Genomic DNA, 57,671 nt, shown 5'->3' with positions numbered 1-57,671 from the left:
TTTAACACTTGTCTTTATCGTGTTATACGCGCCGATTTTCTTTTTGATTTTCTATTCGTTTAATAGCGGCGACTCGATGACAAACTTTCAATCGTTTACATTAGATCACTACAAAGACGTCTTTGCTGATTCTCGCCTTGTCGTCATTTTATTAAATACCGTTGTTGTCGCGCTATTATCAGCTTTAATCGCAACGATCATTGGGACGATGGGTGCCATTGGTATTCAAACGATGCGTAATCGCAAGCTGCGCAACACCGTTTTATCATTAAACAATATTTTAATCGTTAGCCCAGACGTTATTATCGGGGCATCGTTTTTAATTTTATTCACAATGGTCGGTATCAAGCTCGGTTTCACATCGGTACTTTTAAGCCATATTGCGTTTAGTATTCCGATTGTTGTCATCATGGTGCTACCAAAAATGCAAGAAATGTCGAATACATTAATCGATGCGGCACTTGATTTAGGTGCATCGAAAAAAGAAGTATTAACACGCGTGATTTTACCGTATATTCAACCTGGTATTTTCGCTGGCTTCTTTATGGCCTTAACGTATTCACTTGATGATTTCGCTGTCACATTTTTCGTCACAGGTAACGGCTTCTCAACCTTATCTGTTGAAATTTATTCAATGGCACGCGCTGGCGTATCGTTAACGGTCAATGCACTGAGCGGAATTGTTTTTGCGGTGACGATGTTGCTTGTACTCGGCTACTATTTCGTCACAACACGCAAAATGAAAGGAGTGCGTAAATAATGAAAAATCTTGTCAAAGCGATAATTGCGATTGCCATTATTTGCGCTGCACTGATGTATACTGTGCACTCTCTTGACAAAACATCATCAAAAGCTGGTGCCAATGTTTTAACCGTCTACAACTGGGGCGAATATATCGATCCCGCGCTACTGAAAAAATTTGAAAAAGAAACCGGCATTCATGTCATTTACGAAACATTTGATTCAAATGAAGCAATGATGACGAAGGTCGAACAAGGTGGTACAAATTATGATATCGCCGTTCCATCTGAATATACAATCGAGCAAATGAAAGACAAAAAATTGTTGCTACCGGTCGATCATCAAAAAATACCTAACTTAAAAAATATCGATGCAGATTTTTTAAATTTAGATTTTGATAAAAAGAATCACTATTCGATTCCATATTTCTGGGGTACGGTTGGTGTCGTTTACAATCCGAACATGTTAACGAAAAACTTAGATTTCTCGTCATGGAATCAACTTTGGGACCCTTCATTAAAAGGAGAAATTTTACTTGTCGATAGCGCACGTGAAGTGCTTGGCATGAGCTTAAATAGCATGAACTTATCGCTAAACTCAACCGATTCAGCGGAGCTCAAAAAGGCAACCGACAAACTCATCAAACTATCACCCAATGTCAAAGCGGTCATTGGCGATGAAGTGACGCAATTAATGGTCAATGGTGATGCTGCTGTCGCCCTTACTTGGTCTGGTCAAGCAGCCGATATGATGTATGACAATGAAGAATTGACCTACACCGTTCCAGATGAAGGCTCAAATTTATGGTTTGATAATATGGTCATTCCAAAAACATCGAAAAATGTCGACGGCGCGCATCAGTTTATTAACTTTATGTTAGATCCTAAAAATGCGGCACAAAATGCCGATTATGTTGGTTATTCAACACCAAATAAAGCCGCACTAAAATTATTAGACGCTGAAGTAGTCAATGATGAGCGCTACTACCCTTCTGCTGAAGTACGTGATAATTTGCACGTCTATAAAGATTTAGGCAAAGAAAAAATCGGCGAATACAACGAACTATTTTTGAAATTTAAAATGTCATTACAATAACGACTACTGAAACCCGTGCAATCGCGCGGGTTTTTCTACGACTTTTAACTGAAGTTGTTCGGCGCTCCTTGCGACAACTAGCTGATGCACGCTATAATTTAGCTACACGAAAAGCTTGAATTAAAGAATTTTGAAGGAGTTGCGTATGAATACTCATAATCGTTTTGCCCTTATGTTATTAATGTTCATCATGTTTATTACGATGAGCGGTATCGGCTTAATCGTGCCAATTATGCCATTATATTTACAAGCATTTGGTGCAGCCGGTCAAGTACTTGGCTTTTTAATCGCCATCATTGCATTTGCACAATTTATTTTCTCTCCACTCGCTGGTAATCTCTCTGACCGTATCGGCCGTAAAAAACTCATTGTATTCGGCTTGATTGTCAACGGTGCTGCACAAATTGGTTTTGCGCTCTCTGGTCAGTTAGTTGAGCTGTTCTTTTGGCGTTTCTTAACAGGCGTCGGTTCAGCATTTATTATGCCTTCTGTCATGGCGTATGCGGCAGATATTACGACGCTTGAAGAACGTGGAAAAGCAATGGGGCTTATTGGCGCTGCAATTTCATTTGGCTTTATGATCGGGCCTGGTATCGGTGGTGCGCTTTCAAATGTTAATCTTCACTTCCCGTTTTATTTTGCTGGGAGTGCCGCAATTTTAACAGCTATTGTAGCGCTGATTTTCTTACCGAAAACAACACCAGCAATGGCCCCAACTGCTTCGAAAGCATCGAATAATATCGCCAAAGAACTTGTACGTTCGGTGAAAAAACCGTATTTTGTCATGCTCATCGTTGTCTTTATTTTCTCATTTGGTATTTCAAATTTCCAAGCAACATTATCGATGTATTTAACTTATAAATTTGATTACTCACCAAATGATATTGCGATTTTAATGACCGTTGGTGGCTTCGCCGGCGTCATCATTCAAGGCGTACTACTCGGCCGGTTATTCAAACGTTTTGGCGAACTACGCATCGTCTTATGGAGTCTTGTCGTAGCAGCCATTACGTTTATTTTAATGATTTTCATGAGCGGTTATTTTGTCATTTTATTTGTCGCTACGCTATTCCAAATTGCTACGACACTTATTCGCCCGGCCATTAATACGCTCGTATCAAAATCGGCTGGTAATGAACAAGGTTACGCCGCCGGTATGAACAATGCTTATATGTCACTCGGCAATATGATTGGCCCAGCACTCGCTGGGACGTTATTAGATTGGAAACTTGATTCACCGTTTATTTTAGGAGCCATCATTCTATTTGTTGGTTATATTATTTTATTCGCTTGGTCACGAAAACAAGCATCGTTATAACAAAAAAAGTAGGAATCGTCTAACATGACGGTTCCTACTTTTTTGTTAAGCACCTTTAAATTGACGTAAAAATCCTGCCACATAGGCGACATTTACAGCCAATAGCCGCTCATCCGGACTCATATGCGCGTCGTGTAAGCCATACGGTGTATTTGCACCGGCCCAAAACATCGCACCGGGTAGTTCTTTTAAGAAAAAGCCAAAATCCTCACCGGTCATCGCAACATCACATTCATAGGCCGTCACTGCTGGCGTTTTTTCAGCATACGCTAACAATGCGCGCGCACACGCTGCGTCATTGTACACTTGATAATACCCAGAACCCCAATCAATTGTCACGTCACAATCATAGGCAAGTTCCGTAGCGTGGCACAACTTCACAATTCGCTCTTTAATCAAGGCCATCGACTCCGCTGACATCGTACGAATCGTGCCTTCTAACCGTGCATGTTCAGCAATAATATTTTGTACGACTCCACTTGTCATCTTGCCAATTGTTACAACGCCGCTATCTAATGGGTCAACATTGCGACTAACGATCGTTTGCAATTGTAAAATTAAATTAGCAGCCGCAACCGTCATATCTTTTGTTAAATGTGGGCGCGCAGCATGACCACCTTGCCCTTTCAAATCAATAAATAATTCAGACGTATTCGCAAATAGCATACCCGGGCGCGTCGCTACCGTACCAACGGGATATTCTGGTGCTACGTGGCATGCAAAAAGATAATCCGGCAATAAATCAGGGCGTTCATTTTTCATAAATTCAAGCATCGGCTTCGCACCACCGGGACTTTCTTCAGCGGGCTGAAAGTAAATAATGATTGTATTATCTGGCTGTTCCTGTGCAAATTCTTGCACAAGCCCAAGCGCAATTGTCATATGAAAGTCATGCCCGCATGCATGCATAAACCCTCGATGCTTCGACGCAAAATCAAGTCCCGTTTCTTCTGAAATCGCAAGCGCATCGATATCGGTACGCCAACCAATTTTTAGCTGCGGATTTTTTCCTGCAATCGTTAAAATAATGCCGGTACGCCACGTATCTACCGTAAAATAAGGCTGTGCTAATGATGCAATAACATCTAATAAATAAGCTTGTGTTTTAAATTCCTGAAAACCAAGCTCTGGAATTTGGTGTAGCGCTCTACGAATTGCGACTAATTCTTTCATATTCATCATTCTCCTTATCAAAAAAAGCCGCCTCAAAAACACTTGAGACAGCTTACGTTATGATTAAATTTTGCGTAAATCTTGCATAATTTCTGTTTTTGACTTCGTTTTTTCGTCGATTTCTTTAATGACTTTCGCTGGTACGCCAGCCACTACTGTATACGCTGGTACATCTTTTGTAACAATTGCACCTGCCGCCACGACCGCACCTTCACCAACATGGACGCCTTCTAAAAGAACGGCATTTGCACCGACCATTACATTATTTTCAAGAATAACTGGATCTGCACTTGGTGGCTCAATAACACCCGCTAACACCGCACCTGCTCCGACATGACAATCTTCGCCAACTGTTGCGCGACCACCTAATACTGCATTCATATCAATCATTGTACGTGCACCAATTTCTGCACCAATATTAATAACCGCACCCATCATAATAACGGCATGCTCTCCAATCATTACTTCATCACGAATAATTGCACCCGGTTCAATACGCGCATTGATTCCTTTTAAATCAAGCGTTGGTACTGCTGAATTACGGCGATCATTTTCAACTACATAGTCTGTAATAACTGCTTTATTCGCCTCTAATGCCGCTTCGATTTCATGCCAATTGCCAAAGACAACAGCGGTATTCTGTTCGCCAAATACCGTGGTATTTGGACCAAAATCAAGCGCCGCGACACGTTCACCTTTAATGTAAACTTTAACCGGTGTTGCTTTTTCTGCATTTGCTAAATAAGCGATAATTTCCTGTGCATTTAATTTTTCCATCGTGACAAATTCCTCCTATGTAATGAAATATGTTTCATTGTACATGATTTTATGAGAAATTTCATTCGAAATTATTCGAAAAGTCATATTATTTTCTATTTATTGTTCGAATAATCGTATAGACATTGTGCCTGTTGTTTCACAATATCGGTGAATGCTTGCACTTGGCGTAATTGAAGTGATGATTCATAGCCAATTAGCCACGTATCACGCGTTAATTCAAAATCCTTTGAGTCCGCATTTAAATTAATACGATTGACATTTTCGGTACCACTTAACGTAATCGATGGTAAAATCGCATAGCCAATGCCATTGAGTGCCATTTGCTTACACGTCTCAATTTGGTCTACTAAAATTTGATGTTTTGGATTCGATGTGAAGTGACGTTGCCACCATTGTTGAATTTCTTGAAAGTAATTTGAATCACTTTTAAATTGAATAAATGGACGCTCCGTTTCAAAAACTTCTTCAAGCGTTTCAATTTCCGTATCTACTAAATACAATGTATCGCGGAATAAATGCTCTTTTGGCCCCTTCCAATCGGTATTACCACGAATAATACCAATATGCGCTTCGCCTTCATAAATTGCACGTAAGATTTCCGAGCTCCATCCCGTAATAAGCGACACTTTCGCATCGGGATACTGCGTCACAAATTCCTTTAACACTTTTGGCAACCACGTATGCCCTACAATTGAGGCACAAGCAATTTTCAACGTGCCGTGTACTTTAGAATTAAGTGCCTGTAGTGTTTCAAATACTTCCTCGCGGCGCGCAATCATTTCATTTGAATATTGAATCACAAGCTCGCCAGCAGGTGTTGCTGTCAGCCCTTTTTGTGAACGTAAAAATAGCTTTGCGCCCCAATCTTTTTCAATCGTTTGCAGACGTTGCGACAATGCCGGCTGCGATAAAAATAAGCGTTCAGCAGCGCGGCGCATATTTCCTTCTTCAGCGAGGGTTTTCATAATTTCTGCTTCAGATGTTGTCATGCTCAAACTCCTCCTTGCTCCATGATTTCATTTTAACAGAGTACAAAAAAAGAGACATCAATTGATGCCTCTTGTCATTACGATTGATATACATATTTTTTTAATTGTTTTAAAATAACGCGTCTCGTCATGATGCCACAAAATTTCCCACTGTCGTCGACTACGCATAAAAATGCATGATTGATTACTAAATCTAGCGCTTTTCTAAACGTTTCGTGCACGTTCAATGTCGCAATATTTACATCCATGACTTCGTCAACTACTTTATCAGCTAACTGGTCGTATTCGATGCGTTCTAAGCCTAAAATGGAGTCCATAATCATGCGAGCGCTGATTAGGCCACAAAATCGGTATGTTGGATCGAGTACGGGAATCGCTGAATAACCACTCTTTGTAAGGACTAACAGCGCGTGTTCGACGTTGTTACCGAGTTGTACATGCGCGACCTTTTCAGCAGGAATGATAAACTCTTCTACGGGCATTTCTAAAAACTCTTTCTTGCTCAAAGAAATCATATCCCTCTACCCCTTTTATCTATTCTACGAAGTTTTACAACTTAGCTTCCAATTTATCATATCATATAAAATCCTATTTAGACTAACTAAAACGTTTCCAATTAGCCTTTTTATACATTGAATTAGACTATTTGCACAGCTGTTAATTTCCAAATTTGGAATAAAAAAAGGAATGACGCGTACGCCATTCCTTTTAGTAACACTTACTCTTCATCGTTTAAGACGCGGTAAGCTTGCTTTAAAAATGTTTCTTGGCTATTGATTTGCTTATCGTCAGCGGCTGCTTTTTTATAATGATAAACACCATTAGCGTCTTGAACACGCGCCTTCACATTATCAGCAAGCTCTAAATCAATTGTTTCTAAAATACGTTTTTTAATACCCGCATCAAAAATTGGGAATAAAATCTCCACACGCTTAATCATATTTCGCGTCATCATATCCGCTGAAGATAAATACAATTTATTTTCACCGTTGTGATGGAATAAATAAATGCGTGAGTGCTCTAAGAAACGGCCAACGATACTCGTCACCGTAATGTTATCGCTAATGCCTGGAATTCCTGGGCGTAAACAGCAAATGCCGCGAATAATTAAATCGACTTTCACACCTGCAATCGACGCCTCATACAATTTCATAATTAAATCTTTATCAGTCAATGAATTCATTTTCGCACGAATGTAGCCATTCCCAAACTGTTGTTGGAAGGCGATTTCTTCATCGATTAAATCTAAAAACTCATCGCGAATATCAAATGGCGACACGACTAAATGGTCAAAGTTTGGCTTTTCAGTATAACCACTTAAATAATTAAAGAAGTTTGTCGCATCCGCACCAATTTTTTTGTTCGTTGTAATGATGCCCATATCGGTATAAATTTTAGCGGTCGCATCATTGTAGTTCCCTGTACCAAGATGCACAAAGCGCTCGATATTCCCCTGGCGCTTGCGCACGACTAATGTAATTTTTGAGTGCGTTTTTAAATTGTGCATGCCATAAATAACGAGGCAACCTGCTTGTTCAAGCTCCTTAGCCCAGTGCACATTATTTTCTTCATCAAAACGCGCTTTTAATTCAACAAGCACCGTTACTTGCTTTCCGTTTTCAGCGGCTTGTTTTAAGGCACGAATAACCGGTGAATTACCGCTCACGCGATACAATGTTTGCTTGATTGCTAACACATCTGGGTCTTGCGCTGCTTCGGTTACAAAATCAACAATCGGCTGGAACGATTCATATGGATGATGGAAAAATAAATCTTCCTTCAACGCCTTCTCAAATAAATCTTCATCCGACTCAAGCGATAGCGGCACTTGTGGGATAAAGCTTTCGTATTCAAGTTGCTCACGACCTTCTGCTATCACTTTGCAGAACCCAAAAAGGAATGTTAAATCAAGCGGGCCATCTAAACGGAACACTTGTGCATCCCAATCTTCTAGCTCTTCTAACAGATATTTCAGCATATCGTCATCCATCTCGCCAGAGCGTACTTCAATACGTGTTGTTGCACCCCACTTACGTTTTTTCAGTTCTTTTTCAATTTCAACTAATAAATCGCGGGCGCCTTCTTCATGAATCGTTAAATCGGCGTTGCGTGTTAAACGGAATCCTTGCACAGATTTCACTTTGTACCCACGGAACATTTCATCGATATTTTGCACGATAACATCTTCTAATAATACACCATGAATTTCATGTTGCGCGCTTGGCAGTTGAATAAAACGATCCAACACAGACGGTACTTGCACGATGGCCATTTTTTTACGCAGCTCTTCATCTTCCTCATCTTCACGTTCTAATAACACGATTAAGTTTTGCGTCTTATTTAATAACGTTGGGAATGGGCGATACGCATCGACTGCAATCGGTGTTAACACTGGGAAAATGGTTTCATCAAAATAGTTTTGAATGTACGCTTGTTGCTCCTCTGTTAACGTATCCGTCTTTTGAATAAATACGCGTTCGTTTGGCAATTGTTGCAACACTAATTCTTTATAAACATCAATTTGGCGCGTAATTAATTGACGTGTGCGCGCTTCAATACGCGCAAGCTGTTCTTTTGGCGTTAAGCCCGATTTATTTTCAGGTTTATGGAATCCAGCTTTCACTTGATCTTGTAAACCGGCAACACGCACCATGAAAAACTCATCTAAATTCGAGCTAAAAATTGCTAAAAATCGGAGGCGTTCTAATAGTGGATTGCGCTCATCCTCTGCTTCTTCTAAGACACGTTCATTAAATGCTAACCAACTTAATTCGCGATTGTTATAATATTTCGGTTGCTCAATTTCTTGTAATGTAGCTAACTTTTGATTCATATTATCCTTCCTCTTCTATAAAGTGTAGTTCGATCGTTTTCTTGATTAGACGCTCTAAATGTTTTGTTTGACGCTTCGAACGATATTGTTCGGCCAATGAATTGCTGTTCGTATAAATATGCACCTCGACAACTTCCCCTTTGTCGAAGAGACGCACCTTACGCACGACATTGCGCTTTGTGGCATCGAGCGCATACGTAAATTTTAAAATCGAGCCAAGCTCTAATAACACTTTCAACTCTTCCTCTGAAAACCACTCGACAAACGGTGCAGCGTAGCGTTTAAAATTATCTTTATTTTTATACGATGCTATTAACGCTAAACGCACGCGCTCTTTATGGTTTAAACCATCGATTGCACGATTCGATAAAATGTAAAATGTATGCTGACTTGCAGCATCTTTATCGATATATTCACCTAAGAAATACACTTTTGCGGCATTCGCCAATAAACGTAAGTTTTGGCGCTCAAAATGAATCGCCCCAATGTCATTTAATTGCTTGTACATCATTTCAGCTAAGTATTCATGGTGCTTAATTTGTCCTTCATTTTTCCCAAACTCAGCACATAAAAATTTAGCGGTCGTTGAAAATACGTCATAGCGGTCAAAGGCATGTGGATTTTGTTTTAGGATACGTTGAATGACAAGACCTTCACGTAATCCTTTACGGCTAAACTGAAATTTCTGAGCACCAACAACATCCATCAATGCATGGAATACTTCAATAACAGGACCAATAATATCGGCGCGGTCACTTGATAAACCATCTAATTTTTGCAACTGTTCAAGCGGCATACTCGTTAATGTTTCAGCAATTTCTAAAAAGTCTTTTCGCGTAATGCGGTATTGGTGAACACCAGACAATGGATAATTGTTGCGATGCTGGTCAAACGTTGCCATATTTCGCGCACTACCACCAATGCCGATAACCGGTAAATTTAAATTTTTAAGCCATGGAATTGTACTAAATTGTGCATGTGCAAAATCATAGACCGCTTGGCGTTCATTAGCAGTTAAAACTTCACCTGACACAAACTGCTGTTTTAACGATACAGAACCAAACGGCAAACTAATCGACTGCATTAATTCCTTCTCATCGAAATAGGTCAGTTCGGTACTACCACCGCCCATATCAATCGTCACTCCAGAAGGTGTTGATGTCGTATACACGACGGCAAAGTAGCCATAAAATGCCTCTTGTTGCTCCGATAATAATTCGATGTTGACGCCTACCGCTTCTTTCATACGCATCAAAATATCAGCACCGTTTCTCGCCTGGCGAATAGATGCTGTCGCAATCGCACGAGCATGCTCAACATTATAGTCTTCTAAGATTTCAGCAAATGCATGTAAAATCCCTTCTAAACGTTCAATGCCTTCTTCTGCTAAAATACCTGTTTCTCCAATAAAGCTCCGCAACCTTGCAACTGCTTTAACGTTTTCAATTTCCTTTAAACCCGTGTGCTGGTCATAGTGGTAAATAACTAGGCGAACCGTGTTCGATCCGATATCAATAATGGCTGTTTTATACTCCGTCATATGTGCACGTCCTTTACTGTGATAGCTGTTTTCTCTATACTATATACTCTATACTTTTTCAATAAACATTGATATGATGGATATTGACTATTAAATTGAATGCTCTGAATTTTCTCAGTTATTTTCTTATGAGAAAGGTGGGCTTTTAGTGACGTATCAATTTAGCAATAATGAGTTAGCATTAGCTGTTTTTACAGTGAATAAGCATGCAAAAACAGCACTCGACAACAAAGGACTTTATGCGTTAAAACGAAGCGCAATTTGTGAGCTTCTTCGTACAAATCGTGCTAAGAAAATCGGCCTACATTTTGTTAACAATCCTAGATTTAGCAAACAACAATCGGCCGTGCTTATCCAATGTGAGGATTACTATTTTCATACGCTGCCCCAAAAAGAAGATTTTGCGCAGCTCCCACACCTTGGCCATTTAGATCGTCATTATCGGAACCCTAAACGCCGCATGAGCCTAAATGAAGCGAAACGGATTTTATGCTCATTTACGAACACATCCGTAAAACCGATTCGTTCACGTCCTCAAAACGATATAAGAAAAGCTTCTTCAAGTTACTTTTACGGGTATTAACATTCCGGAGTCCAACAAAAAACCGCGCCTGTGCGCGGTTTTTTATTTATCCAATCTTAATCGCTAAGAACCGCGCCTTGGTCTATAAAGCGTATTGGTCGATTTTTAAAATAAGTTCCGCAATTTCAGGTTTACTAATTTGATCTTCTGCTCCAACTTCAAGACCTTTATGACGCAAATCATCGGTAATCAAGCTTGAAAAAATAATCACCGGTAATTTTTGTAGCTGTGCGTTAGCCTTAACTTTTTTCGTTAAATGATGGCCATCCATCTGCGGCATTTCAATATCCGTTACTACTAACTGAACATAATCACTAATGTCCCCACGTTTTGCACTAAACTCTAAATATTCATAAGCATCTTTACCATTTTCAAAAAATTCAATATTAACATAACCTGCCTCTGTTAACGTATCATTTAACAGCTTGCGCAATAACGGAGAATCTTCCGCTATAACAATTTTTTTGTCGCTGCGCTCACGATTACCGAGCTTTTTCACAGACTCAATTTGAATGCCCGACTCTGGATTGATGTCGACCATAATACGTTCGAAATCTAATAGTAACAACATGACATCTTCACGTTTAATTACGCCAATAACTTGTGAACCGCCGCCTTGATACATATCAGATGGTTTTTCAATTTGATCCCATGAAATACGATGAATTTTTGTGACGTTATCGACATGAAATACAACTTTTTGTTGATTAAATTCTGCGACGATATATTTTTGCTGTTCGCCATAATTTTGTGTTGGTACACCTAACACTTTTTGCATATCAACAACCGGTAACACTTCTCCGCGTAGTTGCACAATTCCTTCTACGTGTGGGTGTGCATGTGGAATAAACGTCACAGGAATAGGCTGAATAATCTCTTTTACTTTAATAACATTAATACCGAATTTGTTAGAAGCCACTTCAAATTCGACAATTTCCAGTTCGTTTGTACCACTTTCCAACAAAATACCTTTGTTACTTTCCATTGGACAATCGCCCCCTTAGGCTTAATTTTATTACGTCTATTGTATCATATGACATATAGACATTATAGCCAAATATCATGATGTACACATATAAAACACATCTTTTTTACCATACTTCTATGTATGTCAGCCGATTTTGAACTACTTAAACACGAATGTCTACTGTCGTAAGGGACTTTTTAATAATAGCGCATAAGCTAAAAAGTAATGACTATTACTTCTAGCTTTTACAAAACCTTTACATTTCATAGTAATCAATTAATGCCTGTGTCCCGTTGTAGTCATAGCCTTTTGCTGATAGCTCATCATACATCGCTTTGGCCATCTTTAAACCCGGTAGCTCAAGCTCCATTCGCTCCGCCTCATCTAGCGCAATCCCCATATCTTTAATCATATGCATAATATAGAAGCCTGGCTCCTTATCACCGTTCAACATACGCGGCGCTAAATTGCTTAATGACCATGAACCCGCTGCCCCTGTCGCAATCGATTCTAGCACGCGTGCCATATCAAGTCCCGCTTTTTTACCATACGCAATCGCTTCACAAACGCCAATCATATTCGTTGCAATCGCAATTTGATTACACATTTTTGTATGTTGCCCCGCACCAGCTGTCCCTTGTAACAAAATATTTTGACCAATTGCTTCAAACAATGGCTTCACCGCATCAAATGCTTGTTGCGAGCCACCTACCATAATCGATAACGTCCCGTTTTGCGCGCCAATATCGCCACCAGAAACAGGTGCATCAAGCGCCTCCATCCCAAGATTTTGGGCTGCATCTGCAATTTTTTTCGCGAGCGCTGGTTTCGAGGTTGTCATATCGACAACAATTTTCTGTGGCGTTGCAGCCTTAAAAATACCGGTTTCACCAAAATAAACTTCTTCAACGTCTGTTGGATACCCGACCATCGTAAAGACGACATCCCCTTGCACCGCTGCTGCTTGCGCTGTGTCGTACCACAGTGCGCCTAACGCCACTAATGGCATCGCCTTCTCCTTCGTACGCGTATACATATGTACCGTATGTCCCGCCTTTAAAAAGTTTTTAATAATGCTTTGTCCCATAACCCCTGTTCCAATAAATGTTATATTTGTCATTATCATTTCCCCCTTTGCTTTTATTGTAACAAAAAAGAGCAGTCGCATAATAGCGCTGCTCCTAGATTTCTCTTTAAAATGGGCCGTAATTAATATAATGAGCCAAAATTAAAATAGCGATGCTGACAATCACTTGGATGACGAAGAATGGGAAATACCAACGCACCCATTTATTCCACTGAATACCTGCTACAGCAAGCGCAGCGATTAATGCACCGTTTGTAGGGAATAATAAAGCTGCAATCCCATCACCTAATTGGAACGCTAATACCGCAGTTTGACGTGTCACACCTACTAAGTCTGCAAGCGGCGCCATGATTGGCATTGTTAAGGCTGCTTGACCACTTTGCGATGGTACAAGGAAGTTGATGACCATTTGAATGAACATCATCGCGACAGCTGTTAACGCCGATGGCACACCTTGTAATAAATCGCTCATATAATGAAGCATTGTATCAAGTAAACCACCATTTTGGAAAACAACTAATACAGCTTGTGCTAAACCAATAATCAGTGCACCACCGATTAATTCACTAGCACCTTTTACAAAGTTATCGGCGATTGATGATGGACCTAAGCCCCCAACAATCCCCATAATAATACCTGTTAATAAAAATAAACCAGCTAATTCAGGAATAAACCAATCGTATAATTTTACACCTAAAATTAATACGACAAAGTTTAATAAAAATACCGTTAATACTAATTTATGGCGAACGGTCATTTTTAATGTTGTATCTTTATCTTTCGGGCTAAATTTTTCGAACTTGCCGTAAATACCTAGCTCGGGATTTTTTTGAACTTTTGATGCATGACGATAAATGAAAATCGACGCCATCACAACGAAAATGACAAAGACAACTAAACGCAAGCCCATACCTGAGAATGTTGGTAACTCTGCAATTCCTTGTGCAACGGCTGTTGAGAATGGGTTTAAGAAACCAGCTGTAAAGCCCATCCAAGCACCCATAACAACGATGGCAAACCCAGTGACAGCATCAAAACCTAACGCAATGGTCAACGGTACGATTAACGCCACATAGACGGCTACTTCATCACTCATACCCATTGTTGCACCACAAATACCAAAGAATAAAACGAAGACAGGGATCATCATTTTTTCTTTATGTTTCATTTTCTCGGCGAACGTTACGATAAACGTATCAAGTGCGCCGGTTGCATTCATAATTCCAAAGACACCACCGATGATTAATACGAAGAAAATCGTACCAGCACCGTTGACCATCCCTTGGTGAATACTCGTAAAAATATCTAAAAATCCGACAGGGGTGTTTTCTACGAATTCGAATGAATCAGCGATGATGACACTATGACCATCTTGATCTTTCGTATCGTAGTGACCTGCTGGCACAATGTACGTTAAAATAGCAGAAATCACAAGTAATGCAAAAATTAACACGTATGCATTAATACCACCAGCTAAGCCTTTCTTTTCTTTTTTATTCATGTATTGAACTCCTCTTATAATGCTTGTTCTACAAGACATAAACTTTCATAAAAACAGAAATAATTATACACAACACTATATTTTTATACAACCCTTTCACGCTATTTGTCATAAATTAAATTTACGTTACAAGAGGGCTTCTCGCTGCTGCATGCGTACAATAGATTGACGAAATTTTTGCATTACATTATATAAGGAAAACATCGCCTATTTTATATTACTAAGTGCACAACAGATGATGTTGTACGGCTAGATTTTAGAGTACTGCTTAAAAGGATGTCATACGAGCGATGAAATTACATATTCATACATTCAACAACTTAGTGATTAGTTTACGATTATCAAACGCTAAACAGACCATCGGAACCATACTTACCATTGCACTAGAAAATACCAATCGTCATTATGTTAGTGTTTCAAAAATAATTGAAGTTTTCCTTCTTGACTCTCTAGTTACTCTAGGGTTTATAGTTACGCTTAGAACTTTTACAAAAGGAGGAATCTTCTATGAAGAAAAAGCTGGCTCTAAGCCTTGTATTAATGAATTTATTTTTAGCCTTCGTTGGCATCGGGTTGGTTATCCCGGTCATGCCCACAATTATGAATGAACTTGGGATTAGCGGTTCCGTTGTTGGTTCAATGGTTGCTGCTTTTGCGATTGCACAGCTCATCTTCTCACCAATCGCCGGGAAATGGACAGATACCGTTGGCCGTAAAAAAATGATTGTTATCGGCCTCATTATTTTTGCCATTTCAGAATTTATCTTTGCGATCGGCACAACTGTTGAAATGCTCTTTCTTTCGCGTATTTTAGGTGGGATTAGCGGCGCTTTTATTATGCCTGCTGTCACAGCCTTTATCGCTGACATTACAACAATAGCTGAACGCCCACGTGCACTTGGTTTAATGTCTGCTGCCATTTCTACCGGTTTCATTATCGGACCTGGCGTTGGTGGATTCCTTGCAGCATACGGCACGCGTGTTCCATTTTTCGTGGCGACAATTATGGCATTAATCGCCGCTCTTTTATCATTTATCACGTTACGTGAGCCAGAACGCCCTGTTAATGCGCAACCAATCGCGCAAAAGCATGATGATAAAAGCATTAAACGCGTATTCTCAAAAGTATATTTTATTCCATTCGCTATCCTATTCATCTCAACATTTGGTTTAGCAGCATTCGATTCATTCTTTAGCTTATTTACAAATCATAAATTCAATTTCACACCAACAGACATTGCGATTTCGATTACGGTTGGGGCGATTTTAGGAGCTATTGGACAAGGTATTCTGTTTGCGCCACTTACACGCAAGCTCGGTGAAATCCGTCTTGTGCGTTGGTCTCTAGCTGTTTCGGCACTTGTCGTTGTCCTGATGACACTTGCACCAACACACTTCACGGTGATGCTCGTAACGTTCTTTGCCTTTATTGGCTTCGATTTAATTCGCCCAGCCATTACAACGTATTTATCGAAAATTGCTGGCAACGAACAAGGTTTTGTTGGTGGCATGAACTCGATGTTTACAAGCCTCGGCAATATTATTGGCCCGGTACTTGGTGGCATGCTGTTTGATATTAATATTAACTTGCCATTCCAATTTGCTGCTGTTGTACTTATCATTGCTTTATTGATAACATTTAAATGGGCAATGCCAAAATTCGTACAACAAACTGCAGGTGAGGTAATTGAAGAAAGATAATTTTTATACGATTGGTGACGTGGCAAAATTGATGCATATTTCGATTTATACGCTACGTTATTACGATCAAATTGGGTTGTTTAAACCCGCATATACAGATCCAAAAACAAATTATCGTTACTACGAAGATACACAACTTTTCCAACTCGATTGGATTAAATCATTACGCTCGATTGGGACGCCACTTGAAAAAATTCATGAAACATACCATATTTCAACAGCGGAGCAACTTCATTTCTTAGATGAACAAGAACAAGTCGTTAACGAACAGCTTAGTGAGCTAACGGCTGTTCAAAAAAATATTGCCCAAGTACGACAATATTTAACTCAACAACTCGATGACCATCATCTGAATGAAATCTACGTGCTAGAAGCTCCCGTATCGCGCATTTTAGCAAAGCCATTAACGCGTAAAGGGATTAACCCCCGCGCCATTGAAAATAGCTCATATAGCGATATGAAGCATTTTTTAGAGGAACAACATCTTGGTATTCATGGGGGTTACGGCGGCATTTTTCCATACCGTGCTAATTATCAGTCAGTTGAAGAAATGGATTACCATACGCTCTTCACACCACTTTTTAGTGATAAATGGGTCACAGAAATTGCCGACGGGATGGATATCGGCAAAATTCCAGCGGGAAGCTACGTTGCCATCCGCTTTGAATTCAGCCCATCTGCGTATGTCGACAACTATAAAAAGTTACGTGATTATATAGAAGAGAGACAACTTCAACCAACGAGTATTTATGAATTTTTCACGATGACACAATATGCGCCTGAAGCAAAATCGATTTTTATTATTGAGCTGCGTATTCCACTTACAACATCGTAAAGCGAGCCGACTAGATGGTCAGCTCGCTTTTTTCGTACAAAAAAACAGGCATTACGCGTGCAATGCCTGTCATTATATGTCGATGATTAATCGATATTATCGTATTCTTTTACATCATTCGCTGTGTGAAATTGGTAAAGATTTAGAAGTTGATCAAGTTTTTCGCTTAAGCGGATGGTTTCATCATTCAAAAATCCTTTTTCTAGACCTGATTGAATCATTTTTTCACGAGTGAGTTCTAATTTCTTTAAAATTGCATCAGACATCATTTGTCCATCCTCCTTCTATCTCAGCTTTTCAATCGTTTCGTAACGTTCATTATTATACTATTATTTCCACTTTTTCGGAGATGAAATTTACGACATAATTCGACATTTTAACTTCTTCCTTCGATAGAATACACGTAGGAAATATTGCCTCCTTGCTTTGCAATACCTCTAAAGTGTTTAAATTCTTCTCTTCTAATAACAATTTCTCTTATCGCATAAAATTCATTTTTATCTACATCAATTGAAGCGATTTTTCCATTTTTTAAGTCATCTAGCATTGAATTATAATCTTTCATTGTAAATTACTTCCTTTTTTTGTTTTTTTCGATAGTTTTCATTTTACTTTTTATAGAAATTCATGCACACTATTTACAATATTATTGCAAAAGGGGCTGTTGATTATGGCAGAAAAAGCAGAACTGGGAAATATCATTGAATTCGGTGATGGTCTGCAAGGTATAGTAGAAAAAGTAAACGAAAACTCTGTAATTGTTAATTTAACATATATGGATAATTTCCGTAGCCTTGAGTTAGAAGAACGTACGGTTATCAATCATAAACGCTATCAAGTAATTGCAGAACAAGCAGCGAAATAATATCCACTTGCTCTACACACGATTACACCATACAATAGCTGTAATGAAGTACCGTCCTTCTAGGGCGGTATTATTTTTTTAGGAGGACTTGGATTTATGCGTCGTTATCATGTTATTTTCGTATTGTCATTACTAGCTGTTTTCGCATTGATGACTGTTAGCTTTCAAAACCCGCCGCTCTTTTGGTATACATATACTTTTTCAATGCTCTTATGCGTTGCCTTTAGTAAAACATTTTCAGAAGTTTTTGATGAACTTTCGACAACAAAATATTTACTATTAGGCATTCCAAGTGGTGTCATCGGTTACTTTCTCATCTTAGGCATCTATGAATTATTGCCTCAACAAGCGACGACAAACGTCCAGCAATTTCTTACGCAATTTTCACCACAATCATTGTTTGAATATGTGTTACTCATCTTGATTATTGCTGTCGCTGAAGAATTGTATTGGCGAGGTTTCGTTCAACAATATTTAAAGCAATTTTTACGCACGACGTTGGCAATTATTGTCGCATCACTAGCCTTTGCGATTCCACTTATGTTAAATGGCTTTTATATGCCAAGTATTGCGGCGTTTTTCAGCGGTATTGTCATTGGCTTTATTTATGAACGTACAAAAAGTATGCCTGTCATCATTCTCATTCACATTGTTATAGTAACACTTCTTTTCTTATTATTACCACTTTATTAGCTACATAATCTACACCATTTTTACTATTTTTGGTATTTATACACCGCGTTAATAGCTCAATAAAAAGGACGGCTCGCATCAAACGATGAGCCGTCCTTTATTTTTTAGTACGATAAATCTTTAATTGATAACCCTAATTTTTTCAACAATTGAATTGCCTGATTTTTTTCATCAGCATCAAGTGAGCTCACTAAATGATTTAATTGCACTTCATGGCGTGGGAAAAGTTCTGCCATAAAGTCACTGCCCTTCTCTGAAATTTCCGCATACGTCACGCGGCGATCATTCGGGCAAGCAAGGCGTTGTAAATAACCTCGTTTTTCAAGTTTATCAATCACATACGTAATCGAGCCACTCGCTAATAAAATTTTGTTACCAATTTGTTGTAGTGGCTGGCGACCTTTATGGTAAAGCAGCTCGAGTACCGCAAATTCTGTTGGGTTTAAGCCATTCTCTTGGAAAAACTGATTTGTCACTTCATTGATTGCTTTATGCGCGCGTGACAACACAATATATAATTTAAGAGATTGTTTGATTTCTTCTGAAGAAGCCATTCGTATCATCCTTTATTTTTTCACATTAGACCTATTATAGCGATTCCTAATTTGCTTTGTCAAAACGAGTTTGTCACAGGGCGCCATTGTTGATACACTAAGCATATCTCTCACACTAATTTAAAGGAGTTTCTACATTTGAAAACTGTACTCGCAACACTGAATGCGAAATATATTCATACGAATATTGCAATTCGCTATTTAAAAGCTTATGCTAGACCGGAATTTGACCCGGAGCTAGCTGAATATACGATTAAGGACCCTGCGTTTAATATCGTCTCTGACCTTTACCAAAAGAAGCCTGATATTGTCGGCTTTAGTTGCTATATTTGGAATATCGAAGAAACGATTCATGTCATTCGCATGTTACGCAAAGTAAGCCCCCATACAAAAATTATTTTAGGTGGCCCTGAAGTATCGTACGACGTCCATGACTGGTTACGCCGCTTAGATGGCCTCATTGACTATATTCTAATGGGTGAAGGTGAAATCTCATTTAAAAAACTTTTACAGCACCTACACGGCGAAATCCCACTTGAAGATGTACCTGGCGTATGTTATTTAGAAGATAACAAAGTAAAAATCTATGCTGCCGCACCAAAAGTAGAGTTGCGTACGATGCCAAGTATTTACCGCTTTGATGAAGATAAACGCCATATTCCTGGCCGTGTCGCGTATATTGAAACGAGCCGCGGTTGTCCGTTTAACTGCCAATTTTGCTTATCATCAATTGAAGTCGGCGTTCGTTACTTCAATCGTGAAAATGTCAAAGAAGATATTCGCTACTTAATGGAAAATGGTGCACGCACGATTAAATTCGTTGACCGCACTTTTAACATTAGCCGGAGCTACGCAATGGAAATGTTCCAATTTTTAATTGATGAGCATAAACCTGGCGTCGTATTCCAATTTGAAATTACCGCAGATATTATGCGCCCTGAAGTGATTAACTTCTTAAATGACAATGCACCTGCTGGTCTGTTCCGCTTTGAAATCGGCGTGCAATCAACAAATGATGAAACGAACGACCTTGTCAAACGCCGTCAAAACTTTGAGAAATTAAAACGTACGGTCACGATGGTGAAAGATGGTGGCAAAATCGACCAACATCTTGATTTAATCGCTGGTCTTCCTGAAGAGGACTATATGAGCTTCCGCAAAACATTCAACGATGTGTTTGCAATGCGCCCTGAAGAGTTACAACTTGGCTTCTTAAAACTGCTGCGTGGTACAGGTCTACGAATCGATGCCGAAAAATATGGTTACGACTATATTGACCTTGCGCCCTATGAAATTTTTTCAAACAACGTCTTAACATTTGATGAAATTTTACGCATTAAACAGACTGAAGATATTTTAGAGAAATATTGGAATGACCATCGCATGAATCGAACAATCGAATATTTAGTAAAAGAAGTATTTGATTCACCATTCGACTTCTTTCAAGAATTTGGCACGTACTGGGATGAACAAGGCTGGTCAAAAATCGGTCATCAACTAGAAGATTTATTCACTCGCCTACTCGGCTTCCTTGAAAAACGTGGCGGCGTCGATACACAAATCGTCGAAAACTTTATGCAGCTTGACTACTTTGATGCACAGCGCTTCTTCCCGCGTAAAGTATGGTGGCAAAATGCGCTCTCAAAAGATGCGGCGCGTCCATTATACGAACAACTATTACAAGCAGAACAAGCACAACGCTTTGGTCTAAGCGAAAAAGAATTGTTCAAGCATACGTTAATCGTTCCTTGCCATATCGATGTAGAAGCAGCTCACCGTGGGGACTTTATAGCCAAAGAAAGTTACTTATTAACTTACTTTGAACCATCAGGTAAAACGCACTTCCGCATGATTGAAACCCAACTAGCCTAAAAAAAAGCCACTCCTTTACATAGGAGTGGTTTTTTATTATCCGATAATTACACGTTCTTTTGGATAGTGGAACTTTGGTTTTTCTGCTTTGCCACCTAATGAGTATAGGAATGAAATTAAGCCTACACGTCCAATAAACATTAGCAGCATAATGACGACCTTCCCAAATGACGTTAAATCATCAGTCAGTCCGAGCGACATCCCGCACGTACCGAACGCAGATGTAATTTCAAAAACAATTTGAATTAATGAGGCATTTTTTTCAGAGATAGATAAAATCATCGTTGAAAATAGCACCATAATACACGCTAATAAAATAACCGCATACGAACGATAGACATCGATTAAATAAATTTCGCGTTTAAACACTTGGATATCTTCTTTACCGCGTGCAAAATTGTAAATAAACAATGCGGCAATCGCAAATGTTGTCGTACGAATACCACCGCCTACTGAACTAGGTGATGCGCCGATAAACATTAAAAAACTTAAAAACATATCGGTTGATTCATGGAATTGCGTCACATCAACCGTTGTCAGGCCCGCAGAGCGTGTTGAATTTGATTGGAACATCGCCGCAAACAACGCTTCATGCCAGCTCATTCCTTTAAATGAATGGAATGATTCAATTAATAATACGATGAGCGTCCCTGACACAAATAATGCCGCATAAGTCACCGTTGTAATTTTTGCAAACAATGAAAAACGGAATACTTCATTATGTTTACGCTTTAAAAAGGCTTTGACCTCGATCAATACGGGGAAGCCAATCGCACCTAGTGTAATTAAAATCATATTGATGACTTGTACAAAATAGTCGTTACGAAACGGTGCCATCGACGTACCTGTAATATCAAAGCCACCATTTGTCGTCGCAGAAACAGCGCTAAATATACCATGTAATAGTGCTTGACTAAATGTCTCATAATACGGTGTAAAATAAAAATAACATGTTAAAATAAACGCGCCCACTGCTTCAATTGTCAGCAAAATTTTAATGATTTCTTTAATTAAATGCACGACGCCGGACAAATTATATTGATTATGATCGACCATAATTAATTGACGTTCTCGCAAACCAATCTTTTTCCCAACTACGAGCCATAAAAATGTACCTGCTGACATGATGCCAATCGCACCTAGTTGCAGCACAACAAGCAACATAATAATGCCAAATAACGAATACGTTTCCGAAATATTAATCGTTGTTAAACCCGTTACACTAACAGCACTAACCGCTGTAAATAAACTATCTAGCCACGATACCTCAACGCCAGGCTTATGTACACCTGGCAAGCTTAATAGGATAAATGAAACAGTCATCGCCGCAAAATAATATAAAACGATTACTTGGAAAGGTGTTGCGCGTTTTTTTATTTTTTTTATACCTCCCATAAAATCGAGTCCTTTCAGTTAATTAAATTCATAATATCCTATTGTAGGAGAAAAGTTTGTAAAAAGAAAGACAGTCTTATATGAAGGAATTGTCAATATATTATTCCCTATAGTTGTATTAGCAACCATTAAAAAACTCGATGCTAGTACACACCGAGTTTGTAACGTATTATTTTTGTTCGTTTTTTTTCGCACCGCGGACACCCATGAAGTACCCACCTACTGCGATAATAATTAATACTGTCCAGAATGTTGTTTTCCATCCAAATGAATGAGGGAAACTTTCATCTAGAACGCCAATATCTTTATGCGCTAATGTCATAACTGTTAATTTCACACCAACCCAACCTACGATTAAGAAAGCTGCTGTTTCAAGTTGAGGATATTTTTGTAATAACTTAACAAATGCTTGTGCTGCGAAACGCATGATGATAAGGCCAATCATACCACCTAAGAACATGACAGTGAATTGTCCACCATTAATACCACCGATTTCCCATTCACCCCAGTGAGGTAATGTTACAGCAAGAGCTACCGCTGCAAGCATTGAATCAATCGCGAATGCTAAGTCAGCTGCCTCTACTTTAACAACGGTCATCCAGAAACCTGAACCTTTTTTCGCTGGCTTGTCGTCAGCTTCAGCGGTATCATCGTCATCATCATGGCCTTTCCTAAGATCATATAAGTTTTTCGCACTAATGAATAATAAGTATGCCGCACCAATTGCTTGCACCCACCATAATTCAACGATTAATGTAATCATGAATAGTGCTGCGAAACGCATGACAAACGCACCTAGTAACCCGTAAAATAATGCTTTTTTCTGTTGTTCACGTGGTAAGTGCTTTACCATAACGGCCATTACAACAGCGTTATCTGCCGCTAATAAACCTTCTAATGCAACTAAAACGAGTAATACCCAACCATACTCTAATAATAATTCCATATTGTGTTCTCCTCCTTTATTGAACAAACAAAAAGAGACCCATGCCTAAATAAAGGCAAAGGTCTCACTAAGCAAAAACTTTTTGCTCTTATAACCGATGATCTCTCTTTAGATCATGTATTGACGATTATAAGTATAGGAACGCGTCCTATAGCTACTCCCCCTTGACCGAAGTCAAAAGTTTATTCTGTTTGTTGTTATTGCTATTATAACAATAATCTTTTAAAAAAGTAAATAAAAAAGTAACTTTTTTTCAGGCATTCCCAAAAAATGATAAAAAAGCGAACTCACTTGTTAGTAGTTATTTATTTTTTTCAACGAATTCAACAAAGTTTGTTGTCACCATATCTAAAAATTTCACTGTACCCTCGTCCGTTAAATTACCTTGCTCGTCAAATTTCGTATGCGCTGCACCAACAATCACTTGATTTGCGCCTGCTAAAAACGGTGAATCAATACCAGGTGAGCGTAATACATCATATAAATGTGCTTGCGCTTTTACAGTACCAAGCGCTCCCATTGAAGCACCCATTACTAATGACGGTTTGCCAACCATCACTTTATTAATACGTGATAACCAATCGATTGCATTCACTAATACACCCGGCATTGTGCCATTGTATTCCGGTGTAAACCAAATAACCGCATCCGCTGCTGCCACTTTTGCTTTAAAATCTTTTACGGCTTGCGGCGCGTCATTTTCAATATCTTGATTGTATAATGGAATATTTTCTAGCGTTAAAACGTCCATATCAAATTTACTTGCAGATTGTGTTGCCACAAAATTTGCTAATGTTTTATTTAATGATTCTTGTCGAACTGAACCTACAATCCCTACTACTTTCATGTGCGATAACCTCCATTATTGTCTTAAATTCAAGAAAATTGTATCGCTTACCGTCGCATTTTTCAACCATTTTAACTTACCATGCAAAAATGCGTCAAAAAAAAGATGCCTTCGTTAAAAGAAAGCATCTTTTTTCGTGTGATTATAGTAAGCTATAAAGCTCAACTTCTGGATATTTATCTTGGAACCAGCGCATCGCAAATTCATTCTCAAATAAGAACACTTTATTGCCATAACGGTCGTTTACTAAAATAGAACGTGGACCTGTCATTGAATCTTTAATTACTTCCTCATTGCTAATCCAACGCGCCATTTTTGGACCAATCGGCTCCATCACGACATCGACATTATATTCATTTTTCATGCGGTTTTCAAATACTTCAAATTGTAATTGACCAACGGCACCAAGAATAATGTCTTCTGTAAACAATGTTTTATAGTATTGAATCGCACCTTCTTGCACAAGTTGATCGATCCCCTTGTGGAAGTGCTTTTGTTTCATAACGTTTTTCGCACTTACGCGAACGAATAGTTCCGGCGTGAACTGTGGTAAAGCTTCAAATTGGAATTTCTTTTTGCCACCGACGATTGTATCACCAATTTGATAGTTCCCTGTATCGTATAAACCGATAATGTCACCTGCTAACGCTTCATTCGCAGTTTCACGGTCATCCGCTAAGAATGTTGTTGCTTGCGTCACTTTAAATGACTTGTTCGTACGTGTCATCGTAATATTCATACCGCGCGTAAATTGACCTGACACAATGCGTACAAACGCAATACGGTCACGGTGAGCTGGATTCATATTTGCTTGGATTTTGAATACGAAACCTGAAAAATCTTTGTCCGTTGGCTCAACGATTGTTTCTTGCTCTGTTAAGCGAGGTTGTGGACCTGGCGCAAATTTCAAGTATGTTTCTAAAAATGTTTGCACACCAAAGTTCGTTAATGCCGAACCGAAGAATACCGGTGTTAATTGACCTTTTGAAATCGCATCTTCCGAGAAATCATTGCCTGCTTCATCTAGTAATAAAATATCATCTAATGCTTGCGTATAATAAGATGTTTTCGTCATATCATTCTCAACATCAATCGTGCCTTCATCGTTTAACGGGATAAAACGTTCATCCTCTTCTGTACGGAACTGCTCGATGCGACGATTGTAACGGTCATAAATTCCTAAAAATTCTTTCCCCATACCGATTGGCCAGTTCATCGGATATGCATGGATGCCTAACACTTCTTCTAACTCTTCGATTAATTCAAGTGGTTCTTTACCTTGACGGTCTAATTTGTTGATGAATGTGAAAATAGGAATCCCACGCATACGACAAACTTGGAATAGTTTTTTCGTTTGTGTTTCAATCCCTTTCGCAGCATCAATTACCATGACAGCACTATCAACGGCCATTAATGTACGATACGTATCTTCAGAGAAGTCTTGGTGCCCAGGTGTATCTAAAATGTTCACGCGGCAACCATCATAGTCAAACTGCATCACAGAAGATGTTACTGAGATACCACGTTGTTTTTCGATTTCCATCCAGTCAGATGTCGCAAATTTCCCTGTTTTTTTACCTTTTACAGTACCCGCATCGCGAATTGCGCCACCAAAGTATAAAAGTTTTTCTGTAATTGTCGTTTTACCAGCATCGGGGTGAGAGATGATGGCAAAAGTACGACGTGAAAGAATATCTTGTTCTAAATTCGTAGTCATATTGTTCTCCTTTATTTTAAATCACTTATACGATCAATCATTCCATTTATAACTGCTATTTGTACACCTACATGGGATATCACCTATTAGTTTAAATTCAAATGCTCGTGTTCTATTACTTAACTTATCAAGTATATCAAAAATGAAAGCATGAAAAAAGAGGATGTGCTTCGATTACATCATCCTCTTTCATATAATGATTATGCTTTTGTAACATTTAGTACTTGGCCGATTTTAATCGTTGATGATTTTAAGCCATTCCATTTTTTCAAGTTTGTAACCGTCGTACCATATTTTTTGGCGATTTTCGTTAGTGTATCGCCTTTCGCTACTTTATATGTCACATTGGCATTTGCATTCAATTTTAATTTTTGACCGACTTTAATCGTTGTTGATGATAGGCCATTCCATTTTTTTAAGTTCGTAACCGTCGTGCCGTATGTTTTAGCGATTTTTGTTAATGTTTCGCCTTTTTTCACGGTATGAATCGTCACTTTATTTGGCTTTTGTGTCACATCTAATTCTGCATCATCGCCTGCTGGTGTTACCGTTGTATTCGTTGATGAATCATCGCCTGCATTGACAGTAGGTACAGACTTAGAAACGTACAATGTTTGACCAACAAAAATTGTCGTTGTTTTTAATGAATTCCAGCTCGTTAAGTTTTTCACTGTTGTGCCATATTTTTTAGCGATTTTTGTTAGTGTATCGCCCTTTTTCACAACATACGTTGTCCCTTTTGACAGCGAATTTCCTATTTGTGAAATCGTCGTATCGGAGCTACCAGAATCGGTTGTCAGTGGTGCGTCGAATTGCGTTAAGTCATAGCGTGCGATTAAATCGTTTAATTTTGCACTGTAACGAGTATCTGTTGCATATGTACCTGTTAAAGCTTTCGTTGCATCCTTATATGTTTTTGCGTTTTCACGCCATGTTTTGCTATAGTATTTTGCATTCCAACTTACGCCATAACGTAATTTTTTTGCATTATCTTCAAGTGACTCTTTGTAAGAAGGATATTTACGGAATTTAGCTGTAATCGTATAATACTGCCCTTTACCGTTATCTTCTAAAGTTTTCATATTAACGTATTGACCGTTATAGTCACCTTTAATGCCGAATAAGTTATAGTTTGGTGCAGAAGCTAGCGCGCTTCGACCATAACTACTTTCTAAAATCGCTTGTGCCATCATAACCGAGCCATAAATGCCATATTGTTGAGAAAGCGTCACAACATCTGGTGAAATTTCATCAATGAAGCTTTCAACTGTTGCTGTCGCACTTTTTGCTTTTGCTAAAACTTTTGTGTTTTCCTCAGCTGTATTCGTTGTTAAATTGCTTACTGTTGACTCTTTTTGCACAGCTGGTGTTGCTGCTTGAGCAGTCGATGCAAGTGACGCCGTTGTCACAACTGTTGCCATCGCTGCCGCAAGCCATTTGCTTTGTTGTTTCATGTAACTAGTCCCTTCTCTTATAACCTTTTTCTGTTACTATCGTATAACATTAGAATACCATTAATGTATCAAATTGGGTAGGACACTAAAAAAATGACATAAACATCACATATTTGTAATGTTTATGTCATTTTAGCGCAATAATTATTTTGAATATTTTTTTGTTGCTTCATCTAAAGCAATTTGTGCATCGCTATGTGGGTATTTCGTATTTTCAATAATTTGATAATCTTCATGACCTTTCCCTGCGAACAATATTAAATCGCCTGGTTCAGACATTTGTACCGCATGACGTACCGCTTCTTCACGGTCCCCGATACACGCATAATTTTCATGTTCCATTCCTTTTTCAAGGTCGTTCATAATCGAATCATACGCTTCATAACGTGGATCATCTGTTGTTAAAATAACATATTCTGCTTTTGAAGCTTTACGAGCCATATCCGGACGTTTTGATTTATCACGGTTACCACCTGTACCGATAACGAAAATCATTTTATTTTTTTTATAGGGCATCGCTGCATCAATCGCTTTTTCAATCGCATCTGGTGTATGCGCATAATCGACAAAAATATCGATTGGTAAATCACCCGTTGGCACGCGTTCCATACGACCTTTAATCGCCGTTAAGCTTTCTAATTGTTCGATTACATCATCGATTGGATAGCCTTTTGCATAAAGTGCCGCCACAGCTGCTAATGCGTTGTAGACGTTGAACTCACCTAATAATTTTAATTCTACATGGCGGTCGCCCTCTGGTGTTACCATTGTGAATTCAGTATGTTCATCATGATACGCGATATCAATACCACGGAAATCCGCTGTATCATCATGAAGTGCATAACGCCAAATTGGGAATGGTGTTAATGTTTCGTATTTCTCGCTCCACGCGTCATCTGAATTTAACACGACATGTTTATCTTTCGTTAAGTCTTGACCTAATTGAGAGAATAACATGCCTTTTGCATTGCCGTAGTTTTCCATTGTGCCATGGAAATCTAAATGGTCTTGCGTTAAGTTTGTGAAAATCGCCACATCAAAGTCAATACCTGCTACGCGTCCTAATATAAGACCGTGTGACGACACTTCCATAATCATCGCACGACAATGCTCTGACTTGGCACGGAAGATCATTTGTTGTGTAGTTAAGGCATCACTCGTTGTATTTGAAGATTGATACAATGTGCCGTTAATATCGAAACCAATTGTCCCTTTAAGCGCTGATTTAATCCCTAAACCAAGCAGCATTTTTTCAATCATATTCGAGACCGTCGTTTTACCATTTGTACCAGTTACACCAATCATCGTAATATCTTGTGATGGATAATCGAAAAATTTCGCCGCTAAAATGCCTAGCGTACGATCTGTGCTACGCACGATAACCTGTGCAACATCGCCCGTTAAATCCAATTCACGTTCTGTCACAACAACTGTTGCACCACTATCTACAGCTTGTTGCGCATAGTCATGGCCATCTACTGTATAACCTTTAATACAAATAAAAATCGTTTTTTCTTCTACTGCGCGTGAATCAATTGCCATATTGCGCACTTCTTCAGGAAGTGTACCGACAATACGTTTTTGCGCTAAGCGGTGTAATAGTTCTGTAGTTTGCATAAAATTAGTCCTCCTCATCAATCATTGGAGAAGTGACATAAGCGTATAATAAAGCAGCCGTATGGCGTAATGAGTCTACATGGGTACGTTCAAAAGCATGTGATGATTCAATGCCTGCACCGAATAATGCATGGCGCACATCAAAGCCTGCGCGAATTGCTGCCGATGCATCCGAACCATAATGTGGATAAATATCGAGTTTGTAATCGATATTATTGGCATTAGCAAGAGCTACTAACTGACGAGTCAACTCATAGTGGTACGGGCCACTTGAATCTTTCGCACAAATCGAAACCGTATATTCATCAGATTGTTGGCCATCGCCAATTGCACCCATGTCGACGGCAATATACTCTACGGTTTGCTCCGGTACGCTTGCATTTCCCCCATAACCGATTTCTTCGTTGTTTGAAATATAAAAATGAGTTGTATATGGGAGTTCAATATTCTCTGTTTTAATCAATTTTAACAATTGGATAAGAAGTGTTGTACTCGCTTTGTCATCTAAATGGCGAGATTTAACAAAGCCTGATTCCGTAAACTCAAAACGGTTATCAAATGAAATAAAGTCGCCTACTTCAATACCTAATGTACGCGTCTGTTCTGCTGTTGTCGTCTTAGCATCAACGCGCACTTCGATATGCTTTTCATCGCGTGGTAATTTACCCATGTCACTGTAAACATGGACAGATGTTTCATGCATTAATATAGTACCACGAATTGCCTCACCTCGCGCGGTATGAATTGTACAATATTCTCCTTCTACCGCATTCCAGCGAAAGCCACCAACCCTCGATAGCGCCAGGCGACCAGATGGTTTCACTTCTTTGACCATTGCACCTAATGTGTCGGTATGCGCTGTTAATAAACGATGACGCGCATCATTTTTCCCTTTCACGGTCGCGATGATAGCGCCTTTGTTTGTTTGCACATACGATACGCCGATATCATCAAGCATTCCAGCCATTAATTTCATAATCTTCATTGTGTAACCTGATGGACTTGGTGTATTTGTTAACGTTTCTAATAATTGTATGGTTTCTTGTTCATTAAAAATTTCCACAGTAGACAATCTCCTTTGTTTATAAAATATGTTCTTTCATCATATCAAAATATGACTTTTTCCGACAGCGACAAATCATGGTATGATGGTACTATCAAGTATTCGAGGTGTCTTTATGAAGAACTCTACTAGTTTGCGTAGAAGAAATCAATTCTTGCTATTTTTCTATACACTCGGCATGTTTTTATTTACGTTTCTATGTATTATCCGCGGACTAGACTATCCTCTAACCGCACCCATCATCTGTGTCATAACAGGTATCCTATTAAACATTCTATTTGCGACGCGCAAAGTCGATGAACGACTCATGGCAATTATGACGATTTTGCTATTAAACGTAACAGGTGTTGTCACATTAATTAATACGAACAACCCATTTTACGTGTTATTTTTAATTTTTGGGTTATTGCTTATTTCACTTTATTTCTCATTTATTTTAAACACCGTCATGCTGGTGATTACGTTTAGCGAAATTGGTTTGTTAATGTATTGGCTATTTCCACATCTATGGCATGCATTGTCGCATGAACAACTGTTTTGGTCTATCATTTCTATTTTATTCCTTACTACATTTAGCATTATTCAGGCTCTTTATTTACACGCGTCAAATCGCTCGATTGAACGAAAAAATGACCATATGGAAAAGGAATTTGAATCAAAAGAAGGTTATTTAAAATTATTTTTTGAAAACGCCAAAGATAGTATCGCCGTTTTTGATTTAAATAATAAGGTCATCGCAGCAAACCCTGCCTTCGTTCAATTGTATGGCTGGTCATTAGAAGAAAGCATCGGCAAACAAATTCCAATGGTTCCTCCAGACTATTATGAAGCGTCACAACAGCGTGTTGAAGATATGGTTGTCGGCAAAAGTTTTGACTTATTGCAAACAAAAGATATGAAAAAAGATGGGACGGTTTTTGATGCCGAAGTCACGCTATCCCCTATTTTTGATGCGAATGGGCAAGTTATTGCGACATCCGTTATAACACGTGATATTTCGTACCGTAAAGAAGCCGAAGAATTGCGCGTACAATCTGAAAAATTAAAAATGGCAGGTGAAATTGCCGCTGGTGTTGCACATGAAGTCAAAAACCCGCTGTCCGTCATTTCAGGATTCGTACAAATGATGAATGAGGACGCAAGCTCGCCGTACGAATTTTATACAAAATTAATCAAATCTGAAATCGATCGCATTAACTTAATTATTAGCGAATTTTTAGTGTTATCAAAACCGCATGCACATGATGCTAAAAACTTTAATATCGAACAAGTGTTAAAAGATATGCTGGCGCTATTCAAACTTGAAATGAATGTAAAGAACATTACGATTCAGGAAGTATGGAAAGCCCCAAACGCGATGATTAATGGCGATGCCAATCAAATTAAACAAGTATTTATTAATATTTTTAAAAATGCTATCGAAGCCATTGAGGCAGAAGGTCATATTGAGTTTTCAATGATTGCGACCGACACGCATGTTGTCGTGACAATTGCTGATAACGGTATCGGTATGAAACAAGAAATTGTCGATAATATTTTCCAACCATTTTATACGACAAAAGAAAAAGGAACCGGCCTCGGTATGATGATCACCGAAAAAATCATTCATGAGCATCAAGGTGATATTAAAATTAATAGCACATATGGCGTTGGCACAGAGTTTATTATTATGTTGCCATTAAGTGATACGCTATGATAAAAGAAGCTGGGACATACGTGTAACAACACCGTCTCAGATGAGCATAAAAAAAACCGGAATCGCGCGGTGGCGCGGTTCCGGTTTTTTGTGGCGAACGCTAAAAAAGGAAAATGAAATGGTTTGTCAAAGCCTCTTTTTTATTAACGCATAATCGTTTTCACAAGAGCGACCTTCTTTTTATATGGCGGGAATAACACGTTAGTCGCCAATTTTGTCGAACGTTTTAAAATCGATTTCGGATGCGTAAAGCATTCAAAGCTCGCGCGGCCGTGATAATTTCCTACACCCGACTCACCGACACCGCCAAATGGCAAATGAAGTGAGCCGACATGTGTAATCGTATCGTTAATACAGCCACCCCCAAATGGTAATTGTTCTAAGAAATAATCGATTGCTTTATCTGATTCAGAGAACAAATAAGCGGCGAGCGGCTTCGGCTTCCTTTTAATTAAGCGAATAGCCGTTTCTAAATCTTCATATACTAAAATCGGCATAATCGGCCCAAAAATTTCTTCGTCCATAATCGGACTATTCCATTTCACATCTTGCAAAATAGTTGGTGCGATATATAAATCCTCTCGGTCGCGCTGACCACCGATTATGACGTCTCCTTGCATTTGTTGTAACAAGGCACTTAAGCGGTCAAATTGACGCGTATTAATAATGCGGCCAAAGTCTTTCGTATTTTGTGGGTCTTTACCATAAAACTTCGTTAATGTTTTTTTCAATTGGCGCACAAATGGTACCTTAACCGATTCATGAACTAAAACATAATCTGGCGCCACACAAGTTTGGCCCGCATTCGTAAATTTCCCCCAAGCGAGGCGTTTTGCAGCTACTTCTAAGTTAGCGCTTTGATCAACAATCGCCGGGCTTTTCCCACCAAGTTCTAGCGCATATGGTGTTAAACGAGCTGCACAGGCAGCGGCGACAATTTTACCGACTGCCACACTTCCAGTAAAGAAAATAAAATCAAATTCCGCATGAATAAGCCCTTGTACGACTTCCTTTTCCCCTTCAACAACTGCAACATATTCACGTTCAAATGTCTCTTCTAAAATTTGACGCACAATCATCGCTGTATGCGGCGCTGTTTCAGCCGGTTTGACGATGGCTGTATTACCGCCCATAATAGCCCCAACAAGCGGTTCCATAACGAGTTGAAATGGATAGTTAAACGGTCCGATAATACACGTTACGCCATATGGTTCGCGCACAACAAAACTTTTGGCGGGTTGAAATTGAATCGGTGTTGATGCCGTTACCGGATGCATCCATTCTTCTAAATTTTTTAGCGCAAAGCTGATTGAATCGTAAAGAATGCCGATTTCTGTCGCAAATGCTTCAAAGTCACTTTTATGCAAATCGCGATAGAGTGCCTCGGTAATTTTTTTCTCATTCGTCGAAATCGCTTGCTTTAGTTTTTTCAATTGCTCTTTTCTAAAAGCTAATGAGCGTGTCGCACCACTTTCAAAATAATGACGTTGCTCCGTAATTAAACGTTCAATATGTTCCACATTATTGCCCCCTTCACTTCACTATTATTCAAATTGTATCATTTTTTCGCTCGTTGCTTCCATTCACACCTTCTCAAATTATTCCAATTAACCGGTTTAACATGTTGTAAATGAGGAAACCTAATACATAACACTAGAAAGGGTGATACTTATGACAATTTTTTTCACTTCACAAGCTACAGCGAAAAATGGACGCGAAGGACACGTCACGTCTAATACTGGCTCGCTTAATATTGATTTAACAAACCCAGCAAAAGATGACGATCCAACAAAAACGAACCCCGAAGAACTTTTTGCCGCTGGTTATGCTGCCTGCTATGATGGCGCACTCAATTTAGCAGCAAAAAAAGCACGTCATACGATTGATTCGACTGTTACTGCTAAAGTCAGCTTACAATCTGACGACGATGATGGCGGCTTCAAAATTAGCGTCATTCTTGTCGTTGATATTCAAGGCGTTTCACAAGAAGACGGTGAGCAACTAACGGCGACAGCACATCAAAATTGTCCTTACTCTAAAGCGACGCGTAATAATGTCGATGTAGAAATTATTACACAAGCTCAACTTTAATATTGCATTCCTCAAAAATATATGTATAATTAAATATTAGGTGCCAAACCTATTGCTATTCTTTTTTGAATAGCAGACTTACTCGCTCATAACAGCCGGATGCTGGAGCGAGTTTGTTTTTTTCGGCGGGAAGATGAGCTCCCGCCATTTTTATTTTGTCTAAAATGAATAATCGATAAAAAAGGACGCCCACGTTGCAAATGCAGCGTGAGCGTCCTTTTTTGTTTAGAAGAATAAATTTAAGAATAAATAAATTAAACCTGCTAATGTTGCTGAAATTGGTAATGTAATAATCCATGTTAAGACGATTTTACGAGCAACGCCCCATTTTACGCCTTTCACACGTTGTGCTGCACCAACACCCATGATTGCTGAAGAAATAACATGTGTTGTTGATACCGGCAAATGAATCAATGTCGCACCGAAAATGATTGATGCAGATGAAAGGTCAGCTGCTACACCGTTTACCGGACGAATTTTCATGATTTTACCACCAACTGTTTTGATGATTTTGTAACCACCGATTGATGTACCTAGACCCATTGCTAACGCACAGGCTACACGCACCCAACCTTGTACTTCATCATCTGTCTGCATACCAGCAGCAATTAATGCCATCGTAATGATACCCATTGCTTTTTGTGCATCATTTGTACCGTGTGTAAATGATTGTAATGCTGCTGTACCAATTTGTACTGTACGGAAGCCTTTATTTGTTTTATAGAGGTTAAACCCTTTAAAGAGTATTTTAAAGAGAGACATCATCAAGAATCCGACTGCTATCGCAAGGAATGGCGAGATAATTAACGCTTGTAAAATTTTTACAAATCCTTCGTAGTTTAAAACACCGAAGCCAGCTGCCGCAACTGCTGCACCAGCAATCGAACCGATAATCGCATGTGATGAACTTGATGGAATACCGAAGTACCACGTAATTAAGTTCCAAGCAATTGCTGAAAGTAACGCTGCTAAAATTACTAATGTCCCATTTTGTAGTGCAAACGGGTCGACGATATCTTTCGTAATCGCCTTCGCTACACCTGTAAATGTAATAGCACCGATAAAGTTCATAATAGCTGCCATCATAACAGCTGTTTTGGGTGGTAACGCTCGCGTTGAGACCGATGTCGCAATGGCATTCGCCGTATCATGGAAACCATTAATGAAGTCAAATGCTAACGCAAAGACAACGACCAAAAGCGTTAAAAGTATTAGTGTATCCATTTATCCAACCTGCCTCTTATGCATTTCGCATGATGATTGTTTCCATTGTGTTCGCTACAGTTTGGCAATCATCTGCGATATCTTCAAGTTGTTCGTAAATATCCTTATATTGAATAATACGAATTGGATCTGTTTCATGTAAGAATAGTTGCTTGATTGATTTACGTAATACTTCATCACATTTTGACTCGTAATCTTTAATTTTAATAGCATTTTCACGCATCTCAACTAATTTTTTGTTTTGTAATTTTTCCATTGCTAAGACGATTTCATTCGAGCTTGCTACGATATTTTCTACGAATCTGTTCATCGAATCATCCGCTTCAACAATACCGAACATATCAAAGTGAGCGATACATTCTTCCATACCGTCTAATACGTCGTCCATGCTGTTTGCAAGTTGTAAAATATCTTCACGTTCAATTGGCGTCATAAATGATTTGTTTAACATAACGATCAATTCATGAATTAATTTGTCACCGTCAGTTTCATATTGCTTCATTTGCTTGCTAATTTCAGCTAGATCTTCTTTGTTATGGATGTGGAAGTCATTGGCGAAATGTAAACCCTTTTGTACATTTACCGCAATCTCCGCTAATTTGTTAAAGAATGGATCGTCCTTTTTTCGATTAAACATAAGTTCCTCCTAGAGCTTGTATGTGTCTTCTTTTTATATTGATACGTTCTCGTGTTTCTACCTTAGGATGACAGTGCTTTATGGCACTGTCATTTTCCTTTGTCATCTTAACAATTTTTTAAACTATATGCTTTGAAATTTACATTACTTAATGCAATATTTACAATCCTGTAATATTAGCATGCATAAATTGGGAAAAACAAGTGCAATTTTAGTATTTTGCTCAATAGACTAGCATTAAAAGACTTGAAAAAGCTAATTTGGATGCTTTTTCAATCATTTATCGTTTTTTTCATGACAATAACCCTTTTACAATTTACAAATTATGTTTTCAAGAAAACTTAAAAAAGCAGGAGTCGCATTCATCGCGTCTCCTGCTTTCGTGTAGATTTTAATGCATTAAATGATGTGTTTCATTGTATTTACCAAGCCACCATTTGCCATTTTTCGTATACATTGTACTAATACCACCATTTGATAAACGTGCATTTTGTGGAAACAAGTCATCATTTTCAACAATTTGAAATAGATTGTGAATGACAGCTCCATGTGCGATTAAAATAACAGTATCGTCTGGATAGCGCTGCTCGATAATACGCAAGCCCTCTTTTAAGCGCTCAATAAAATGTGGAAACGATTCCTGGCCCGGATAATTTTTCCTCGGATATACTTTTGAGCGTTCTTCATACGTCATACCTTCTGCCTGCCCAAACGTGCGCTCCTTAAATTGCGGCAATGGCGTAAGCGGTAATTGAAACGGCTCATTAAGGATCGTCGCCGTATTATACGCGCGCTGTAGCGGACTCGTAAAAATAGCGACTGCCTTGTTCTCAGAAAAATATTGTCGGCATGCGGTCGCCTGTGCAATACCATTCGTATTCAATGGTACATCCGTTGCCCCTTGCAAGCGACCTTGGCGATTCCAATCTGTCTCGCCATGTCTTACTACATAGACCTTTGTCATCGCTTTCCACCCCATTTGTTTAGTCACCTCATAGTAACACAAAAATTGGAATATCGGCACCTCTGAGCAGGAAAATAGCGCCCTTCGAAAAGAACGCTATCGTCGCATTATGAACCTTTTTTGAAGCCTGCTTGTTGTGCTTCTTCCTCACTACAAAACATCTTTTCTTCTTGCACATTGTCGTAATTATTCGTGCCTGGTAAGAAGTAATTTTTGTTGCCTTTAGCATTAATATTGCCTTTAATATTACATGCCTCATTATCGTTCGTTGTTGATGGTGACGCGTTCGTTGACTCTTGCTGTAATGAATTATTTTTATCCGGATTTTGCCCTACTGACCAGCCCGGTACGTTTGCTTTTACAAAACCGCGATTTGTCACATAACCTGGATATTGCCATATCCCTCGCTTCAATGCTTTCGCCTCGTCTTGCGCTGCGTAATAGTCATCTAAATGCGCCGCTTGTTTATTGTAAACGTAGCCAACACGCACTAAGCCTTCTTCAATTAATTGTTGTTGAACACTTTTCCCATCAACATATACATAGGCTAATAGGCGGCCATATTTATCCTCTTTATCACCCGTTTTATCAAATTCAAGTGACACGACTTTTGCGTTGTTGATTAACTCGCGGTTACGCGCTTGTGCTTGCTTACCAAATGGTTGTTCACCAAGTTGTTTATGATACATTTCTGGTGCATCAATTAATAAAAAGCGCACGCTTGATACTTTGCCATCGTATTTCACTTTCATCGTGTCACCGTCCATCACACTAACTACTTCTACTTGTTCACCAACAACTTTTTGTTCGTCTGATGAATTAGTTGATGATGACAATGTATTTGGTTCGGTGCAGCCTGCTAGCACAAACAATAATGCTGCTACAACGACTACCATTATTTTTTTCATAATCTGCCTCCCTTTACTGTGTCCATTTTAGCGAATTAAAAAAGGACTGACAATGCAGTCCTAGTAGTTTAAATAAATTCGTATTGCGGTAACGTTTCGCCGCGTTCTTCTAAATCGCGGATTTGATGCGCTAAACGCGATGATGCTGCAGCTGCAATACTGCCGACCAAATCATCTAAAAATGTATGCACACGTCCGCCTTCTTTAACGTCTAATTTATTAATAATACCGATTTTTTCTTTATCTAAATGACCATATGTTGTCAATGAAATACTGCCATACGATTGCGCCGCTCCTACTGCAATCGTTTCATCGATGCCAAATAAGCTCTCATCTGAAATAATGAGCTGTTGCAATGGCTCTGATAACAAACCTTTTTCAGCTAGTTCATCTAACTCGATGCCAACGAGCACCGCATGTTGAATTTCACGTTTCCCTAATACTTTATGAACAGATTGCTCGCAATGGGCAATCGTTAAACCTTTACTATATGGCGCTTGAACAGCATAAACAATTTCTGCGATGTCACGCACCGTCACACCACGACGGTCAAGCGCTGCATACGTTGCCTCTGTGACTTCTTTTGACGGTACTTTTAACGCGCGATTAAACATAAAATAATAACCTCTTTCCTTCATACATTGTTTTCAATGCTTCCTATTATAACTTAAGTTGATTGTATGATACAATTTTCCTACTATTGATAAAGGAGGTTTCTTTTTTGGAAACTGGTACCATCAAAGAATTTTCATTTTACAGCAACGCATTGGCCGAGGATTTGAAAATCTATATTTATTTACCGGCTGACTATACTCCGATGATGACCTACCCTGTTATTATTGCCGCAGATGGCAAAGATTATATTCAGCTAGGCCGTGTTTCTGGTGTCATGAACGAGCTGATTGAAAACGGAGACATTGACGATACAATTTTTGTAGCAATTCCATATAAAAGCGTACAAGACCGCCGCGATAAATATTTGCCAAGCGGTATTAAACACGAAGCCTATTTAACTTTTTTAACAGAAGAATTGCTTCCTTATTTAGACGATAACTATTCAACAGAAGATGCACCAGAAGCTCGTACATTAATCGGTGACTCACAAGCTGCAACGATTTCATTGCTTGCGGCGCTACGCCACCCTGAAAAATTCCACCATATCATCATGCATTCACCTTATGTTAATGAAGAAGTCATGGAAATCGTACGCAAAGTGCATAATGTAGAAGACTACACCGTCTATCATGCTATTGGTAAGAAAGAAACGGAAGTTCGTACGACCGATCATCAAATAAAAGATTTTTTAACGCCAAATCGCGAGCTTCATGCACTCATGGTGGCGCGAGAATTCAACGTCTATTATGTTGAATTAGAAGGCGATCATACGTGGAAAACATGGCAACCAGACTTGCATCGCGCGTTCATTCAAAATTTTTTGCTGTAATTTCATAGGCTCTCGCTAAATTTTTCGTAATTTTTCTGTTATACTAAAAATTACGATAACCGCTATTTTAAGGAGGGCTTTTTCATGAATTATGGTATTGTTGCTTTTCCATCAAAAGAATTACAAGATTTTGCAAACTCTTATCGCAAACGTTATGACTCACACTATGCACAGATCCCGCCGCATATTACATTGCGCTCAGCTGGTGAAGCAAATGACAAGACATTACAAGAGCTTGCAGAGCAGCTACATGAGTCAGCTAGCACATTAAAACCATTTGATATTCATATTGGTAAAGCAAGTTCATTCTCACCTGTTACAAATGCGATTTATTTAAAAATCGACTCAACACCTGAGCTAGAGAGCATCCATGAATTGCTGTATAAAGAGCCTTTCGGTGGTACACCGCCACATAAATTTGTGCCTCATATCACATTAGCACAAGGTCTATCTGCTAGTGAGCACGATGATATTTTCGGCCAAATTCGTATGGGCGATATTGATTTCAAAGAAACAATCAGCCGCATTCATTTACTATACCAATTAGAAAATGGTTCTTGGTCGGTTTATGAAACGTATCGCTTACGAGGTGAGTAATTTGCAAGATGTTGTTGTGAAAATTGCACAATCTGAACAAGAAAAACAAGACGCTTTTTTCGTTCGAAAAGAAGTTTTTGTAAAAGAACAAGGGTTACCATTACCACTTGAAGTCGATGACCTTGATAAAATTGCTACGCATATCGTTGCTTACTACAAGCAGCAACCCATTGCAGCAAGTCGCATCATTGTTAATGACAAATCCGATAGCGTCAAAGTCGAACGCCTTTCTGTGTTACCTAAATTTAGACGTAAACAAATTGGCATACAAATGATGCAAACGATTGAAGCATTTATTCGCAAAAATTTTCCAAATGTCTCAGTCATTAAAATCCATGCACAAATTCATGCGATTCCGTTTTATGAGAAGCAAGGCTTTAGCGTCACTTCTCCAGAATTTATGGATAATTATATTCCACATCGCGCCATTGAAAAACATATTTAAAAAAAGCAGGGATCGAATGATTCCTGCTTTTTTGCGCGTATAAAAACCTGCAGCAACCCGCTACAGGCATATATAATTATGCATATGCATTGATAACAAAACCTTTTCCAACGATTTCTGCTGTCGACATCGGCTTCGGTCGGTACATAACGACTTCTTCAGTAGAGGCAGTTGTAGGAACTGGCCGATGCTGACGTTGTGCACGTTGTTGCTCCATCATCAATAAACGTTCTTGCTGGCGGAGCACTTCCGCTTGAAAACGGTGCTGCGCTTCGATGGCTTGTACACCGTCAATATATGTGAAACGAGTATCTTTCATCGCTAATCGATTGGCGTAATCTGCGTACTGTAATGGTGTTATCGGCAAAATATAGCCCATACTAACTACCCCCTTTGCTTAAATTTATTATTCCTTCTTTTTTCACGAAACAAACTAGGTCTATATTCCATTTTTTAATCATTAGTTCCTAAGAAACAAAAAAACACATAAAAAAGCATTTTTTAATGCTTTTCCATGTGTTTTCTCATAGTAACTTCTCTATGAATAAAGTTGCGATACCTAAATAAATAACGATACTCGTAATATCATTTAATGTTGTAATAAACGGTCCCGATGCGACAGCTGGGTCAATTTTCATACGGTCCATGACTAATGGAATCAACGTCCCAGCAACCGTTGCAACAACGATTGAGCAGCAAATAGCTACGCCAACAAGCGCGCCTAAGACCAACTCATGCTGCCAGAAAAAGACAATCCCTAACGCAATCACACCGCAAACAACCCCCATAATAACACCCGTCAACAATTCTCGAACGACAAGTTTCATCTTGCTCTCTTCTTCAACATCGCCTGTCGCAATACCACGCACTGCAACAGCTAATGCCTGTGTACCGCTATTGCCGGATGTCCCACCGATAAGCGGAATAAAGGCCGCTAATAGCGCTACTTTTGCCAATGTATCAGTAAATAAATCGATTAAATTGGCCGTAATCATTCCTAAAAATAATAGACAAACGAGCCACGGTAATCGTTTTTTAGCTGCTGAAAATGGACTTTTATCGAATGTGCCCATATCTGAAACCCCTGCAAGCTTTGAGTAGTCATCGCCTGCCTCTTCATCAATAACATCAATAATATCATCGACCGTAATAATGCCGAGCATTTCATTACGTGCATTGACGACTGGTAATGCTACAAAATTATAATCACGCATAACTTGCGCAACATCTTCTTGGTCATCGGTCACCTGGACGCTAACAACACGCTCGTTGCGAATGTCGCGAATAAGCGTATCTTCACTAGCGACAATTAAATCACGGAGCGACAGTACGCCCGTTAAGCGATTGCGGTCATCAATAACAAAAATATAATAAATCGTTTCCGCGTCCGGTGCTGCATTACGCAAAATCGTCATCGCGGAACGAATCGTAGAATTTTCTGCTACAGCTACATACTCCGTCGTCATTAACGCGCCAGCAGTCGCTTCTTCATAATGTAATAATTCTCGAATGTCTTGTGCAGATTCCGAGTCCATCATCTTTAAAAAATGACTCGTTTGATCTTGGTCCAGCTCATTTAAGACGTCAACTGCATCATCGGCATACATTTCCGATAACATTTCCGCCGCATAACTCGGCTCCATCTCTGCAATAAATGTTGGATATTGTTCATCATCTAACGCAATGGCCTCAAAGATTGTTGCCAATTCTTTCGGGGACAAATATTGATAGATGATCTGACGTATATCAGGCTCCACCCTTTCATAAAACTGGCCTTGGTCGTATGGGTGAAGGTCTAAAAATTGTTCGCGAAACACCGCAATCTTACCTTCTATTAAAAGCTGCATCAACTGTGCTTCATCAAACGTTTCTTCTTGACGGTTTTTTAGTTCTTCTGCCATATTGTCCCCTCCTCTCAAATGATATGATTAATTGAACAAAGCTAATACTAACATTTTCCCACGTATTTGTTAACTACCTAAAAATGGCTCTGAATCTGTATTTTTCAAATTAACATATGAAAAAAGAGGCTCGCATTGAACGGCCTCTTCGCTTGTTATATAAGTAATGACTGAAAATCAGCAGGCAATGTTGCATGCCATTCCATCGGCTGTTTTGTCAGTGGATGCTTCATGTGTAAAAAAACGCAATGCAACGCTTGGCGGTCCAATACGTCACGCTTGCCTCCATATAAGTCATCGCCAACAAGTGGATGCCCGATATGCGCCATATGCACACGGATTTGATGCGTGCGTCCTGTATGCAAGCGCAAACGGACATGACTCATTTGTTCACCGTGATGCGTAAAGTGGCGCAAGACGCGGTAGTCGGTATGCGCATACTGACCATCGTCGCGCACCATACGCTCAATAATGCTGCCATCACGACGACCAATCGGTGCAATAATTGCAGCTTGCGGTTCTTTAATATGACCATGTACAAGCGCTTCATATTCACGAAAAATCTCATGTGCTTGTTGCTGCTCGCTCATCACATGATGAATATGGCGATGCTTGGCAATACACATCAACCCCGACGTATCGCGGTCTAAGCGATTGACTACATGCACCGTTGACGGAATATTTTGTTGCTTTAAATAGCCCGCAACAATGCCGGCAACGCTACCTTCTAAATGTACATGCGACGGAATCGAGCTTTGATAGGGTGATTTGTTTACAATTAAAATCTCCTGATCTTCATAAACAATATCAAGCTCGCCTTGCTCTGCTTGCAAGCCATCGCTCAACTCTTCGCGTGGGAATTTAACGACAATAGTGTCCCCAGCTTTTAGGCGATGACGCACCGTCTGTTCAGCGCCATTGACCGTAATTTCGCCACCGTGAAATTTAATTGCCGTCAATGCCTTTTTTGAAATACCATAGCTTTGGAGTGCACTACGCAGTAATACAGGCTCCTCTACTGTAAATGTAATACGATATCGATTGTCCATATTTAGTCCTTTAAATCACTATCAATAAATGAATCATGCACACGCTGCCAGAATGGGAAAGCCTTGTAACGCGCAAAACGAACTTTTTCATTTGCAACGCGATACTCAATTGATTTCACATTTTTATGTAGCAATTGTACGTGGTCAACTGTGACCATAAAATCTTCTGCTTTCACAGGCTTTAATAAGCAATGGTGATGCGATGGCAAGACGAGCGACGAACCAACTGTGCGGAATACGCGATTATTGATCGACGCCATTTCTGTTAGTTGTAACGCTTCAAGCGATGGATGTAAAATTGCGCCGCCAAGTGCTTTATTGTATGCCGTACTGCCCGATGGTGTTGATACACATAAGCCATCACCGCGGAAGCGCTCAAAACGACGTCCATTTAATACGACGTCCATAACAAGCGTCACTTCAGATGATTTCACAGTCGATTCATTTAACGCCAAATACGTGAAGCTCTCTTCTGAATCGCGGTAGTTGACCGTTACTTCTAATAATGGGTACTCGCTAATGCGGTATTCCCCTTTCGCAATCGAAATAACAAGCTTTTCAATGTCATTTGGTTGCCAATCTGCATAAAAGCCGAGGTGTCCTGTATGAATGCCGACAAACGCAACTTCTGACAACATATGCGTATAGCGGTGGAACGCATGTAACAGCGTGCCATCACCCCCGATGGATAGCACGATATCTGGTTTTTCTTCATCTAGTTCTAAGCCAAAATCGGTTAAATAACCAATCGCTCGCTCCATTAACTCATTTGATTGTGGATCATTGCGTGATTGTACGGCAAACTTCATACATTTTCCCCCTTATCCTGACCATCGTCGCCACGAACAATTGGCTCTGAGGCCTCCTTATACTCTGTAAAATACGCTTGTGCTTCATGAATTTCGTCGCGAATTTGCGACATTTCTTCATCTAAGCGAAAAGCTGCTTCTGCAGCACTTTGCAGGCGATCAGAAATCTCCGCCGGAAAAACACCTTTATATTTATAATTTAATGAATGCTCAATCGATGCCCAGAAATTCATCGCTAATGTGCGAATTTGAATTTCCGCTAAAATAATCATTTCTCCTTGAATCGTCGCCACTGGATACTCCACGACAACGTGATATGAGCGATAACCACTCGGCTTTGCATTCGTAATATAATCTTTTTCTTCTACAATTTTTAAATCGTGACGCTGGCGTAGCAATTCCAGTACTGTCGGAATATCATCGACAAACTGGCACATTACACGAACACCAGCAATATCTTGCAGCTCATGTGCTAATCGTTCTGATGGCTCAAACACCAAGCCCTTCGATAACGTTTTATCGTAAATACTCGCCAGCGGTTTCACGCGTCCCGTTACAAACTCAATCGGGGACGTTTCATTGTTACGTTGAAACTGTGTGCGAATACCTTTTAGCTTAATCTTTAACTCATCAACGGCTTGTTTATAGGGCTGTAAAAACCGATCCCATTGTCCCATGACAAGTCCCCCTAATTCTTAGGCCTCGCTTAAAATGCTCGCGAAGGCTTCCTCAACAGCATGTGAAAAAGCTTCGCCATAATTCGAGTTACCTTCAATATTGTATACTAATCCTTCTAATTCATCTCGGAAATTTGTCAGAACAGCTTTGTGATCGCCCCATGTAAGCACAGGGTCTCCATCTGTATTTAATACTTCGACGAGCTGAGGCCACACATCTTCATCAAATAATACATAGCTATAATCTTCGCCATCATCCATTAAATAAATGAATGTCATGTTATCTGAATCGGTGATCATTTGTCCAACCGGAGTCAACTGTCCTTGTGGCAATGTGTTTAAGTTAAAGTGTACAACTGAATTTTCTGTTGCTGCATAAGCAGCCTTTAATAAGTTACGCAAATGCCTATCTTCCCTTCCATGAATATCCTAATTTATTTTACCATATTCTATTCGCCTTTTTCACAAGAAAGAACGGGTTTTACCATTTTCCAAATCGTAAAAAGAACGTATAATTAACTTTTAATGAAAGGATGATGTGAAATGTCAAAAGAATTAGAAATTGAATTTAAAAATATGCTGACGAACGATGAATTTATCGCACTCAAGGAAGCCTTTCAGCTAACGGACGAAAAATTCCACACACAAGCCAATCATTATTTTGATACGCCAGACTTCGCACTGCGCCATCAAAAGTGTGGCCTGCGTATTCGCGAAGTGGCCGAGCGCTTTGAATGTACGTTAAAAGAACCCGCAAGTGGCATCGGTTTAATCGAAACAACGGACTTATTAGCTGAAGCACATGTGCGCGCCGTATTAGCCGGTGAAGCGACAATCGATGCGCCAGAAGTTCATGAACGACTAGCTCATCGCGGTGTTGTCGAACAAAATTTACAACTTCTCGGTACACTTTCAACAACTCGTGCCGAAATAAGCTATAAAGGTGGTTTACTCGTACTCGATCACTCGCTTTATGCCGATACAGAAGATTATGAGCTCGAATACGAAGTGACAGATGAAGCGACAGGTCATGTCATTTTTGTCGAACTGCTAAAAGAATATGGCATTGCAACGCGGCCTGCACAAAAGAAAGTCGCTCGCTTCGTCGCTGCAATGAATCGAAAGAGAGGAATTTAAGCTTTGGACGTTTCTGCAATTAAATCATTGATTGAAGCGCAAGCGCTACAATCCGTTGGCAACGCATACGGAAATTCACCGACTGCATCACCAACAAGCTCAAACAATTTTTCAACGCTTCTTAATCAAGCCATTGGCACAAATACCAATGTTAACGCATCACAAACACTCGGTTTAACGAGCGGTTTAAACAACGTTGCTGCAACAACATCACAAACAGATTTATCATCTGCCTTTACACAACTGCTATCTGCTGCTAATCATTTTGCATCGACAGCTCAGCAATCCGGTGTCAATCTGTCATCGCTAGCAAATGTGTTAGGTGCGACAACTGCACTTTATAACGGTGCAACATCGGCCTACACACCCGCAACGGTACAGTCAGCGTATACGAATACAAACGCCGTAACACCGACAACAAAAACGGAACCATCAACAACGGATTCGATTGCTTCTACTTCATCAGGTCCAGCAACACAATACGATGCCATCATCAAAAAGGCATCCGTTACATACGGCATTCCTGAAAAAATGATTAAAGCGGTCATTAAACAAGAATCAAACTTTAACAATAACGCGACAAGTCATGTCGGCGCAGCAGGACTGATGCAATTAATGCCGGCAACAGCGCAATATCTTGGTGTCACGAATACGCGCGACCCTGAGCAAAACATTATGGCCGGCACAAAATACTTAAAACAAATGTATGATAAGTTTGGCAATTATAATTTAATGCTTGCTGCTTATAATGCTGGTCCCGGCAATGTTTCGAAATATGGCGGCATTCCACCATTCAATGAAACACAAAATTACGTTTCAAAAATCATGGCAACTTACAACGCTTAAAAACGAAGGAAAAGCTACCTTATCGGTACTTTTCCTTCGTTTTTTCTTCTTTCTTATTCACAGGCAATTGTCTATGCTTTATAGAAAATACCATTTGTTTGAGAAATTATGTACCTGTTGCTAAAATAGAATTACCGTTAAAGCAAAGGAGCATCTCATATGACTCAAAAACCGATTATTCCATACGAGGAAATTGGTGCTGAAAAACTTTCGGAGTTAATCGATTCTTTTTATTCGAAAGTAGCGAAAAATCCAAAGTTAACACCCATTTTCCCTGACGACTTAACAGAAACTGCCCGCAAACAGAAACAATTCCAAACACAATACTTAGGCGGGCCTAACATATACACAGAAGAGCATGGACACCCAATGATGCGCGCACGTCACATGCATTTTGAAATTACACCTGAGCGCGCGCAAGCATGGCTCGAATGCATGTATGAGGCAATGGATGAAGTCGGATTAGAAGGCAAATTCCGAGAAATTTATTACAAGCGTCTTGTATTAACTGCACATCATATGATCAATGCTGAGGATCCAAACGAGGAGGTATAAATCGTGGCAAATGTACAATTTATGACCGAACAAGTAGCACCAGCAACTACTTCCTTCAATAAGCCAATCGAACTTTATGTATTTGTGGACTTACTACACCCGGGCAGCTGGCAATTGCAATCAACAATCCGTCGCCTACAAGTGCGCTACGGTCATTATTTTACACTCCGTTTTATTTTAAGTACGGAGCTTGCATCGTTGAATACCGCTTGCCAACAACTTAATAGTTGCCCATCTGACGCTGAGTTAGTCGATGTGTCACATCCTGTATTGCCATCAATTGCTGTTAAAGCAGCTGAATTACAAGGAAAAAAAGCTGGCTATCGTTTCCTTATGAAACTACAAGAGTATGCGTTAATTAATGAAAAAAACGTCCGCTCTTGTTCAACATTAAATGAAATCGCCGAGCACTGTAATTTAGATATGATGGAATTCAAGTCCGACTTCCGCTCAATGGAAGCATCGCGCGCATTTCAAAGTGATTTGTGCGTCACGCGCGAAATGGAAGTAAATGAAGTTCCTAGCTTCGTATTTTTCAATGAAAATATTGAAGATGAAGGCTTAAAAGTATCTGGTGCTTATGATTTTGAAGTATATGAACATATTTTAGAAGAAATGGTTGAGGAACAATTGATTCCAACAAACCCACCAGATTTAGAGGTGTTATTTAAACGGTATCAAACATTATCGACAGAGGAAGTAGCAGCCATTTATGCAATCCCTGAAAAATTGGCTGAACGCGAATTGAAAAAGCGTATGCTACAGCAAAAGATTTCACGCGTTGCCTGTGATAGTATGTCACTGTGGCAGCTCAAATAAAAAACCTCGAGAGGACGAGCTCTCGAGGTTTTTTTATATGTTATAGCATTTTTTTACTAAAAAAATAAAATGAGTGACTCTACGAGAGGCACTCATTTTCACAAAGGGGATGGGAGAAATGTTCACGTTCAAACAAAGGGGTGTATGTTTGTTGTGATTTATTTCACGTCTATTACTTTAGCATGTAATCGTTGGTATAGCAACGTTTTTAAACCTTGTTCATAATTCAGACACAAAGAAACCGTTTACATTACATTGGCATTCACCAATCATTACTACTATAAATCATTCATATTTAATATAAACTCTATTTATACATAAAATTGTCAATAAGTTAATTTTCACAATTTTCTAGGTCTTTATTTTAGCATCTTTTTTTATGACTTAAATAGTCGTACTGTTATATTCGGTGCTGTTTAATTTAATTAAACAGCTTTCTGGACTTTTGCCGAACATAAAAAAACAGACCGCGTTTAAGCGGCCTGTTTTACACTTTATTTTTTCATTAATAATGCTTCGAGTTCTGCTAAACGCTCTTCAAATAAGTCGAATGCAGCTTGAATTGGTGCTGCTGATTCCATATCAACGCCTGCTGCACGTAAAACATTAATTGGCGTATCTGAGCAACCTGCTTTTAAGAAATTATTAATATAACGTTCTACTGCCGGCTGTCCTTCTTCAAGGATTTGTTTACTAAGGGCAATGGCCGCAGATTTACCAGTTGCATATTGATACACATAATAATTGTAGTAGAAATGCGGAATACGTGCCCATTCGCGGCCAATTTCCTCATCGATGACCATATCATCACCAAAGTATTGTTTGTTTAAATCATAATAAACCGTTGTCATCGACTCTGCTGTCAACGCTTCCCCACGCGCGTCCATTTCATGGATGATATGCTCAAATTCCGCAAACATTGTTTGGCGAATAATCGTGCTACGAACACCTTCTAACCAGTGATTTAATACATAAATGCGTAATTTTTCATCGTCAGCTGTTTGTAATAAATACTCTGTTAATAATTCCTCATTACATGTAGATGCTACTTCCGCTACGAAAATTGAGTAATCGCCATAAACGAACGGTTGGTTGTTACGCGTGAAATAACTGTGCACACTATGGCCAAATTCATGCACTAATGTGTATAAATTGTCCAAATTGTTTTGCCAGTTCATTAAAATGTAAGGATTTGTACCATATGTGCCTGATGAATACGCCCCGCTACGCTTGCCTTTTGTTTCGACAACATCGACCCAGCGATCTGCTAATGCTTGTTTTAAAATGGCTGTATACTCGTCACCCATCGTGCCAAGTGCTTTAATCATCGTCTGTGCGGCATCGTCATACGCAATTTCAAATTTGGCTTCTTTCACAAGTGGTGTGTAAATGTCCCACATATGCAGTTCATCGACGCCAAGCACTTTTTTGCGTAAGTCGATATATTTATGAAGCAATGGTAGGTTTTTATGAACCGTATCCAATAGTTGATCGTATACTTTTTCAGGAATTTGGTTGTTGCTAAGTGCGGAATGACGTGCGGAATCATATTTACGAATACGCGCTGAAACATTATGGCGTTTTACATTCCCTGTTAACGTTGTCGCAAACGTATTTAAAAACTTGCCATACGTTTCATACATTGCGCGGAAAGCACGTTCGCGCGTCGCACGGTCATCGCTATCTAAGAAATGAATATAATTGCCATGTGTTAATTGCACTTTTTCCCCGTGTTCATCTTCAACAATAGGGAATTCTAAATCTGCATTGTTCAACATACCAAATGTATTCGCAGAAGCACCCGTTACTTCACTCATTTGTGCTAATAACGCTTCTTGCTCCGCTGGTAATACGTGTGGACGTTGTTGTTTTAATTCATCTAATTCTACTTTATAAAGACGTAATGCTTCATTTTCTGCTAAATAGCCATCAACTACCGCTTCCTCTAACGCCAAAATTTCTGGTGTTAAGTAGGCAATACTTGTTGACGCTTTTGCTAGCAATGTTTTGCCGCGGCTATCCATCGCTTGATAGAAGCTATTTGTTGTATCTTGGTCGTAACGCATATGAGAATACGCATATAGGCGGCTTAAGCGTGCATATAGTTCATCGCGGTATTTAAATGCCGCAAGCATTGCCTCTGCCCCGTCTTTTAACGTCCCTTGATAGTCGCTTGCTTTGTCGCTTAATGCTTCGACTTCTTTATACTCTACATCCCACGCTTCATCTGTTGCGAAAATATCTTCAAGGCGCCATGTCTTTTCAACAGGTACCTCATCACGTGTAGGAATTTTCTTTGTTTCTGTCATAATAAAAGCCCTCCTATTATTTCGCATTCCTAAATAAATTTAGTTAGCTATATTTTCTCAATTATACCCCTTAAACGCAAGAAATTGACGATATAACAGTTCATTTTGCGATGCTTTTTGTGTGTGAAGCTGTTGTAAGAAATGTTCATAAGCATGCACTTTCGCTTTTGCGACGTCGTGATGCGCTAAAAACGCTTCGACACCGTGCGGAAAATAATCGTAATAATAAATAATTTGCCAATCGATTGCCGGCTCGTGTTCCGCTTCAAAGTCCGTTGGCACGCCAATCGCCTCTGGTAACGCAAGCAACGCTAACCTATGCTCATAAACGAAACGCAGTAGTACATCGTGCGTGCCTTTACGGTAGCGCATATAGTGCTGAATTAGCTTTCTGCGCTGTTCATACCAGAGCTGCATATAAAGCTCAAACTCGTCGCGACTCAGCTGACGCGCCGTCCGAAATGGCCACGTTTGATAGGTGCGCGGCAATACCGTTATTTTCGCTAAAAATTGCGTCGGCGTCATACCAACGAGCGCACTATAATAAATAAATTGTTCTGTTTGCGGATTGTAGGCAATGAAGGAACTGTTCGTTATATATTTTTGTAAATCATGTGACAAGGAAAGTATCGATAGGCCGTTTTCTTTCGGAGCGCTATAGGGGAGCCAAAGTGGGGTAAGGTTGATTGCACGATAGCCTGCATTGCGTTCGTCAAAGCGTTGCTGTGTTAAGCGGCTATATTGAAATTCTATCGCAAATTGTTCATATAAAATATCGGGACGTTGTTGGATTTGTGGCACGTAGGCTTCGAGTTGTGGCGTGCCAAATTGACTGAAGAAGTCATACAGTTGGCGTTTTGCTGCGAGATGCGTGGGCGTTTCGTTTTCAGAGAAGGCATGCGTGCAAGCGGTTTGTTTATGGTGTGCGAAATGAGGAATATTTTTAGTGCCAATTTTTAATTGGAGTCGTTGCTGACATGCTGGGCAATAATAGCGTTGTGTTTTGCGTGCCTGCCGAAGTTGTTCGCGGCTTGTTGCGGCGTCTAGTATGATGAACTGTTTTTTTTCATCATAGGCAACTAACATAAGCATCACCTCCTATTAATTGTAAAAAAATAACTATTAAAATGCAATAAAAAAACGAGACTAGTTTTCTAGCCTCGTTGGTCATTAAAAGTATTTGCGCACTGTATTTAAGGCATCTGTTGCCATAATCACATGTGCATATTCTTCTAATACATGAATCGTTGTATGTGCTTCTTTCGCACATTCTGTTACGACACTTAAGAAGTTTAAACGTTCATCTTTCTCCCCTTCTTCATCGAAGTGGATATATAAATAATATTTGCCGTCTTGTTCAAACAAACGATTATCGACATCATCAGTGTGCGCTAAACGCTCAGCTAGATGAATTAAGTCGTCAAAATCTTTTAATTCAAACACAAACTCAAATGTTGAATCGCCAAAGTTTTCTTCCAAGAAGTTATCCAGCTCTTTTGCATTTTGCTGATCCAAATCAAACAGACCTGGTAAACCTGGTGGTAACTTTCCTGGGCCAAATGGTAAGTCTTCTAAGCCTTCTTGTGTGAGTTTTGCAGTTGTAACTGTCAGTTCAAGACCGACTTCTTTCGCCACAACTTGAATCCACAGCGGGCCATCAATTTCAAATTGATCCTCTTCACTAATCTCATCCATCATAACCCAAAAGAGTTCCTCACCTTTATCGCGGTTATACCAGATTTCATCTTTTGTAAAACCTCGCTCTTCAATGTCTGTATAAGAAATGAAAAGTTTCAGTGTGTTTTCGTTAATACGTTCAATATCCATATTACACAACTCCTTTCGGTTACTTCTATAAGAAGATGTTGCATCAAGTATCTGCTTTCGAAGTATAGCTACCTCTATTGTAATTCCTTTTGCTTAAAAAAGAAAAGAAAAAGTTTCAAATGACCTTCTAAAGAAAAAAGCAGCTAGGAGCTGTTTCTCCTAGCTGCGATTTTAAAGACGTTTAGTTAACCATTTTTTGTGCTTCTTGTAATTGATAAGCGCGCACTTTACGAGGTAAGAAACGACGAATTTCATCTTCGTTGTAGCCAACTTGTAAACGTTTTTCATCTAAAATAATCGGACGACGTAAAAGGCCCGGATTTTCTTGAATTAACTCGTACAATTGATTTAAAGGTAATGTTTCTAAATCAACATTTAATTTTTGGAAGATTTTTGAGCGCGTTGAAATAATTTCATCGGTGCCATCTTCTGTCATACGTAAAATTTCTTTGATTTCACTAATGCTTAGTGGCTCGGCAAAAATATTACGTTCTGTATATGGAATTTCATGTTCTTCTAACCATGCTTTTGCTTTACGACATGAAGTACAACTTGGTGATGTAAATAATGTTACCATCATGTTCAAACACATCCTTTCAAAATGTGTAACCGAATTATTAAATTAGAATGACTCTAATCAAGAGGTCTAACCTCATTATACAACAACTTTATTACTTTGAATATAGGATATTCAAAATTATTTTATGTTCATTTTATAAGGCGACATATTTATTAAAAAAGTTTCTTTTTACCATTTTATAGGGCATTGAAAAATAAACTACGCTACTAATGTTCCCTGATTGCTAAGGCTTTAAACCCAATCCAACTCTTTTTCCATTCTCAATTAGCTTAATAAAAATGAAAATAATGCCTTGCTTTTTTATTTGTTTATTTGTAGTAATAGTTTCAATTTTCCCTATTGTACCGAATTTAATCTAAAATTTAATCCGTCGAACGGCTGATATGTGTACATGTTGTAATTTAAAAAAAGCTGTATTATAATGGCGTTACAGCCTCGCGCTGTCATATTAAAACGAAGACGAAGAGTAGTATATATAAAGAGCATACTTAGAGAGTCTGTGGCCGGTGTAAACAGATTATGCGTTATATAGAATGGACTTCCGAGTTAACTTAGTGAAATAAGTAGTACCTAAGTTCGTTCCTCGCGTTAAGAGGTAGAGTGGTCGATTTATCGACAAGCTTGGGTGGTACCGCGGATTTTAAACATCATTCGTCCCTTTTTAGAGGGAGCGTGATGTTTTTTTATTTTGAGGAGGAAACCCACAATGGCAAAACGTATTTTTTCTGGTGTACAACCAACAGGCGTCATCACTTTAGGTAACTATATTGGCGCAATCAAGCAATTCCCTGAGCTTCAAGACCAAGGCGATGCAATTTACTGTATCGTTGACCAACACGCGATTACCATTCAACAAGACCCTAAAGAGTTACGTGCGAACATTCGTAGCTTAGCGGCGATGTATATTGCAGTTGGTATTGATCCTGAGAAATCAATTTTATTTATCCAATCAGAAGTTCCAGCACACGCACAAGCAGGCTGGATGTTACAATGTGTTGCTTCTATTGGTGAATTAGAACGCATGACACAATTTAAAGATAAATCAGCAAAGGCTGCCGGTTCAAACGAATCTGTTCTAGCAGCACTTTTAACATACCCACCGCTAATGGCCGGCGATATTCTTCTATATAATACCGATATCGTTCCTGTCGGCGATGACCAAAAACAACATATTGAATTAACGCGCGACTTAGCGGAACGTTTCAATAAACGCTATAAAAAAACGTTCAAAATTCCAGATATCGCGTTATCTAAAGAAGGTCGCCGCATTAAATCATTACAAGACCCTACGAAAAAAATGTCTAAATCTGATGCGAATGCAAAAGCAACGATTCGTTTATTAGATACACCAAAACAAATTGAGAAAAAAATCAAGTCGGCTGTTACGGATTCAGAAGGTATCGTGCGCTATGATAAAGAAAATAAACCAGGCGTATCGAATTTAATCGACATCGAAGCAGCATTAACAAATTGCTCAACAGAAGAAGTTGTCGCAAAATACGACGGCAAAGGCTATGGCGACTTTAAAGCAGGCGTAGCACAAATTGTCGTAGAACATTTAGCACCGATTCAACAACGCTACAATGAATTAATCGACTCTGAAGAATTAGACCGTATTTTAGATGAAGGTGCTGATAAAGCAAACGCGATTGCAAATGCAACGATCCAACGCATGGAAGATGCAATGGGATTAGGTCGCGGCAGCCGCCATTAATTAATAGATGTAAAAAAGGCGTACGACATGGCGTTGACCTACTAAAATAGAATAGTGAAAAAAGACACTGCTAAAGTTGCTATACTATAGAAGTGTCTTTTTTCGTACAAAAAAACATTCGCCACTAGCAATGTGACGAATGTTAGAAGTCGCTTACGCTTCGTATTTTTTAAATAATAGTGTCGCATTATGTCCACCGAAACCGAATGAGTTGCTCAGTGCGTAATTAACGTTCATTTCACGTGCTTCGTTTGGCACGTAATCAAGGTCGCATTCTTCTGCTTGGTTCACAAGGTTAATTGTTGGTGGTACGATGCTTTCTTTAATCGCTAACGCCGAGAAGATGGCTTCGATACCACCAGCAGCACCTAGCATATGACCAGTCATTGATTTGGTTGAGCTTACTGCTAATTTTTTCGCGTGCTCACCAAATACATTGTTAATCGCTAACGTTTCAAGCATATCATTATAATATGTACTTGTACCATGGGCATTAATATAGTCAACGGCTGCTGGTTCGATACCGGCATCATTTAATGCTTGTTGCATTGAGCGCATTGCACCGCTACCATCTTGAGCGGGTGCCGTAATATGATACGCATCACCTGATGCTCCGTATCCTACAACTTCCGCATAGATTTTCGCACCGCGCGCTAAAGCATGCTCAAGCTCTTCAAGCACAACAATGCCTGCACCTTCTGCGATAACGAAACCATCGCGGTCTTTATCGAATGGACGACTTGCTGTTTGTGGGTCTGGATTTGTTGATAGTGCTGTGTTTGAGCAGAAACCTGCAACAGCTAATTCCGTAATAGGTGCTTCTGTACCACCTGTAATCATCGCTACAGCATCGCCGCGTTGGATGACTTTAAAGGCATCACCGATTGAGTTTGTGCCCGTTGCACAAGCTGTTACGGTACATGTGTTAATTCCTTTAGCACCTAGTAAAATCGATACTTGACCTGCTGCCATATCCGGAATCATCATCGGAACGAAAAATGGACTTACACGACGTGGCCCTTTTTCCGTTAAGTTTTTGTATTGTTGTTCAAATGTTTCCATACCACCAATACCAGAGCCTAACCATACGCCGATATCTGCTGCATTGTCATCTGTAATTTCAAGCGCTGCATCGTCTACTGCTTCTTTTGCGGCTGCAATCGCATAATGTGTAAAGCGGTCCATTTTGCGGGCATCTTTTTTCGACACATATTGCTCAATATCAAAATCTTTTACTTGTGCCGCTACTTTCGCATTGAATTTTTCGGCATCAATACGCGTTAATGGCCCAACACCTGATTGACCATTTTTAACTGCATTCCAGCTATCTACTACATTATTACCTACAGGTGTTACGGCACCCATCCCTGTAATTACTACACGTTTTTTCGTCATTTCGTTCCCCACTTTCATGTTATTTCCCCCATTTCAGTGCGATGGCACCCCACGTTAAGCCGCCACCAAAGCCAACTAAAACAAGTAAATCATCGTCTTTAATTTTACCATTTTCTAACTCTTCAACTAAAGCGTTACCAATGGATGCTGCTGAAGTATTGCCGTATTTCGCAATGACAGAGGACATTTTTTCTTCTGGTAAACCAAGGCGTTCACGTGCCGAATTCATAATGCGAATATTTGCTTGGTGTGGAATTAATAAATCGACATCTTCTTTTTGTAAGCCAGCTTGTTCAACAACCTTCAACGCTGACTCACCCATTTGACGAACTGCAAATTTAAACACTTCGCGACCATTCATAACGATATGTTGGTTTTCGTCTTCATATAAATATTTAGCGCCAGCGCCTTTTGCGCCTAAATCAAATGATAAAATACCACGACCGTCTGATACTTTACCCATCACAGCAGCACAAGCACCATCACCAAATAATACGGCTGTATTACGGTCTGACCAGTCTGTAATTTTCGACAATTTTTCAACGCCGACAACTAACACATAGTCATATGTATTTGTTGCAATAAATTGCTGCGCCGTAATCGCACCATACATGAAACCAGCACATGCCGCTGAAATGTCCATTGCTGCCGCATTTGTTGCACCTAGTTTATGTTGCAACATACATGCTACAGATGGGAAAGGCTGATCTGGCGTTACCGTCGCAACTAAAATCAAGCCAATTTGCTCTGGAGAAATCCCCGCATGTTCAATTGCTTGTTTTGCTGCCTCGTAGGCCATATCTGACGTATTCACATCATCGCCCGCAATACGGCGTTCTTCAATGCCTGTACGTGTACGAATCCATTCATCATTTGTATCAACGATTTTTTCTAAGTCAAAGTTCGTCACGACTTTTTCTGGTACATAACGCCCTACACCAATAAACCCTGCGTTCATAACGTAACCACCTTTATAATCAAATATTAGTATCTGGTCATAATTATAGATAATAAGACTAAAAATTGCAACTATAGAAATACGAACAATGGAAAATCGCCTTTATTTATTCAAAAACAGTATTTCAATGCTTAATGTAGTTATGGTATGATAAGACAGATAGAATAGTAACTTAGAGGTGAAAACAAAATCATGAGATACATTTTCTTAGTAATCTGGTCAGTCATCTTAGTATCTGTATTGAACTACGTAGTTAGCGCAATCAACCAAGGTACTCCAGACTGGAACCAAGGCTTCATCATGTCATTAGTATTCGCTGTATTATTAATCATCATTGATGCCGTAATTCCAAGCGAATCGCCAAAAGCAATCGGTCGCGAAGACCACTAATTAGAAGTCTCGACATTTGTCGAGGCTTTTTACTTTAAAAAAGATGGACTTGCCACAATAAGGCGCGTCCATCTTTTTTTGTGGCACAAAAAAGGAGCTGCATGAAGATGCAGCTCCTTTCCTTATTATGCTGTTACATTGTCAACGCGTACAGTCGCTTCGCCGTTGTCCAAGTATACGGTCATCGTCGCCCCTGGTAACGTATCACCGCGTAATAATTCACGCGCCACAACCGTTTCTACATGGCGTTGGATAAAGCGACGTAGTGGACGCGCACCAAATGCCGGATCGACGCCCTCTTTTGCAATCCACTCTAACACGCCTGGTTCAATCACTAAATTGATTTCTTGCGATGCTAAACGTTTTCGTAATGATTGTAAATATTTATCGGCAATTTTCACGAAATGCTCTCCTGATAATGAATGGAACATGACGATATCGTCCAAACGGTTTAAGAGCTCTGGTTTGAAATGTTGTTTCAATTCAGCCATCACTAAATCCTCGGTCGCATGTTCATTCGATTCATTCATTTC

The 57,671-nt window shown here is 39.4% G+C and carries 58 protein-coding genes and 1 other annotated feature (2 of these 59 cut by a window edge); of the genes, 20 read left to right on the top strand and 38 right to left on the bottom strand.

Going from position 1 to position 57,671, the window contains the following annotated elements; translation table 11 throughout:
* The 3 genes from V514_RS0102350 to V514_RS18730 all read left to right on the top strand — a co-directional run.
* Positions 1-760 carry the 3' portion of an ABC transporter permease gene (locus V514_RS0102350; RefSeq protein WP_029498090.1) on the top strand. Its footprint begins 32 nt before the window's first position, so the window shows 760 of its 792 coding nt (coding positions 33-792); its start codon lies off the left edge, out of view; the stop codon is at positions 758-760.
* Positions 760-1,836, top strand: a complete 1,077-nt coding sequence (locus tag V514_RS0102345; protein ID WP_029498089.1) for an ABC transporter substrate-binding protein — start codon at positions 760-762, stop codon at positions 1,834-1,836. Before V514_RS0102350 ends, V514_RS0102345 begins: the two co-directional genes overlap by 1 nt.
* Before the next feature lie 145 nt (positions 1,837-1,981).
* On the top strand, positions 1,982-3,154 hold the full coding sequence (locus V514_RS18730; RefSeq protein WP_035944179.1) for an MFS transporter: 1,173 nt from the start codon (positions 1,982-1,984) through the stop codon (positions 3,152-3,154).
* Positions 3,155-3,199: 45 nt separating this feature from the next.
* Here the strand turns inward: V514_RS18730 and V514_RS0102335 are convergent, their stop codons facing one another.
* The 6 genes from V514_RS0102335 to V514_RS0102310 form a co-directional block, all read right to left on the bottom strand.
* Positions 3,200-4,327 carry an N-acetyldiaminopimelate deacetylase gene (locus V514_RS0102335; RefSeq protein ID WP_029498087.1) on the bottom strand — a complete coding sequence of 376 codons (1,128 nt, stop codon included), beginning with the start codon at positions 4,325-4,327 and terminating at the stop codon, positions 3,200-3,202.
* A 63-nt stretch (positions 4,328-4,390) separates the two neighbouring features.
* Positions 4,391-5,104, bottom strand: a complete 714-nt coding sequence (gene dapD / locus V514_RS0102330) for a 2,3,4,5-tetrahydropyridine-2,6-dicarboxylate N-acetyltransferase (RefSeq protein WP_029498086.1) — start codon at positions 5,102-5,104, stop codon at positions 4,391-4,393.
* A gap of 95 nt (positions 5,105-5,199) precedes the next feature.
* Positions 5,200-6,096, bottom strand: a complete 897-nt coding sequence (locus V514_RS0102325) for a LysR family transcriptional regulator (protein WP_029498085.1) — start codon at positions 6,094-6,096, stop codon at positions 5,200-5,202.
* Positions 6,097-6,173: 77 nt separating this feature from the next.
* Positions 6,174-6,611, bottom strand: a complete 438-nt coding sequence (gene cbpB, locus V514_RS0102320) for a cyclic-di-AMP-binding protein CbpB (RefSeq protein WP_029498084.1) — start codon at positions 6,609-6,611, stop codon at positions 6,174-6,176.
* A 203-nt stretch (positions 6,612-6,814) separates the two neighbouring features.
* Complete coding sequence (locus V514_RS0102315; RefSeq protein WP_029498083.1) at positions 6,815-8,929, bottom strand: RNA degradosome polyphosphate kinase; 2,115 nt, start codon at positions 8,927-8,929, stop codon at positions 6,815-6,817.
* A 1-nt stretch (position 8,930) separates the two neighbouring features.
* Positions 8,931-10,469 carry a Ppx/GppA family phosphatase gene (locus V514_RS0102310; protein WP_029498082.1) on the bottom strand — a complete coding sequence of 513 codons (1,539 nt, stop codon included), beginning with the start codon at positions 10,467-10,469 and terminating at the stop codon, positions 8,931-8,933.
* Positions 10,470-10,617: 148 nt separating this feature from the next.
* Here V514_RS0102310 and V514_RS0102305 point away from each other — a divergent pair, with 148 nt between their 5' ends.
* Positions 10,618-11,052, top strand: a complete 435-nt coding sequence (locus V514_RS0102305; protein WP_029498081.1) for a YkyB family protein — start codon at positions 10,618-10,620, stop codon at positions 11,050-11,052.
* 82 nt (positions 11,053-11,134) lie between these two features.
* Here V514_RS0102305 and V514_RS0102300 read toward each other — a convergent pair whose 3' ends face one another.
* From V514_RS0102300 to V514_RS0102290, 3 genes are all read right to left on the bottom strand, one after another.
* Positions 11,135-12,037, bottom strand: coding sequence for a chemotaxis protein (locus V514_RS0102300; protein WP_029498080.1), 903 nt, complete (start codon positions 12,035-12,037; stop codon positions 11,135-11,137).
* 238 nt (positions 12,038-12,275) lie between these two features.
* The gene (locus V514_RS0102295) at positions 12,276-13,145 is read right to left on the bottom strand and encodes an NAD(P)-dependent oxidoreductase (RefSeq protein WP_029498079.1); all 870 of its coding nucleotides are present in this window, start codon (positions 13,143-13,145) and stop codon (positions 12,276-12,278) included.
* A 67-nt stretch (positions 13,146-13,212) separates the two neighbouring features.
* Complete coding sequence (locus tag V514_RS0102290) at positions 13,213-14,607, bottom strand: YfcC family protein (protein ID WP_029498078.1); 1,395 nt, start codon at positions 14,605-14,607, stop codon at positions 13,213-13,215.
* 507 nt (positions 14,608-15,114) lie between these two features.
* Here V514_RS0102290 and V514_RS0102285 point away from each other — a divergent pair.
* The gene (locus V514_RS0102285; protein WP_029498076.1) at positions 15,115-16,308 is read left to right on the top strand and encodes an MFS transporter; all 1,194 of its coding nucleotides are present in this window, start codon (positions 15,115-15,117) and stop codon (positions 16,306-16,308) included.
* Positions 16,295-17,143 (top strand): MerR family transcriptional regulator, encoded by an 849-nt coding sequence (locus tag V514_RS0102280; RefSeq protein WP_029498075.1) that lies wholly within the window; start codon positions 16,295-16,297, stop codon positions 17,141-17,143. Before V514_RS0102285 ends, V514_RS0102280 begins: the two co-directional genes overlap by 14 nt.
* Positions 17,144-17,229: 86 nt before the next feature.
* Here the strand turns inward: V514_RS0102280 and V514_RS0102275 are convergent, their stop codons facing one another.
* Both V514_RS0102275 and V514_RS0102270 read right to left on the bottom strand, forming a co-directional pair.
* Positions 17,230-17,412, bottom strand: a complete 183-nt coding sequence (locus V514_RS0102275; protein WP_327059441.1) for an aspartyl-phosphate phosphatase Spo0E family protein — start codon at positions 17,410-17,412, stop codon at positions 17,230-17,232.
* 107 nt (positions 17,413-17,519) lie between these two features.
* Positions 17,520-17,708: a hypothetical protein gene (locus tag V514_RS0102270; RefSeq protein WP_029498073.1), complete on the bottom strand. Its 189-nt coding sequence runs from the start codon at positions 17,706-17,708 to the stop codon at positions 17,520-17,522.
* Positions 17,709-17,813: 105 nt separating this feature from the next.
* Here V514_RS0102270 and V514_RS0102265 point away from each other — a divergent pair, with 105 nt between their 5' ends.
* Entirely contained in the window at positions 17,814-18,008 is a 195-nt protein-coding gene (locus tag V514_RS0102265; RefSeq protein ID WP_029498072.1) for a YkvS family protein, read from the top strand.
* 96 nt (positions 18,009-18,104) lie between these two features.
* Positions 18,105-18,701 (top strand): CPBP family intramembrane glutamic endopeptidase, encoded by a 597-nt coding sequence (locus V514_RS0102260; RefSeq protein ID WP_029498071.1) that lies wholly within the window; start codon positions 18,105-18,107, stop codon positions 18,699-18,701.
* A 104-nt stretch (positions 18,702-18,805) separates the two neighbouring features.
* Here V514_RS0102260 and V514_RS0102255 read toward each other — a convergent pair whose 3' ends face one another.
* A complete protein-coding gene (locus V514_RS0102255; RefSeq protein ID WP_029498070.1) occupies positions 18,806-19,255 on the bottom strand; it encodes a MarR family winged helix-turn-helix transcriptional regulator in 450 nt (149 codons plus the stop codon).
* A 138-nt stretch (positions 19,256-19,393) separates the two neighbouring features.
* On the opposite strand from V514_RS0102255, the gene V514_RS0102250 reads away from it, so the two are divergent.
* Entirely contained in the window at positions 19,394-21,127 is a 1,734-nt protein-coding gene (locus V514_RS0102250; protein WP_029498069.1) for a B12-binding domain-containing radical SAM protein, read from the top strand.
* A gap of 36 nt (positions 21,128-21,163) precedes the next feature.
* On the opposite strand, the gene V514_RS0102245 is transcribed toward V514_RS0102250, so the two are convergent.
* From V514_RS0102245 to V514_RS0102215, 7 genes are all read right to left on the bottom strand, one after another.
* Positions 21,164-22,522: a TrkH family potassium uptake protein gene (locus V514_RS0102245; RefSeq protein ID WP_029498067.1), complete on the bottom strand. Its 1,359-nt coding sequence runs from the start codon at positions 22,520-22,522 to the stop codon at positions 21,164-21,166.
* A gap of 169 nt (positions 22,523-22,691) precedes the next feature.
* Positions 22,692-23,468 carry a TerC family protein gene (locus V514_RS0102240; protein ID WP_029498066.1) on the bottom strand — a complete coding sequence of 259 codons (777 nt, stop codon included), beginning with the start codon at positions 23,466-23,468 and terminating at the stop codon, positions 22,692-22,694.
* 301 nt (positions 23,469-23,769) lie between these two features.
* Positions 23,770-24,315: an NADPH-dependent FMN reductase gene (locus V514_RS0102235; RefSeq protein WP_029498065.1), complete on the bottom strand. Its 546-nt coding sequence runs from the start codon at positions 24,313-24,315 to the stop codon at positions 23,770-23,772.
* A 142-nt stretch (positions 24,316-24,457) separates the two neighbouring features.
* Entirely contained in the window at positions 24,458-26,032 is a 1,575-nt protein-coding gene (locus V514_RS0102230; RefSeq protein WP_029498064.1) for a peptide chain release factor 3, read from the bottom strand.
* 200 nt (positions 26,033-26,232) lie between these two features.
* Positions 26,233-27,486, bottom strand: coding sequence for a LysM peptidoglycan-binding domain-containing protein (locus V514_RS20830; protein ID WP_029498062.1), 1,254 nt, complete (start codon positions 27,484-27,486; stop codon positions 26,233-26,235).
* A 144-nt stretch (positions 27,487-27,630) separates the two neighbouring features.
* Positions 27,631-29,103 carry a UDP-N-acetylmuramoyl-L-alanyl-D-glutamate--2,6-diaminopimelate ligase gene (locus V514_RS0102220; protein WP_029498061.1) on the bottom strand — a complete coding sequence of 491 codons (1,473 nt, stop codon included), beginning with the start codon at positions 29,101-29,103 and terminating at the stop codon, positions 27,631-27,633.
* 4 nt (positions 29,104-29,107) lie between these two features.
* Positions 29,108-30,166 carry a M42 family metallopeptidase gene (locus V514_RS0102215; RefSeq protein ID WP_029498060.1) on the bottom strand — a complete coding sequence of 353 codons (1,059 nt, stop codon included), beginning with the start codon at positions 30,164-30,166 and terminating at the stop codon, positions 29,108-29,110.
* Between the two features lie 82 nt (positions 30,167-30,248).
* Between V514_RS0102215 and V514_RS0102210 the strand changes: the two genes are divergently transcribed.
* The gene (locus tag V514_RS0102210; protein WP_235073045.1) at positions 30,249-31,862 is read left to right on the top strand and encodes a two-component system sensor histidine kinase NtrB; all 1,614 of its coding nucleotides are present in this window, start codon (positions 30,249-30,251) and stop codon (positions 31,860-31,862) included.
* Between the two features lie 143 nt (positions 31,863-32,005).
* Here the strand turns inward: V514_RS0102210 and V514_RS0102205 are convergent, their stop codons facing one another.
* Entirely contained in the window at positions 32,006-33,382 is a 1,377-nt protein-coding gene (locus V514_RS0102205; RefSeq protein ID WP_029498057.1) for an aldehyde dehydrogenase, read from the bottom strand.
* A gap of 151 nt (positions 33,383-33,533) precedes the next feature.
* Between V514_RS0102205 and V514_RS0102200 the strand changes: the two genes are divergently transcribed.
* Positions 33,534-33,953, top strand: a complete 420-nt coding sequence (locus V514_RS0102200; protein WP_029498056.1) for an Ohr family peroxiredoxin — start codon at positions 33,534-33,536, stop codon at positions 33,951-33,953.
* A 225-nt stretch (positions 33,954-34,178) separates the two neighbouring features.
* Here the strand turns inward: V514_RS0102200 and V514_RS0102195 are convergent, their stop codons facing one another.
* The 5 genes from V514_RS0102195 to V514_RS0102175 all read right to left on the bottom strand — a co-directional run bounded on the left by V514_RS0102195 (position 34,179) and on the right by V514_RS0102175 (position 38,300).
* Entirely contained in the window at positions 34,179-35,177 is a 999-nt protein-coding gene (locus V514_RS0102195) for an inorganic phosphate transporter (RefSeq protein ID WP_029498055.1), read from the bottom strand.
* A gap of 16 nt (positions 35,178-35,193) precedes the next feature.
* Positions 35,194-35,814, bottom strand: a complete 621-nt coding sequence (locus V514_RS0102190; RefSeq protein WP_029498053.1) for a DUF47 domain-containing protein — start codon at positions 35,812-35,814, stop codon at positions 35,194-35,196.
* Between the two features lie 391 nt (positions 35,815-36,205).
* Positions 36,206-36,778: a histidine phosphatase family protein gene (locus V514_RS0102185; RefSeq protein ID WP_029498052.1), complete on the bottom strand. Its 573-nt coding sequence runs from the start codon at positions 36,776-36,778 to the stop codon at positions 36,206-36,208.
* 107 nt (positions 36,779-36,885) lie between these two features.
* A complete protein-coding gene (locus V514_RS0102180) occupies positions 36,886-37,686 on the bottom strand; it encodes a thermonuclease family protein (protein WP_029498050.1) in 801 nt (266 codons plus the stop codon).
* Between the two features lie 68 nt (positions 37,687-37,754).
* Positions 37,755-38,300, bottom strand: coding sequence for a phosphatidylglycerophosphatase A family protein (locus V514_RS0102175; protein WP_029498049.1), 546 nt, complete (start codon positions 38,298-38,300; stop codon positions 37,755-37,757).
* Between the two features lie 107 nt (positions 38,301-38,407).
* Here V514_RS0102175 and V514_RS0102170 point away from each other — a divergent pair, with 107 nt between their 5' ends.
* The 3 genes from V514_RS0102170 to V514_RS0102160 all read left to right on the top strand — a co-directional run bounded on the left by V514_RS0102170 (position 38,408) and on the right by V514_RS0102160 (position 40,172).
* Positions 38,408-39,130, top strand: a complete 723-nt coding sequence (locus V514_RS0102170) for an alpha/beta hydrolase (RefSeq protein WP_029498048.1) — start codon at positions 38,408-38,410, stop codon at positions 39,128-39,130.
* A gap of 84 nt (positions 39,131-39,214) precedes the next feature.
* Positions 39,215-39,727: a YjcG family protein gene (locus V514_RS0102165; protein ID WP_029498047.1), complete on the top strand. Its 513-nt coding sequence runs from the start codon at positions 39,215-39,217 to the stop codon at positions 39,725-39,727.
* Positions 39,699-40,172: a GNAT family N-acetyltransferase gene (locus V514_RS0102160; protein WP_051392416.1), complete on the top strand. Its 474-nt coding sequence runs from the start codon at positions 39,699-39,701 to the stop codon at positions 40,170-40,172. Before V514_RS0102165 ends, V514_RS0102160 begins: the two co-directional genes overlap by 29 nt.
* Before the next feature lie 76 nt (positions 40,173-40,248).
* Here V514_RS0102160 and V514_RS0102155 read toward each other — a convergent pair whose 3' ends face one another.
* From V514_RS0102155 to V514_RS0102130, 6 genes are all read right to left on the bottom strand, one after another.
* A complete protein-coding gene (locus V514_RS0102155; RefSeq protein ID WP_029498044.1) occupies positions 40,249-40,551 on the bottom strand; it encodes a hypothetical protein in 303 nt (100 codons plus the stop codon).
* Between the two features lie 145 nt (positions 40,552-40,696).
* A complete protein-coding gene (mgtE, locus tag V514_RS0102150; protein ID WP_029498043.1) occupies positions 40,697-42,073 on the bottom strand; it encodes a magnesium transporter in 1,377 nt (458 codons plus the stop codon).
* 155 nt (positions 42,074-42,228) lie between these two features.
* Positions 42,229-43,122, bottom strand: a complete 894-nt coding sequence (locus tag V514_RS0102145; protein ID WP_029498042.1) for an RluA family pseudouridine synthase — start codon at positions 43,120-43,122, stop codon at positions 42,229-42,231.
* 2 nt (positions 43,123-43,124) lie between these two features.
* Positions 43,125-43,931, bottom strand: a complete 807-nt coding sequence (locus tag V514_RS0102140; protein WP_029498041.1) for an NAD kinase — start codon at positions 43,929-43,931, stop codon at positions 43,125-43,127.
* Entirely contained in the window at positions 43,928-44,608 is a 681-nt protein-coding gene (locus V514_RS0102135) for a GTP pyrophosphokinase (protein WP_029498040.1), read from the bottom strand. Before V514_RS0102135 ends, V514_RS0102140 begins: the two co-directional genes overlap by 4 nt.
* 18 nt (positions 44,609-44,626) lie before the next feature.
* Positions 44,627-45,010 carry a UPF0738 family protein gene (locus tag V514_RS0102130; protein WP_029498039.1) on the bottom strand — a complete coding sequence of 128 codons (384 nt, stop codon included), beginning with the start codon at positions 45,008-45,010 and terminating at the stop codon, positions 44,627-44,629.
* A gap of 141 nt (positions 45,011-45,151) precedes the next feature.
* Between V514_RS0102130 and V514_RS0102125 the strand changes: the two genes are divergently transcribed.
* From V514_RS0102125 to V514_RS0102110, 4 genes are all read left to right on the top strand, one after another.
* A complete protein-coding gene (locus V514_RS0102125) occupies positions 45,152-45,745 on the top strand; it encodes a CYTH domain-containing protein (RefSeq protein WP_029498038.1) in 594 nt (197 codons plus the stop codon).
* 3 nt (positions 45,746-45,748) lie between these two features.
* Complete coding sequence (locus V514_RS0102120; RefSeq protein WP_029498037.1) at positions 45,749-46,591, top strand: lytic transglycosylase domain-containing protein; 843 nt, start codon at positions 45,749-45,751, stop codon at positions 46,589-46,591.
* A gap of 159 nt (positions 46,592-46,750) precedes the next feature.
* Entirely contained in the window at positions 46,751-47,146 is a 396-nt protein-coding gene (locus V514_RS0102115) for a globin domain-containing protein (protein ID WP_029498036.1), read from the top strand.
* Positions 47,147-47,149: 3 nt separating this feature from the next.
* A complete protein-coding gene (locus tag V514_RS0102110; RefSeq protein ID WP_029498034.1) occupies positions 47,150-47,965 on the top strand; it encodes a DsbA family protein in 816 nt (271 codons plus the stop codon).
* 494 nt (positions 47,966-48,459) lie between these two features.
* Here the strand turns inward: V514_RS0102110 and pepF are convergent, their stop codons facing one another.
* From pepF to spxA, 4 genes are all read right to left on the bottom strand, one after another.
* Complete coding sequence (gene pepF, locus V514_RS0102105) at positions 48,460-50,274, bottom strand: oligoendopeptidase F (RefSeq protein WP_035944165.1); 1,815 nt, start codon at positions 50,272-50,274, stop codon at positions 48,460-48,462.
* Positions 50,275-50,331: 57 nt separating this feature from the next.
* Positions 50,332-51,360, bottom strand: coding sequence for a competence protein CoiA (locus V514_RS0102100; protein ID WP_029498032.1), 1,029 nt, complete (start codon positions 51,358-51,360; stop codon positions 50,332-50,334).
* A gap of 84 nt (positions 51,361-51,444) precedes the next feature.
* A complete protein-coding gene (mecA, locus tag V514_RS0102095; RefSeq protein WP_029498031.1) occupies positions 51,445-52,101 on the bottom strand; it encodes an adaptor protein MecA in 657 nt (218 codons plus the stop codon).
* Between the two features lie 181 nt (positions 52,102-52,282).
* Positions 52,283-52,678 carry a transcriptional regulator SpxA gene (spxA, locus tag V514_RS0102090; protein ID WP_010302045.1) on the bottom strand — a complete coding sequence of 132 codons (396 nt, stop codon included), beginning with the start codon at positions 52,676-52,678 and terminating at the stop codon, positions 52,283-52,285.
* 450 nt (positions 52,679-53,128) lie between these two features.
* Positions 53,129-53,343 (top strand) — a binding site (T-box leader).
* A 44-nt stretch (positions 53,344-53,387) separates the two neighbouring features.
* Between spxA and trpS the strand changes: the two genes are divergently transcribed.
* Positions 53,388-54,395 carry a tryptophan--tRNA ligase gene (gene trpS / locus V514_RS0102085; protein WP_029498030.1) on the top strand — a complete coding sequence of 336 codons (1,008 nt, stop codon included), beginning with the start codon at positions 53,388-53,390 and terminating at the stop codon, positions 54,393-54,395.
* A 153-nt stretch (positions 54,396-54,548) separates the two neighbouring features.
* On the opposite strand, the gene fabF is transcribed toward trpS, so the two are convergent.
* On the bottom strand, positions 54,549-55,790 hold the full coding sequence (gene fabF / locus V514_RS0102080) for a beta-ketoacyl-ACP synthase II (protein WP_029498029.1): 1,242 nt from the start codon (positions 55,788-55,790) through the stop codon (positions 54,549-54,551).
* Between the two features lie 19 nt (positions 55,791-55,809).
* Positions 55,810-56,748 (bottom strand): beta-ketoacyl-ACP synthase III, encoded by a 939-nt coding sequence (locus V514_RS0102075; RefSeq protein ID WP_029498028.1) that lies wholly within the window; start codon positions 56,746-56,748, stop codon positions 55,810-55,812.
* Between the two features lie 192 nt (positions 56,749-56,940).
* Between V514_RS0102075 and V514_RS0102070 the strand changes: the two genes are divergently transcribed.
* Positions 56,941-57,138, top strand: coding sequence for a YjzD family protein (locus V514_RS0102070; RefSeq protein ID WP_029498027.1), 198 nt, complete (start codon positions 56,941-56,943; stop codon positions 57,136-57,138).
* Between the two features lie 125 nt (positions 57,139-57,263).
* Here V514_RS0102070 and V514_RS18725 read toward each other — a convergent pair whose 3' ends face one another.
* Positions 57,264-57,671 carry the final stretch of an ATP-dependent Clp protease ATP-binding subunit gene (locus tag V514_RS18725; RefSeq protein WP_081714980.1) on the bottom strand. 1,743 nt of this gene lie beyond the right edge of the window, so 408 of the gene's 2,151 nt are visible here — the last part of the coding sequence; its start codon lies off the right edge, out of view; the stop codon is at positions 57,264-57,266.

It is taken from the genome of Kurthia huakuii LAM0618, assembly GCF_000505545.1.
Taxonomy (GTDB): Bacteria; Bacillota; Bacilli; order Bacillales_A; family Planococcaceae; genus Kurthia; species Kurthia huakuii.
The sequence above is the reverse complement of the archived record's forward strand: the minus strand, read 5'-3'. Positions and strand labels throughout refer to the sequence as shown.

Coding starts and splice junctions, on each gene's coding strand:
- V514_RS0102345 (WP_029498089.1), top strand. CDS start 760: ATGAAAAATCTTGTCAAAGCGATAATTGCGATTGCCATTATTTGCGCT.
- V514_RS18730 (WP_035944179.1), top strand. CDS start 1,982: ATGAATACTCATAATCGTTTTGCCCTTATGTTATTAATGTTCATCATG.
- V514_RS0102335 (WP_029498087.1), bottom strand. CDS start 4,327: ATGAAAGAATTAGTCGCAATTCGTAGAGCGCTACACCAAATTCCAGAG.
- dapD (WP_029498086.1), bottom strand. CDS start 5,104: ATGGAAAAATTAAATGCACAGGAAATTATCGCTTATTTAGCAAATGCA.
- V514_RS0102325 (WP_029498085.1), bottom strand. CDS start 6,096: ATGACAACATCTGAAGCAGAAATTATGAAAACCCTCGCTGAAGAAGGA.
- cbpB (WP_029498084.1), bottom strand. CDS start 6,611: ATGATTTCTTTGAGCAAGAAAGAGTTTTTAGAAATGCCCGTAGAAGAG.
- V514_RS0102315 (WP_029498083.1), bottom strand. CDS start 8,929: ATGAATCAAAAGTTAGCTACATTACAAGAAATTGAGCAACCGAAATAT.
- V514_RS0102310 (WP_029498082.1), bottom strand. CDS start 10,469: ATGACGGAGTATAAAACAGCCATTATTGATATCGGATCGAACACGGTT.
- V514_RS0102300 (WP_029498080.1), bottom strand. CDS start 12,037: ATGGAAAGTAACAAAGGTATTTTGTTGGAAAGTGGTACAAACGAACTG.
- V514_RS0102295 (WP_029498079.1), bottom strand. CDS start 13,145: ATGATAATGACAAATATAACATTTATTGGAACAGGGGTTATGGGACAA.
- V514_RS0102290 (WP_029498078.1), bottom strand. CDS start 14,607: ATGAATAAAAAAGAAAAGAAAGGCTTAGCTGGTGGTATTAATGCATAC.
- V514_RS0102285 (WP_029498076.1), top strand. CDS start 15,115: ATGAAGAAAAAGCTGGCTCTAAGCCTTGTATTAATGAATTTATTTTTA.
- V514_RS0102275 (WP_327059441.1), bottom strand. CDS start 17,412: ATGATGTCTGATGCAATTTTAAAGAAATTAGAACTCACTCGTGAAAAA.
- V514_RS0102270 (WP_029498073.1), bottom strand. CDS start 17,708: ATGAAAGATTATAATTCAATGCTAGATGACTTAAAAAATGGAAAAATC.
- V514_RS0102265 (WP_029498072.1), top strand. CDS start 17,814: ATGGCAGAAAAAGCAGAACTGGGAAATATCATTGAATTCGGTGATGGT.
- V514_RS0102260 (WP_029498071.1), top strand. CDS start 18,105: ATGCGTCGTTATCATGTTATTTTCGTATTGTCATTACTAGCTGTTTTC.
- V514_RS0102255 (WP_029498070.1), bottom strand. CDS start 19,255: ATGGCTTCTTCAGAAGAAATCAAACAATCTCTTAAATTATATATTGTG.
- V514_RS0102245 (WP_029498067.1), bottom strand. CDS start 22,522: ATGGGAGGTATAAAAAAAATAAAAAAACGCGCAACACCTTTCCAAGTA.
- V514_RS0102240 (WP_029498066.1), bottom strand. CDS start 23,468: ATGGAATTATTATTAGAGTATGGTTGGGTATTACTCGTTTTAGTTGCA.
- V514_RS0102235 (WP_029498065.1), bottom strand. CDS start 24,315: ATGAAAGTAGTAGGGATTGTAGGTTCAGTTCGACAAGAATCATTAAAT.
- V514_RS0102230 (WP_029498064.1), bottom strand. CDS start 26,032: ATGACTACGAATTTAGAACAAGATATTCTTTCACGTCGTACTTTTGCC.
- V514_RS20830 (WP_029498062.1), bottom strand. CDS start 27,486: ATGAAACAACAAAGCAAATGGCTTGCGGCAGCGATGGCAACAGTTGTG.
- V514_RS0102220 (WP_029498061.1), bottom strand. CDS start 29,103: ATGCAAACTACAGAACTATTACACCGCTTAGCGCAAAAACGTATTGTC.
- V514_RS0102210 (WP_235073045.1), top strand. CDS start 30,249: ATGATGGTACTATCAAGTATTCGAGGTGTCTTTATGAAGAACTCTACT.
- V514_RS0102200 (WP_029498056.1), top strand. CDS start 33,534: ATGACAATTTTTTTCACTTCACAAGCTACAGCGAAAAATGGACGCGAA.
- V514_RS0102195 (WP_029498055.1), bottom strand. CDS start 35,177: ATGGATACACTAATACTTTTAACGCTTTTGGTCGTTGTCTTTGCGTTA.
- V514_RS0102190 (WP_029498053.1), bottom strand. CDS start 35,814: ATGTTTAATCGAAAAAAGGACGATCCATTCTTTAACAAATTAGCGGAG.
- V514_RS0102185 (WP_029498052.1), bottom strand. CDS start 36,778: ATGACAAAGGTCTATGTAGTAAGACATGGCGAGACAGATTGGAATCGC.
- V514_RS0102180 (WP_029498050.1), bottom strand. CDS start 37,686: ATGAAAAAAATAATGGTAGTCGTTGTAGCAGCATTATTGTTTGTGCTA.
- V514_RS0102175 (WP_029498049.1), bottom strand. CDS start 38,300: ATGTTTAATCGCGCGTTAAAAGTACCGTCAAAAGAAGTCACAGAGGCA.
- V514_RS0102165 (WP_029498047.1), top strand. CDS start 39,215: ATGAATTATGGTATTGTTGCTTTTCCATCAAAAGAATTACAAGATTTT.
- V514_RS0102160 (WP_051392416.1), top strand. CDS start 39,699: ATGAAACGTATCGCTTACGAGGTGAGTAATTTGCAAGATGTTGTTGTG.
- V514_RS0102155 (WP_029498044.1), bottom strand. CDS start 40,551: ATGGGCTATATTTTGCCGATAACACCATTACAGTACGCAGATTACGCC.
- mgtE (WP_029498043.1), bottom strand. CDS start 42,073: ATGGCAGAAGAACTAAAAAACCGTCAAGAAGAAACGTTTGATGAAGCA.
- V514_RS0102145 (WP_029498042.1), bottom strand. CDS start 43,122: ATGGACAATCGATATCGTATTACATTTACAGTAGAGGAGCCTGTATTA.
- V514_RS0102140 (WP_029498041.1), bottom strand. CDS start 43,931: ATGAAGTTTGCCGTACAATCACGCAATGATCCACAATCAAATGAGTTA.
- V514_RS0102135 (WP_029498040.1), bottom strand. CDS start 44,608: ATGGGACAATGGGATCGGTTTTTACAGCCCTATAAACAAGCCGTTGAT.
- V514_RS0102125 (WP_029498038.1), top strand. CDS start 45,152: ATGTCAAAAGAATTAGAAATTGAATTTAAAAATATGCTGACGAACGAT.
- V514_RS0102115 (WP_029498036.1), top strand. CDS start 46,751: ATGACTCAAAAACCGATTATTCCATACGAGGAAATTGGTGCTGAAAAA.
- pepF (WP_035944165.1), bottom strand. CDS start 50,274: ATGACAGAAACAAAGAAAATTCCTACACGTGATGAGGTACCTGTTGAA.
- V514_RS0102100 (WP_029498032.1), bottom strand. CDS start 51,360: ATGTTAGTTGCCTATGATGAAAAAAAACAGTTCATCATACTAGACGCC.
- mecA (WP_029498031.1), bottom strand. CDS start 52,101: ATGGATATTGAACGTATTAACGAAAACACACTGAAACTTTTCATTTCT.
- spxA (WP_010302045.1), bottom strand. CDS start 52,678: ATGGTAACATTATTTACATCACCAAGTTGTACTTCATGTCGTAAAGCA.
- trpS (WP_029498030.1), top strand. CDS start 53,388: ATGGCAAAACGTATTTTTTCTGGTGTACAACCAACAGGCGTCATCACT.
- fabF (WP_029498029.1), bottom strand. CDS start 55,790: ATGACGAAAAAACGTGTAGTAATTACAGGGATGGGTGCCGTAACACCT.
- V514_RS0102075 (WP_029498028.1), bottom strand. CDS start 56,748: ATGAACGCAGGGTTTATTGGTGTAGGGCGTTATGTACCAGAAAAAGTC.
- V514_RS0102070 (WP_029498027.1), top strand. CDS start 56,941: ATGAGATACATTTTCTTAGTAATCTGGTCAGTCATCTTAGTATCTGTA.